The following is a 56064-nucleotide window of genomic DNA, read 5'->3' as shown; positions in this document are numbered from 1 at the left end:
GACGATCGGCGACGTTGACCGCAATTTTGCCCTGTTGCACCACATCCCACAGGCCGAAGGCTTTCACCGTGCCGCGCTCAACGTACGGGCGCATCACGTTCGGCGTGCTGAAGCCGACAATCGCCACCCCTTCCCGCTTCAGGTTTTCCGCCGCCTGCGCCGCCGCTGGAAGCGCGTTGGCGTCCGGGGCGATAATCGCGTCCAGATCCGGATACGCTTTTAAGATCCCTTCGGCGGTTTGCAGGGATTTGGTGGCGTCGTTATAGCCAAACTGGGTCGTCACGACCTGCCACTGGGGGTGATCTTTCTCGATTTTGGCCTTCGCCTCTTTCACCCACTGGTTCTGGTCGGTGACGGTCGGGCTGGAGTAGAAGAACGCCACTTTAGCGTTCGGTTTGGTGACCTGTTTGCCCGCCATCTCCACCAGCAGGCCGCCAAGCTGCTCCGGCGTCCCCTGGTTGATGTAGATGCTGCGGCACTCCGGTTTGGTGTCCGAATCCCAGGTCAGGACCTTGACGCCGCGCTGCATCGCGCGCTTGAGCGCCGGGCAGAGACCGTCCGGTGACACGGCGGAGACGATAATGGCGTTATAGCCCTGGTTGACGAAGTTATTGATGAGCTGCACCTGGCCGGAGACGCTCGGCTCGGTCGGGCCGTCGTAGGTCACGTCCACGCCGAGATCTTTCCCCGCCTCTTTCGCGCCGTTGCCGCCGCTGGTGAAGAACCCCACGCCCACCAGCTTCGGGATAAAGGCAATGCGGTCCGCCGCCTGCGCCGAGGCGAAGCTGAGGGCCATTGCCAGGACTATCAGTTTTGTTTTCATCTTACGCTCCGGATAGTTTTCTAAAGAGAGAACGCACCCACTCGCGGTGCAGACTCAGCGAACGTCCCATCACCACCACAACCAGCAGCGCCCCTGACAGCGCACTCGACACCTGGTTAGGGATGCCGACCATCTGTAAACCCTGCTGCAGGTAGCCCACCAGCAGCGCCGCCAGCGCCGTACCGACAACCGAACCTGACCCACCGTAGATATTGGCCCCGCCGAGCACGGCGGCGGTGAGCGCGGGCATCAGCAAATCGCGCCCCAGATCCGAACGCGCGGAGCCGAAATAGGAGACCATCACCAGCGCGGCAATCGCCGAGGCCACGCCCACCAGCCCGTACAGCGCGTAGGGCATGCCGTTCACCGACAGCGCCGCATAGCGCGCCGCGCGCGGGTTTTGCCCAATCAAAAACAGATGACGACCAAAGCGCCCGCGGTGGGTAATCAGCCAGAAGAAGACGGTAATCACCGCGAACAGCACCAGCGGGATCGGCAGGCCCAGCACCGTGAGGTTAGCGAACGCCGTGAAGCCGTCCGGGAAACCGCCGATGCCCTCATAGCCCGTCGCGCCCGCCATGCCGGAGAGCAGCAGCGCGCCGCCGCCGTAGAGGTAAAGCGTGCCGAGGGTGATGACTAAAGGACTAATGCCGGTGTAGTGGATCAGCGCCGCATTCAGCAGTCCGCACAGCAGGCCGAGCAGCAGCGTCAATGGAATAGCGACCGCCATCGGCCACCCCGCCTGCATCATCACGCCCAGCGCGATGGAGCACAGGCCGATGGTTGAGCCGAGGGAGATGTCGATCCCGCCGCTGATGATGACCAGCGTGAGCGGCAGCGCCACGATGCCGATGCAGATAAAGTCGCTGGTGCTGAACAGCAGCATGTTGACGTCGAGCATGCGCGGGTTGATGGCGCCAAAGAGCAGGATCTCCAGCACCAGTAAAATCAGCAGCGCGCTTTCCCAGTTAAGCCTCATTTACGCCACCTCTTTTTTGCGTTTGGGAAACGGGGTGACGTGCTTTCCCCCTTTGTTACCCGGCTGGAAGCGACCGTACTTCAGCGCCCGCTGATGGCGCGCCAGCGCCTGGCGCAGACGCCCGTCGAGCACCAGCACGCCCAGCAGCACCAGCCCGGCGATAAAGTCGTTCCACCACGCCGGGAGCCTGAACAGCACCAGCACGGTGTCGATTTGGGTCAGGAAGAAGGCGCCGAGCAGCGCGCCAATCAGCGTGCCCGTGCCGCCCAGCAGCGAAATACCGCCGAGCACGCAGGCGGCGATGGCCTTCATCTCCAGCCCGCTGCCGGTCTGGTTGGGCACAAAGCCAATCTGCGCGGCAAAGACGATCCCGGCGCAGGCCGCCAGCATGCCGTTGAGGGTAAAGGCGATCATGCGGGTGCGGTTCACCGCCACGCCCAGCTGGCGCGCGGCGGCGAGGTTATCCCCCACCGCGTAGAAATCACGCCCGAACGCGGTGCGCGACAGCGTCCATGCGCCTGTGGCCGCGACGATCAACACCAGCATGCCGAGCGGCGAAATGCCGACGGCGGCAGGCTCAGAGAGGGATTTCAGCCCCGGCGGCAGCCCCTCAATCCACTTTCCGCCCGTCCAGAGCAGCATCGCCCCGCGGTACAGCCCCAGCGTGCCGAGGGTGGCGACAATCGCCGGGATGCGCAGCCCCACCACCAGGAACCCGTTGAACGCCCCGGCCAGCGCACCTATCGACAGCGCGAAGAGAATGGAAACGGGCAGGCTGTAGCCGCTGTTCAGCGCCACGCCGACGGCAATGGCGGACAGCCCGACGGTTGAGCCAACGGACACGTCGATATTGCGGGTCAGCATCACCAGCGCGGCACCGATGGCCAGCAGGATCAGGATCTGCGAGCTGGCGAAAATCATCCCCAGCGTCTGTAAACTCAGGTAGGACGGATTCAGCGCCACCAGCACGGCGAACAGCGCCAGAATGGCGAGAAACGCGCTCAGCTCGCGGTTTTTCAGTAAGGTCTTCATGACTGCCCTCCGAATGCCAGCGCCATCATCCTGTCGAGGCTGACGGCGTGGCGCGGCAGCTCGCCGCTGAGCACGCCCTGATGCATCACCAGCACGCGGTCCGCAAGGCCCGGGAACTCGTCAAGATCGCTTGAGATCATCAGCACCGCCACGTTCTGCGCCGCCACGCTTTTTATCAGCTGGTAGATGTCGGCGCGCGCCGAGACGTCGACCCCGCGCGTCGGTTCATCGACGATCAGCAGTAAAGGATTGGCCTCCAGGCAGCGCGCCAGCAGCACCTTCTGCTGGTTGCCGCCGGAGAGCGTGCGCACGGTTTGATCCGCATGGTTGAGCTTGATCCCCAGCGCCCGGTGATAGCGCTCCACCACCGCAGACTCCCGCTTGCGCTGCTGCCAAATCGACGGCTCGTTCAGCGCCACCGTGTTCCAGCGGATCGGCGCATCGAGGAACAGGCCGGACACCTGCCTGTCTTCCGGCAGGTAGACCAGCCCTTTTTCCAGGCGTGAACTTACCGGCTCGCCGGCGATCTCCTGATTCTCCAGCCAGATGCGGCCCCCGCGTACCGGCCGCAGGCCGTAGAGCGTTTCCGCAAGCTCGGTGCGCCCGGATCCCACCAGCCCGGCCAGGCCGACGATCTCCCCGGCGTAGATCTCAAGGCTAAGATCGATAAACCCTTCTCCGGTGAGATCGTCCACCCGCAGCACCGGGAAATCCTGCGGCTGGGTACGGCGGTTGCCCGGCAGCGCCAGCCACAGCTTTTGCGTATCGCTGAGGGATTTCTCCCGGCTTACCGGCGTCATGGCGGCGATCAGGGCGCTGTCGTCAAACTGCGCGGTTTCGCCGCTCAGCACCACCGCGCCGTCGCGCATCACCGAGACGTGGCTTGCCAGCTGGCGAATCTCCGGCAGCTTGTGCGAGATAAAGACAATCCCGACGCCGAATGCCTGCAGGGCGCGGATCTGGCGGAACAGCCGCTCGGTTTCGCCCGGCGTGAGGGAGGCCGTGGGTTCATCGAGGATCAGGATCCTGGCGTTGCGCATCAGCCCGCGCAGGATCTCCACCATCTGCTGATCCGCCACCTCCAGGGTGCTGGCAGTGGCGTCGAGGTTAAGCTGGCACTGGAGCTGCTGGAGCTTCTCCGCCAGGCGCTTTTCCAGATCGCGTTCGCGCGGCAGGCGAAACAGGATGTTTTCCCGCACCGTCAGGTTGGGGAACAGCAGCGGCTCCTGCGGCACCAGATAAATGCCTAACCCGTGCGCCTGAGCGGGCGTGAGCCGCGCATATGACTGCCCCTCGACAGAAAGTTCACCGCCGTCCGGCGTTTCGACCCCGGCGATGATCTTCATCAGCGTCGATTTTCCCGCGCCGTTTCCGCCCATCAGGGCGTGCACCTGGCCCGCAAGCAGCGTGAAATCAATGCCTTTTAAGACCGGCACGCCTGAGAACTGCTTGCTGATATTCCGCGCGTCGAGAAGTGGTGTCATCATCGCTCCGCTATTGAACAAATGATTTTTAAATTTAATAATGTTCAAAAGCGTAGACGGTGAACTATATTTACAACCGTGCAGGGATCACAGTTTTATCGATTGAGATACAGATAAACCAGAAACGATCTAAAAGATCCGTTTTGTCGCGTGGCTCACACTTTCCCTTCGCGTCATTACGAACATATGATCTAAATTTTTATAAGAGTTCAACTATGAGCGATAAACGCACTGCGGAAGAAGGACGGTTTGCCGGGCTGGCACTGGCGGAAGAGGAGCTCGTGGCGCGCGTTGCCTGGTGCTACTACCACGACGGATTAACCCAGAACGACATCGGCGAGCGGCTCGGGCTGCCGCGCCTGAAAATCTCCCGCCTGCTGGAAAAAGGCCGACAGTCCGGGGTGATCCGCGTGCAGATCAACTCCCGCTACGAGGGCTGCCTGGCGCTGGAGACCGAGTTACAGCAGCGCTTTGGCCTGAAGCTGGTGCGCGTGATGCCCGCGTTAAATACGCCGCCGATGAACGTGCGGCTGGGCATTGGCGCGGCGCAGTCGCTGATGGGCGTACTGGAGCCCGGCCAGCTATTAGCGGTGGGGTTTGGTGAAACCACCATGAGCTGCCTGCAGCACCTGAGCGGCTTTATCAGCTCGCAGCAGATCCGCCTGGTGACGCTCTCCGGCGGCGTCGGGCCGTACATGACCGGTATCGGCCAGCTGGACGCGGCCTGCAGCGTCAGCATGATCCCCGCCCCGCTTCGCGTGTCATCCGCAGAAGTTGCCGGGATCTTAAAACGCGAGACCAGCGTGCGGGACGTGATCCTCGCCGCGACCGCCGCCGACGTGGCGGTGGTCGGCATTGGTTCAGTGAACCAGCGCCGTGACGCGACGATACTGCGCTCCGGCTATATCAGCGAAGGTGAACAGCTGATGTACGCCCGCAAAGGCGCGGTCGGCGACATTCTCGGTTATTTCCTCAATGCCGAAGGGGAATGCGTCGAGGAGCTGGAGATCCACAAAGAACTGCTGGGCGTCACGCTCGATGAACTGGCGCAGCTGCCCACCATCGTTGGCGTGGCCGGAGGAGAAGAGAAAGCCGATGCGATTTATGCCGCACTGAAGGGTCGCCGTATCAATGGCCTGGTGACGGAGGAGACGACAGCCCGCGCGGTGCTGGCTCTGGCCGACTAAGAGCCGCCCTGCGCTAACAACGAGGCAAGCTCATGAGTTACCTTTTAGCGTTAGATGCAGGGACAGGCAGCGTTCGCGCCGTGATTTTCGATTTACTGGGCAACCAGATTGCCGTCGGCCAGGCCGAGTGGAAGCACCTGAGCGTGGAGAACGTGCCGGGATCGATGGAGTTCGATCTGGAGACCAACTGGCAGCTGGCCTGCCGGTGCATTCATCAGGCGCTGGAACGTGCGTGCCTGAGCGCGGCGGATATTCAGTCCGTCGCCTGCTGCTCGATGCGCGAAGGGATCGTGCTGTACGACCGCGACGGCGAGGCCATCTGGGCCTGCGCCAACGTCGACGCCCGCGCCAGCCGCGAGGTGTCCGAACTCAAAGAGATCCACGACGATCGTTTTGAATCCGAAGTGTATGAGGTTTCAGGCCAGACGCTGGCGCTGAGCGCCATGCCGCGCCTGCTGTGGCTGGCGCACCATCGTCCTGACATCTACCGTAAAGCCGCCACCATCACCATGATCAGCGACTGGCTGGCGGCGAAGCTTTCCGGCGAGCTGGCTGTCGACCCGTCTAACGCGGGCACCACCGGCATGCTGGATCTCTTCTCCCGCGACTGGCGTCCGGCGCTGCTCGACATGGCCGGGCTGCGCGCAGATATCCTCTCCCCGGTGAAAGAGACCGGCACCGTGCTGGGCGCGATTACCAAAGAGGCCGCCCAGCAGTGCGGCCTGCGCGAGGGCACCCCGGTGGTGATGGGCGGCGGCGACGTGCAGCTTGGCTGCCTGGGGCTGGGCGTGGTTCGCGCCGGACAAACCGCGGTGCTGGGCGGCACCTTCTGGCAGCAGGTGGTGAACCTGCCGCAGGTGCGTACCGACCCCGAGATGAACATCCGCGTGAACCCGCACGTTATCCCCGGCATGGCGCAGGCGGAGTCGATCAGCTTCTTTACCGGGCTGACCATGCGCTGGTTCCGCGACGCCTTCTGCGCCGAGGAAAAGCTGATTGCCGAGCGGATGGGGATGGACACCTACTCCCTGCTGGAAGAGATGGCGAGCCGCGTGCCGGCGGGTTCACACGGGGTGATGCCGATCTTCTCCGACGCGATGCATTTCAAGCAGTGGTACCACGCCGCGCCGTCGTTTATTAACCTCTCCATCGACCCGGAAAAGTGCAACAAAGCGACGCTGTTCCGCGCCCTTGAGGAGAACGCGGCGATCGTTTCGGCCTGTAACCTGGCGCAGATTTCGCGTTTCTCCGGCGTGACGTTTGAAAGCCTGGTGTTTGCGGGCGGCGGGGCCAAAGGTGCCCTCTGGAGCCAGATCTTAAGCGACGTCACCGGGCTGCCGGTGCGCGTGCCGGAAGTGAAAGAGGCGACGGCGCTCGGCTGCGCGATTGCCGCAGGCGCGGGCGCGGGGCTGTTTGCGGATATGGCCTCGACGGGCGAGCGGCTGGTGAAGTGGAGCCGCGAGTTCACGCCGAACCCGCAGCACCGCGAGCTGTACGACGGCATGATGCAGAAATGGCAGGCAGTGTACGCGGACCAGCTCGGGCTGGTGGACAGCGGGCTGACGACGTCGATGTGGCAGGCACCGGGCTTAGTAAAAACCCACACCCCTCACCCTGCCCCTCTCCCCTGAGGGGAGAGGGAAAAAACCAGATCGAGCCAATTCTTTGAGACCGCACCAGCCAGTCCCCTCTCCCCTCAGGGGAGAGGGTTAGGGTGAGGGGCGAAGTTCTTTGAGATCTATCACAATCATTCGATCCCGCTTTTACCTTTCCTCTCCCGCTGGCTAAATTAGTAACTCATCCGACCACATAACAATAATTTTACACTGGAAGAGACTATGAGCCGCTACCCGTCGTTATTCGCCCCCCTCGATCTGGGGTTCACCACACTCAAAAACCGCGTGTTGATGGGCTCGATGCACACCGGGCTGGAGGAGCATCCGGACGGGGCCGAGCGTCTGGCAGCCTTCTATGCGGAGCGCGCCCGCCACGGGGTGGCGCTGATTGTCACCGGCGGCGTGGCCCCGGCGCCTTCCGGCGTGGGCATGGAGGGCGGCGCGGTCCTGAACGATGCGTCACAGCTGCCGCACCACCGCATTGTGACCGACGCGGTACACCGCGAGGGCGGTAAAATCGCCCTGCAAATCCTGCACACCGGACGCTACAGCTATCAGCCGAACCTGGTCGCGCCGTCGGCCATTCAGGCGCCAATCAACCGCTTTAAACCTCATGCCCTCAGCCACGATGAGATCCTGGCGCTGATCGACGACTTTGCCCGCTGTGCGGCGCTGGCGCGCGAGGCGGGCTACGACGGCGTGGAGGTGATGGGCTCGGAAGGCTATCTGATTAACGAGTTCCTCGCCGCCCGCACCAACCAGCGCGACGACGAATGGGGCGGCGACTATGCCCGCCGGATGCGCTTTGCCGTGGAGGTGGTGCGCGCGGTGCGCGAACGTGCGGGCGCAGACTTTATTATCGTCTTCCGCCTGTCGATGCTCGACCTGGTGGAAGGCGGCGGCACGTTCGACGAAACCGTGCAGCTGGCGCAGGCGATTGAAGCCGCCGGTGCCACGATTATCAACACCGGGATTGGCTGGCACGAGGCGCGCATCCCGACCATCGCCACGCCGGTGCCGCGCGCGGCGTTCAGCTGGGTAACACGGAAGCTGAAAGGCAAAGTCTCTGTTCCACTGGTCACCACCAACCGCATTAACGATCCGCAGGTAGCGGACGATGTGATTTCACGCGGCGACGCCGACATGGTGTCGATGGCGCGCCCGTTCCTGGCCGATGCCGAACTGCTCTCCAAAGCGCAAAGCGGCCGTGCGGACGAGATCAACACCTGCATCGGCTGTAACCAGGCCTGTCTGGATCAGATCTTCGTCGGCAAGGTCACCTCTTGCCTGGTTAACCCGCGCGCCTGTCATGAAACCAAAATGCCGGTCGTTCCGGCGGTCAGTAAAAAGCGCCTGGCCGTGGTGGGCGCTGGCCCCGCGGGCCTGGCGTTTGCGGTGAATGCCGCCTCGCGCGGGCACAGCGTGACGCTGTTTGATGCGCTGGCGGAGATTGGCGGGCAGTTTAATATCGCCAAACAGATCCCCGGCAAAGAGGAGTTCTATGAAACCCTGCGCTACTACCGCCGGATGATCGACCTGACGGGCGTCGAGCTGCGGCTTAATCAGTTTGTCAGCGCGGCGGATCTGATCGGTTTCGACGAGGTGATCCTGGCGAGCGGGATCGTGCCGCGCACGCCTGCGATCGAGGGTATCGATCATCCGAGGGTGTTGAGCTATCTGGATGTATTGCGTGACAAAACGCCGGTCGGCGAGAAGGTGGCGATTATCGGCTGCGGCGGGATCGGCTTTGATACCGCCATGTACTTAAGCCAGCCGGGCGAGGCTACCAGCCAGAACATCGCCGAGTTTTGCGTGGAATGGGGTATCGACACCAGCCTGAACCAGTCCGGCGGGCTACGCCCGGAAGGGCCGCAGCTGCCGAAAAGCCCGCGCCAGATCGTGATGCTGCAGCGCAAGGCCAGCAAGCCGGGCGAAGGGCTGGGCAAAACCACGGGCTGGATCCACCGCGCCACCCTGCTCTCGCGCGGGGTGAAGATGATCCCGGCGGTGGGCTACCAGAAGATCGACGACGAGGGTCTGCACGTCACGATCGGCGGCGAGCCGCAGCTGTTACGTGTGGATCATGTGATTTTATGCGCCGGGCAGGAGCCGAAGCGCGATCTGGCGGATCCGCTGCGCGAAGCCGGTAAAACGGTGCATTTGATCGGCGGGTGCGACGTGGCGATGGAGCTGGATGCGCGGCGGGCAATTGCGCAGGGGACGAAGCTGGCTCTGGCGATCTAGGGTATTGCCGGGCGGCCAGGGTAAAAGCAAAACGGCAACCCAGTTGCCGTTTTTAGCGTTTGCTCCCTCTCCCTGTGGGAGAGGGCCGGGGTGAGGGCATCAGGCCGCACATCCCCAATCTTACCGACGACGTCCCAGCTTCACCGCCTTCAGCACCACGAACTTGTTATTGGTCGCAATGGTGACGCAGTTGCCGAAAATCTTCTTCAGCTTGTGGAAGTAATCCAGGTGGCGGTTCGCCACGATGTACAGCTCGCCGTTGATTTTCAGGCAGCGGCGCGCGTGGTGGAACATCTCCCACGCGACGTTATCCGTCAGGGCGTGCTTCTGGTGGAACGGCGGGTTGCAGAACACGGCGTTGAAGCGGAACGGCTCTACGCCGGACAGCGCGTTGTTGATCATAAACTCGCAGCGGTCCAGCGCTTCCGGCATGTTGGTTTCCACGTTCAGACGGCTGGAGGCCACCGCCATCGGCGACTCGTCGCTGAACACCACGCTGGCGTCCGGGTTCTTCGCCAGCAGCGTCAGGCCAATCACGCCGTTACCACAGCCCAGATCGACAATCTCACCTTCCAGATTTTCCGGCAGATGTTCCATAAAGAAACGCGCCCCGATATCCAGCCCGGTGCGTGAGAAGACGTTCGCATGGTTGTGGATGGTCCAGTCGGTGCCTTCCAGCTTCCAGCTCAGGGTCTCCGGCGCGTCGGCCAGCTCCGGCGCGCTGAAGGTGCAGTTGATCAGGCGCGCTTTTTTCCAGGCCAGCGTCGTGGTGGTCGGGCCGAGGACTTTCTCGAACAGCTCCAGCGTCGAGGTGTGAATATCGCGCGCTTTAGCGCCCGCGATGATGCGCGTTTCCGGCGTCACGACCTTACGCAGCGCGCGCAGCTGTTGCTCCAGCAGCGCCATGGTTTTTGGCACTTTGATCAGCACCACGCCCGGCGCCTGCGGGTAGTCCGCGGTGCTGTCGAGGAACTTCACGCTGGACTCTGCGATGTCGTTATGACGCAGGTTTTCACGCGTCGCCAGCTCGCTCAGGTAGGAATCGCCGATGCTGTATGGCGTGTGCTCCGCCAGGGCGCAGCCCAGCGCGCCAAAGGCGTCATTCAGGATCAAAACCGGGCCGCGGATTTCAGTCTCATCCAACTGCTGCAGCAGATATTCATCCGCCGCTTCCCACGCCATGAGCGGGTTAACGTCGTCCGTTTCCGGGAAACGTTTAAGGTTGAGTGAACGGAAACCGTTGTCTAAGTGGCTCATCGGCCCTCCTGAATGGTAAAATTTGGCGTATCCCTGAAAAGGGTGCGTGAGTATACCCGTTTTCGCATTAATTTGGGCTTTTGATGAACCAACTTACTTATCTCCAGGGCTATCCGGAGCATTTACTGACTCAGGTTCGCAGCCTGATTGCCGAGCAGAAGCTCGGCGCGGTGCTGGAAAAACGCTATCCAGGCACGCACGATTTCGCGACCGATAAGGCCCTCTGGCAGTATACGCAGGATCTGAAAAGCCGGTATCTGAAGAGCGCGCCGCCGATCAACAAGGTGATGTACGACAACAAGATCCACGTGCTGAAAAACGCGCTCGGCCTGCACACCGCCATCTCCCGCGTACAGGGCGGCAAGCTGAAAGCGAAGGCCGAAATCCGCGTCGCGACGGTTTTCCGTAACGCGCCGGAAGCCTTTCTGCGGATGATCGTCGTCCACGAGCTGGCGCACCTGAAGGAGAAAGAGCACGACAAAGCGTTCTATTCACTTTGCTGCCACATGGAGCCGCAGTACCACCAGCTGGAGTTTGATACCCGCCTGTGGCTTACGCATTTATCGTTAAATGGTAATGCGGAATAGCGCACGCGAATTGTCATGATGACGTGCTACAGTGGCTAAAGGTTCCCCGCTACGGAGTACGTAAACGTTTATGATACGTTTCGCAGTCATTGGTACGAACTGGATCACGCGCCAGTTCGTCGACGCCGCCCACGAAACCGGCAAACTCAAACTTACCGCAGTCTATTCCCGCAGCCTTGAGCAGGCGCAGAGTTTTGCCAACGACTACCTCGTTGAGCATCTCTTCACTTCGCTTGATGACATGGCGCAAAGCGACGCCATTGATGCGGTGTATATCGCCAGCCCGAACTCCCTGCACTTCCCGCAAACGAAGCTGTTCCTCAGCCATAAAAAGCATGTGATTTGCGAGAAGCCGCTGGCGTCAAATATTGAGGAAGTGGAAGCGGCCATTGCGCTTGCCCGCGAAAACCAGGTGGTGCTATTCGAAGCGTTCAAAACCGCCAGCCTGCCGAATTTCCTGCTGCTGCAGCAGTCCCTGCCGAAAATTGGCAAAGTGCGTAAAGCCTTTATCAACTACTGCCAGTACTCGTCGCGCTATCAGCGCTATCTGGACGGCGAGAACCCGAACACCTTTAACCCGGCGTTTTCGAACGGCTCGATTATGGATATCGGTTTCTACTGCCTGGCCTCTGCCGTGGCCCTGTGGGGCGAACCGCACTGCGTCAGCGCCACCGCCAGCCTGCTGGAGAGCGGCGTGGATGCGCACGGTGTTGCGGTGCTGGATTACGGTGATTTCAGCGTCACGCTACAGCACTCCAAAGTCAGCGATTCCGTGCTGCCGAGCGAAATTCAGGGCGAAGCGGGCTCGCTGGTTATCGAGAAGATCTCCGAGTGCCAGAAAGTGAGCTTTGTGCCGCGCGGCGGCAAAGCGCAGGAGCTGACGCAGCCTCAGCATATTAACACTATGCTCTATGAGGCAGAGGTCTTCGCCCGTCTGGTGGAAGACAACGAAGTGAATCACCCCGGCCTCGCGGTGAGCCGCACCACGGCGAAGCTGCAAACGGAGATCCGTCGCCAGACCGGCGTGGTATTCCCGGCAGACGGCGTGAGCGCGGAAGCGATCGCGTAAAGCTGTGTAATGAAACGGCGCAGACCATTGACGAAACCAATGGTCTGACATATTTTGTTACCTGCAAAGGGGAGTAACTTCTTCGCCGGTAGATCGTCATTACGATGCGTTAAACACGCATCCGGTCGCCGGGCAACCTTCGTGGTTGTAAGTGAGACCTTGCCGGAAGGCGAGGTCTATGCATAAAAAGCTAACGGCTATCGTCTTCTGACCATGGCCGTTTTTGTTTTTTATGTGTAAGGAAAATAGTATGCATTCTGTCGGCACTCCAATGTTGTGGGGCGGATTCGCGGTTGTCGTGCTCATCATGCTGGCGATCGACCTCTTTTTGCAGGGGCGTCGCGGCGCACACGGCATGAGCATCAAACAGGCTGCGGCCTGGTCTCTGGTGTGGGTCACCCTCTCCCTGCTGTTCTGTGCCGCCTTCTGGTGGTACCTGGCCTCGACCGAAGGCCGCGCGGTGGCCGACCCTCAGGCGCTCGCCTTCCTCACCGGTTATCTGATTGAAAAAGCCCTGGCGGTTGATAACGTCTTCGTCTGGCTGATGCTGTTCAGCTACTTTGCCGTGCCTGCTGCCCTGCAGCGACGCGTGCTGGTCTACGGCGTGCTGGGCGCGATTATCCTGCGTACCATCATGATCTTCGCCGGCAGCTGGCTGATTACCCAGTTCGAATGGCTGCTGTACGTCTTCGGCGCGTTCCTGCTGTTCACAGGGGTCAAAATGGCGCTGGCGAAAGAAGACGGCTCCGCGATTGGCGATCGCCCGCTGGTGAAGTGGATCCGTGGGCATCTGCGCATGACCGACAAGATCGAGAGCGAGCACTTCTTCGTGCGCAAGAACGGCCTGCTGTTCGCCACCCCGCTGCTGCTGGTACTGATTCTGGTTGAGCTGAGCGACGTGATTTTCGCGGTGGACAGCATTCCGGCGATCTTCGCAGTGACCACCGACCCGTTCATCGTCCTGACGTCTAACCTGTTCGCCATTCTCGGCCTGCGTGCGATGTACTTCCTGCTGGCGGGCGCGGCGGAGCGCTTCTCGATGCTGAAGTACGGTCTGTCGGTGATCCTGGTGTTTATCGGCATCAAGATGCTGATCGTCGATTTCTACCATATCCCGATCGCCATTTCGCTCGGCGTGGTGTTTGGCATTCTGATCGTGACGCTGATTATCAATACCTGGGTTAACCGCCAGCACGATAAGAAGCAGCAGGTGGAGTAATCCCCCTCACCCCGGCCCTCTCCCACAGGGAGAGGGTGAACACACTTTTGTAACGCAGTAGTTAAAAAATATGATGCAACACGTAAAATCCAGCATTTTACGCTTCCTTCCTTTCGCGCATTCCCTATACTCGACCAGGCAAACATTTACTTACATCCGGACATAAATGTGACTAAGAGCACATCCGGGATGGAACGCAATTTCACTCAGGAAATACGTATGAGCACACAATCAAGCGGACTGTTCGCGCGCCTGGCGCAGGGCAGCCTCGTTAAACAAATTCTGGTCGGGCTGGTGCTGGGTATTCTGCTGGCGATGGTGTCAAAACCTGCTGCGGAGGCTACGGGGCTGCTCGGGACCCTTTTCGTTGGCGCACTGAAGGCCGTCGCACCGGTACTGGTTCTGATGCTGGTCATGGCGTCAATTGCCAACCACCAGCACGGACAAAAAACCAACATTCGCCCCATTCTGTTCCTGTATCTGCTGGGAACCTTCTCGGCTGCCTTAACGGCCGTGGTGTTTAGCTTCCTGTTCCCGTCCACGCTACACCTGACCAGCGCGGCCGGTGACATCACGCCGCCATCCGGCATTGTCGAAGTGCTTCGCGGACTGCTGATGAGCATGGTTTCTAACCCCATCACCGCGCTGATGAGCGGAAACTACATTGGCATCCTGGTCTGGGCGATTGGCCTGGGCTTCGCGCTGCGTCACGGTAACGACACCACGAAAAACCTGGTCAACGATCTGTCCAACGCCGTGACCTTTATGGTGAAGCTGGTGATTCGCTTTGCGCCAATCGGTATTTTCGGGCTGGTCTCCTCTACGCTTGCAACCACCGGCTTCGACGCGCTGTGGGGCTACGCGCAGCTGCTGGTTGTTCTGGTCGGCTGTATGCTGCTGGTGGCGCTGGTGATCAACCCGCTGCTGGTGTTCTGGCAGATCCGCCGCAACCCGTATCCGCTGGTGCTGACCTGCCTGCGCGAGAGCGGAGTGTATGCCTTCTTCACCCGCAGCTCTGCGGCGAACATTCCGGTTAACATGGCGCTGGCGGAGAAGCTGAACCTGGACCGCGATACCTATTCCGTGTCGATCCCGTTGGGCGCAACCGTGAACATGGCGGGCGCGGCAATCACCATTACCGTGCTGACCCTGGCGGCGGTGCATACGCTGGGCATTCCGGTGGATCTGCCAACCGCATTGCTGCTGAGCGTGGTGGCGTCACTGTGCGCCTGTGGCGCATCCGGCGTAGCGGGCGGTTCGCTGCTGCTGATCCCGCTGGCGTGTAATATGTTCGGCATCCCGAACGAGATTGCGATGCAGGTTGTGGCCGTCGGCTTTATCATCGGCGTGCTGCAAGACTCCTGCGAAACCGCGCTGAACTCCTCTACCGACGTGCTGTTTACCGCAGCGGCCTGTCAGGCGGAAGACGCGCGTTTAGCGAAGAACGCCCTGCGAGGTTAACAGCAAAACGGCAACCTTGAGGTTGCCGTTTTTAGTGTTTGTCCCCTCTCCCCGTGGGAGAGGGTCAGGGTGAGGGCATCAGGCCGCACCGATTAAAGCGTCACACCACTCTTAAAGATCGCCAGCTCGCGGAAGTCGTTCTTCTCGTTACAGGTCTGCCTGCCGTTAGCAAATTCCACGATAGCGTCCACGAACTCCGTCAGCAGCTGCGGCATGGCTTTCCCATGAATCAGCTGGCCCGCATCAAAGTCGATCCAGTGCTTTTTCTTTGCCGCCAGCTCGCTGTTGGTAGCGATTTTCACCGTCGGCACAAAACCACCGTACGGCGTACCGCGACCGGTACTGAACAGCACCATATGGCAGCCGGCACCCGCCAGCGCGCTGGTGGCGACCGCATCGTTGCCCGGTGCGCTCAGCAGGTTCAGACCGTGCGTTTTCAGGCGCTCGCCGTAGCGCAGCACGTCAACCACCTGGCTCGCGCCCGCTTTCTGGGTGCAGCCGAGGGATTTCTCTTCCAGCGTGGTGATCCCGCCCGCTTTGTTGCCCGGCGACGGGTTCTCGTAAATCGGCTGATTGTGGGCGATGAAGTACTGTTTGAAGTCGTTCACCATGGTGACGGTCTTCTCAAAGGTTTCTTCGTCGCGGCAGTGGCTCATCAGAATACGCTCCGCGCCGAACATTTCCGGCACTTCGGTCAACACCGTCGTGCCGCCGTTGGCAATCACGTAATCCGAGAAGCGGCCCAGCATCGGGTTAGCGGTAATGCCGGAAAGGCCATCTGACCCGCCGCACTCCAGCCCAAACTTCAGCTCGCTCAGCTTGCCCGGCTCGCGCCTGTCGTGGCGCATCACCTCATAAAGCTGGTGAAGCTGTTCAACGCCCGCTTCCACTTCGTCGTCCTGATGCTGGCACACCATAAAATGCACGCGCTCGGGATCGAACTCGCCCAGCGTGTCGCGGAAGGCGTCCACCTGATTGTTCTCGCAGCCCAGACCGATCACCAGAACCGCGCCCGCGTTCGGGTGACGCACCATGTTTTGCAGCATGGTGCGGGTGTTAATGTGGTCGTCACCGAGCTGGGAACAGCCGTAGGTGTGGCTGAAGAGATGCACGCCGTCAGTCCCTTCGGCGTTGTTGGTCTCTTTCAGGAAGCGCGTCTGGATCTGGCGCGCAATTCCGTTGACGCAGCCGACGGTCGGGAGGATCCACAGCTCGTTGCGGATCCCCACGTCGCCGCTGGCGCGACGGTAGATCTGCACCTCACGATCCGCCGCCTGACGCTCTTCCGCCGGTAAATCAGGTTGATAGCTGTACTCGTCCAGATCGCTCAGATTGGTGCGGGTATTGTGTGAGTGAATGTATTCACCCGGCGCAATATCCGCCAGCGCATGGCCGATGGGCAAACCGTACTTCACCACGTTCTCCCCTTTCGCAATGGGGATCAGGGCAAACTTGTGTCCACGGACGATCGCCTGACGCAGGGTGACGCTCTGGTTATCAACGGTCACCACGTCGCCTTCAGCGAGATCCGTCAGCGCGACGGCCACGTTATCCAGCGAATGGATTTTGATGTATTGCATATCAACCTCAAACGGCCTTAGTTCAGTTCAATGGCGAAGTAGTCACGCGCATTGTTAAAGCAGATGTTTCTCACCATTTCGCCCAGCAGCTGGATATCCGCTGGCGCTTCGCCCGCGTGTACCCAGCGACCAATCATCTGGCACAGAATGCGTCGGAAATATTCATGACGGGTATAGGACAGGAAGCTGCGGCTGTCGGTCAGCATGCCGACAAAGCGGCTCAGCAGACCCAGCTGCGCGAGCTGCGTCATCTGACGCTCCATGCCATCTTTCTGATCGTTAAACCACCAGCCGGAACCGAACTGCATCTTGCCCGGCATCCCTTCGCCCTGGAAGTTGCCGACCATGGTACCCAGCACTTCGTTATCGCGCGGGTTCAGGCAGTACAGGATGGTTTTAGGCAGCAGGTTTTGTTCGTTCTGTTTGCTCAGCAGTTTTGACAGCTCTTCCGCCAGCGGACGATCGTTGATGGAGTCGAAGCCCACGTCAGCACCGAGCAGTTTGAACTGGCGCTGGTTATTATTGCGCAGCGCGCCGATATGGTACTGCTGTACCCAGCCGCGACGCGCGTATTCCGCACCGAGAAATACCAGCACCGCCGTTTTGAACTGCGCCACGTCGTGCTCGCTTAAGCCTTCGCCAGAGAGACGACGCGCCAGAATGCTGTCCAGCTCGGCTTCGTTTGATTCCGCAAACAGCACTACGTCCAGCGCGTGGTCAGACACTTTGCAGCCGTGCGCCGCGAAGTGATCCAGACGTTTGGTCAGCGCGGTTTGCAGGTCAGCGAAACGACGGATGTCGGTATCCGACACTTCCGCCAGCTTCGCCATGTAGTCGGTGAAGGTGGCCTGCTCAATGTTGAAGGCTTTGTCCGGGCGCCAGCTTGGCAGCACTTTGATATCAAAAGAGGTGTCTTTCGCGACAACGGCATGATGCTCCAGGGAGTCGATCGGATCGTCGGTGGTGCCCACCATCTTCACGTTCATCTGCTTCATGATGCCGCGCGCGGAAAAGTTATCCTGCGCCAGCAGCGCGTTGCAGCGATCCCATATTTCATCCGCGGTCGTTGGGGAAAGCAGCTTGCCGGTGATGCCAAACGGACGGCGGAGTTCAAGATGGGTCCAGTGGTAGAGCGGGTTGCCGATGGTGTGCGGAACGGTTGCCGCCCAGGCGTCAAACTTCTCGCGGTCGGTCGCATCGCCGGTACACAGGCGCTCCGCCACGCCGTTGGTGCGCATGGCACGCCATTTATAGTGGTCACCCTTCAGCCAGATGTCATACAGGTTTTTGAAGCGATAATTTTCGGCAACCTGCTGCGGCGGTAAATGGCAGTGGTAGTCGAAAATCGGCTGGTCTTTTGCGTAGTCGTGGTACAGGCGGCGAGCAAATTCGGTATCTAACAGAAAATCTTCGGTCATAAACGGCGTCATTATCGTCTTCCTCATTACGGGAGCGCAGAAAGCGTATGTTCATATGCTGCAAAGTTATCACACCAATTTCCACCAACCGAAGCTTTTTTCGTGAGTGAGATCAATAAACGCCAACAAATAAATTACCCTCAATGAAGCAAACCCTTCTGCAGGCCGCGCCAATACTGGCTTTGCGCGCGACGATTAATGTCCCCACAAAGAATCATACATTTGTGATGTCACTCACCTTTTAAAGTTGTATGACAAGTTATCTTTTCGCCGTCGCAAACACTCAGCCGACGGAATGCATTACCGGTGTGAGAGACATCGGGTTTAACGGTACGGATACCGACTTATGCACGCTTACTTATGGCAAGGTTCGGGCCGTTCCGGGACATGCTCCTGGTTACGCCCCTCCCGTTACACAACTGCTCCCGGAAACGGTTGAGAGGTTGCCGTGCTCTGGCGCGGAAATAACATAACGATGAGGTTTTAGATGCGTAAAATTAAAGGGTTACGTTGGTATATGATCGCACTGGTGACGTTAGGCACCGTGCTGGGCTACCTGACGCGTAACACCGTGGCAGCAGCAGCGCCAACGTTGATGGAAGAGCTGCATATCTCCACGCAGCAATACTCCTACATCATTGCCGCCTATTCCGCGGCGTATACCATCATGCAGCCTGTTGCGGGCTACGTGCTGGATATTCTCGGTACCAAAATCGGTTATGCCTTCTTCGCCATCGCCTGGGCGGTGTTCTGCGGTGCAACCGCGCTGGCAGGCAGCTGGGGTGGACTGGCGCTGGCGCGCGGTGCGGTCGGTGCGGCTGAAGCCGCGATGATCCCGGCGGGCCTGAAGGCCAGCTCCGAGTGGTTCCCGGCGAAAGAGCGTTCCATTGCGGTCGGCTACTTCAACGTGGGCTCGTCCATTGGGGCGATGATAGCGCCGCCGCTGGTGGTGTGGGCCATCGTGATGCACAGCTGGCAGATGGCGTTCATCATCTCAGGCGTGCTGAGCTTCGCCTGGGCGATGGCGTGGCTGATTTTCTACAAACACCCGCGCGATCAGAAAAAACTCTCCGAAGAAGAACGTGAATACATCATTGGCGGTCAGGAAGCGCAGCATCAGACCAACAACGGCAAAAAAATGACCGTCTGGCAGATCCTGGGCACCCGTCAGTTCTGGGGCATCGCCCTGCCGCGTTTCCTGGCTGAACCGGCCTGGGGTACCTTTAACGCGTGGATCCCCCTGTTCATGTTTAAAGTCTACGGCTTTAACCTGAAAGAGATCGCGATGTTCGCCTGGATGCCCATGCTGTTCGCTGACCTGGGCTGTATCGTGGGCGGCTACCTGCCACCGCTGTTCCAGCGCTGGTTTGGCGTGAACCTGATCGTTTCCCGTAAGATGGTGGTGACCATGGGCGCGCTGCTGATGATCGGCCCAGGCATGATCGGCCTGTTCACCAGCCCGTACGTTGCCATTGCCCTGCTGTGCATCGGTGGCTTTGCGCACCAGTCCCTGTCCGGCGCGCTGATTACGCTCTCGTCTGACGTCTTCGGCCGTAACGAAGTGGCAACCGCCAACGGCCTGACCGGCATGGCCGCCTGGACCGCGAGCACCATGTTTGCACTGGTGGTCGGCGCGCTGGCGGATACCATCGGCTTCAGCCCGCTGTTCGCGGTGCTGGCGATCTTCGACCTGATGGGTGCGGTGGTTATCTGGACGGTGCTGAAAAGCAAATCCGCAGAGGAGCTGGCGAAAGAGTCCCTCGGGAAACCGGCGACGCAGAGTTAGCGAAAATGCGTTTCGCCGAAGCCGCCTCCGGGCGGCTTTTTTAATGGCATAATCTGGAGAGTGGCACGCAAAAGTGGTATAACAAATCATCTGCCGTACCCTGCCTGGAGCGCATATGGAAATCACCGAACCACGTCGTTTATATCAACAACTTGCTGCGGAGCTGAAAGATCGCATCGAGCAAGGGGTCTACCTTGTCGGTGATAAACTGCCCGCCGAGCGCTTTATCGCGGATGAAAAAAGCGTCAGCCGCACGGTGGTGCGTGAAGCGATTATCATGCTGGAAGTGGAAGGCTACGTTGAGGTACGCAAAGGCTCCGGCATTCACGTGATTTCTAATCTGCCGAAACACTCTCCCGTCGCGGACGAAAGTCTGGAATTCGCCAGCTATGGTCCGTTTGAGCTGCTCCAGGCTCGCCAGCTGATCGAAAGCAATATTGCTGAGTTTGCGGCGACGCAGGTGACCAAGCAGGACATCATGAAGCTGATGGAGATCCAGGAGAATGCCCGTAAGGAGAAATGTTTCCGCGATTCAGAGTGGGATCTGCAGTTCCACGTTCAGGTCGCCCTGGCAACCCAAAATACGGCCCTGGCGGCAATCGTTGAAAAAATGTGGACTCAGCGCGTTCACAACCCGTACTGGAAAAAACTGCACGACCATATCGATTCCCGTACCGTCGACAACTGGTGCGACGATCACGACCAAATCCTTAAGGCGCTGATTCGTAAAGATCCGCATGCTGCCAAGCTGGCGATGTGGCAACACCTGGAAAACACCAAGCAGATGCTGTTCAACGAAACCAGCGATGACTTTGAATTTAACGCTGACCGCTATCTTTTTGCCGATAATCCGGTTGTTCATCTCGATACGGCTTCCAGTGCCGCAAAATAGATGACCTTTCTGCTGGCAGGCGCTACGTTGCGCCTTCCGGCTTACAGGAGTAAGCAAAACATATATAGTGTCAGCCTTTGTAAATCCCCTCGCTCACTTCCTGGGCTTACGCCAAAATCAACTCACCCCTGCAAATTCTGTGACGCAGAACGTTGGGCTTTGTTACAATTGGATTCAATTCCTTATTTTGTAAGTTAGTGCTTGCTAACCAGCCAATTAACAGGGAACAGTGTTGGCCACACCGCAATGTGTCCGCGAGCGACCATAATGAAATCACAACAATGTCGCCGTGCTGTTTGTCCCGGATAACAGGCGTGACGTTAACCGATTTCCAGGAACACTGAATGGAACTTTTGACCCAACTGCTGCATGCCCTCTGGGCGCAGGATTTTGAAACGCTGGCCAACCCTTCCATGATTGGCATGCTCTATTTCGTCTTGTTTATGATCCTGTTCCTTGAGAACGGTTTGCTGCCCGCTGCCTTCCTGCCCGGTGACAGTTTGCTGGTGCTTGTCGGCGTGCTGTGTGCCAAAGGGGCGATGGCGTTTCCACACACCATTTTATTACTGACCGTTGCGGCCAGTCTCGGCTGCTGGGTGAGCTATATCCAGGGAAGATGGCTGGGCAATACCCGGATCGTCCAGAACTGGCTCTCTCATCTTCCCGCGCATTATCACCAGCGGGCGCACCACCTGTTCCACAAGCACGGGCTTTCCGCGCTGCTGATTGGCCGCTTTATCGCCTTTGTTCGCACCCTGCTGCCGACCATTGCCGGTCTGTCAGGGTTGAGCAGCGCGCGCTTCCAGTTCTTTAATTGGATGAGCGGCCTGCTATGGGTGCTTATTTTGACGACGCTGGGCTATGCGCTGGGTAAAACGCCGGTCTTTATGAAATATGAAGACCAGCTGATGTCCTGCCTGATGCTGCTGCCTGTGGTTCTGCTGGTCTTCGGCCTGATTGGCTCACTGGTTGTCCTGTGGAAGAAGAAATACGGAGCCAGAGGCTAACGATGGCTATCTCACCGCTCGCCCTGCGCCGTTTTGCCGTTGCCGTGATTACGCTGATCGTCCTCAGCGCCATGCTGCTGGCATGGAGCGCGCTTTCGCATCAGGAATCGACGCTGGCCATCCGCCCGGTAAACCAGGGCGCCAGCGTGCCTGACGGTTTTTCTGTCTGGCATCATCTGGACGCGAACGGGATCCGCTTTAAGAGCATTACCCCGCAGGACGATGTTTTACTGATCAAGTTTGATTCCCGTGCGCAAAGTGCCGCCGCGAAAGTGGTTCTCGACCGTACCCTGCCGCACGGGTATATCATTGCCCAGCAGGAAGATGACAGCCAGCCTGCAGCCTGGCTGTCATTGATTCGCGATACGTCGCATCGGTTTGGATAACTTCCAGGATTCCGAATCTTTTCACTCACTTTGGTGAATCCCCCGTTTACTTACTATGCTTAAGTACGCGGAGCACCCCTCGATGTACTCCGCATAACTTTGGATAGCGGCTAACGCCGCAACACAATGGAAGGTTTCGATAATGAAATTCCGCATGACTCTGGCTCTGGCCCTTTTTTCTTTAAGCACAGCATCCTTCGCAAACTCTCTCTGTCAGGAGAAAGAACAGGATATTCAGCGTGAGATCGGTTATGCCCAAAAGCATAACAATCAGCACCGTGTTGATGGTCTTAAAAAAGCGCTGAGCGAAGTGAAAGCGAACTGTTCAGACAGCAAGCTTCGTGCCGATCACAAGAAGAAAATCGCTGAACAGAAGGACGAGATAGCCGAGCGCCGTCGCGACCTGCAGGAAGCGAAAGAGAAAGGAGATGCGGAAAAAATTGCTAAGCGCGAGAAGAAGTTGAAAGAAGCGCAGGACGACCTGAAAGCGCTGGAAGCTCGCGATTATTGAGTTAACGGAAATCTCAACAGGAGAGAGAATCATGTCAAAAGATACGACGTCTGAACATCTGCGCGCTGAACTGAAATCCCTGGCCGATACCCTTGAAGAGGTGCTGAACTCCTCTGCTGACAAGTCAAAAGAAGAGGTCAGCAAGCTGCGCAGCAAGGCGGAGCAGGCGCTGAAAGAGAGCCGCTATCGCCTGGGTGAAACCGGTGATGCGCTGGCGAAACAGACCCGCGAAGCGGCTGCGCGCGCGGACGAATATGTGCGTGATAATCCATGGACGGGTGTAGGGATTGGTGCCGCAGTGGGTGTGGTACTGGGTGTCCTTCTGACGCGTCGTTGATATGGAAGATCCTCGTCACGCACAAGGGCCTGCTAACAACGTCCTCGGCATCGGCCAGCGTATTTTAACGACGCTGGTCGGGATTGCCGAAACGCGCGTCCGGCTCGCAGTGGTCGAGCTGGAGGAGGAGAAAGCGAACCTCTTCCAGATGCTGCTGATGCTCGGGCTGACCATGCTCTTCGCCGCGTTTGGCCTGATGAGCCTGATGGTGTTAATCATCTGGGCCATCGATCCGCAGTATCGTCTTAACGCGATGATTGCCACCACCGTCGTTCTGCTGGTCGCCGCGTTGATAGGCGGTATCTGGACGCTGCGTAAAGCGCGCAAGTCCACTTTCCTGCGCCATACGCGTCAGGAGCTGGCGAACGATCGCGCTCTGCTGGAGGATGACTAGCCGTGAGCGATAAAGCCGAACGTCAAAAGCGAAAAGCGTACCTGTTAAGCCAGATCCAGCAGCAACGGCTGGATCTGTCGGCCAGTCGTCGCGACTGGATCGACGCGACGCGACGGTTTGACCGGGGCTGGAATACCGTCCTGAGCCTGCGTTCCTGGGCGCTGGTCGGCAGCAGCGTAATGGCGATCTGGTCCGTTCGTCATCCGAACATGCTGATCCGCTGGGCTCGTCGTGGATTCGGCGCCTGGAGCGCCTGGCGTCTGGTGAAAGCCACGTTACGGCAGCAGCAGCTGCGGTGATAAAAGCAAAACGGTAACCCTGGTTACCGTTTTTTGTTTTTGCGGCCTCTCTCAGCGGGAGAGGGTTGGGATCAGGGCACCAGCGCGCACGCCCCCTTACTCAATATCTTTGAAGAAGATTGACAGTTTTCCTTGCTAACAATTACCACCCGCCCCGTTTATTATCCTCTCCATCGACAGCAACGCCGCGGTATCTACCCGGAATTGCAGACAAATAATGTTCAGCCGCTCATGTGGTTTCCTGGAGAGTAAAATGAAAAAATTAGAAGATGTTGGTGTACTGGTCGCGCGTATTCTGATGCCAATTCTGTTCATCGTGGCAGGTTGGGGAAAAATCACCGGTTATGCGGGTACCCAGCAGTATATGGAAGCCATGGGCGTTCCGGGGTTCCTGCTGCCGCTGACCATTCTTCTTGAGTTCGGCGGCGGCCTGGCGGTACTGTTCGGCTTCCTGACCCGTACTACCGCGCTGTTTACCGCAGGCTTCACCGTGCTGACGGCGTTCATCTTCCACAGCAACTTTGCGGAAGGCGTGAACTCTCTGATGTTCATGAAAAACCTGACCATCGCGGGTGGCTTCCTGCTGCTGGCCGTCACTGGTCCGGGCGCATACAGCATCGACCGCGTTCTGAATAAGAAGTGGTAAGCACGCTATACTGAATGAACACAAAGCGAGGAGACATCTCCTCGCTTTTGCTATCTGACGGAGGAGAAAAAATGGGACAACTCGTAGACGGCGTATGGCAGGATGTCTGGTATGACACCAAATCCACCGGAGGTCGCTTCAAGCGCTCAGTTTCGGCCTTCCGTAACTGGCTGACCGCCGACGGCGCGCCAGGCCCGAGCGGCGAAGGCGGCTTCGCGGCTGAGAAAGACCGTTATCATCTTTATGTTTCGCTTGCCTGCCCGTGGGCACACCGCACGCTGATTGTGCGCAAGCTTAAAGGTCTCGAATCCTTAATTCCGGTTTCGGTCGTGAACCCGCTGATGCTGGAAAACGGCTGGACGTTTGACAGTGATTTCCCCGCGGCGACCGGCGACGATCTCTACCACCACGATTTCCTTTACCAGCTCTATCTTCGCGCCGATCCTCACTACACCGGGCGCGTTACCGTACCGGTGCTGTGGGATAAGAAAAACCAGACGATTGTCAGCAATGAGTCTGCGGAAATCATCCGCATGTTCAATACCGCGTTTGACGCGCACGGCGCCCGCGCCGGGGATTACTACCCGGTTGAACTGCGCGATAAGATTGATGAGCTGAACGGCTGGATTTACGACAACGTCAACAACGGCGTCTACAAGGCCGGTTTCGCCACCAGCCAGGAAGCGTATGACGAAGCGGTCGGAAAGGTGTTTGAATCGCTTGAGCGTCTCGAGCAGATCCTGGGCCAGCATCGCTACCTGACGGGCGATCGCCTGACGGAAGCGGACATCCGCCTGTGGACCACGCTGGTTCGCTTCGATCCGGTCTATGTCACCCACTTTAAGTGCGACAAACACCGCATCAGCGATTACCTGAACCTGCATGGTTTCCTGCGTGACATCTACCAGATGCCGGGTATTGCCGACACGGTCGACTTCGACCATATTCGCACCCACTATTTCCGCAGCCACAAAACCATCAACCCGACGGGCATTATCTCCATTGGGCCGTGGCAGGATCTGGATGAACCTCACGGGCGCGACGTCCGATTTGGATAAATACGAAGGGCATCACCAGATGCCCTTTTTTAATTCACAATCTCCATCTATCCTTACCTCGATCGCTTAGAAAACAAGTGATTGACTGACTAATGAGGCAAGGAAAAATGGACTGGTATTTAAAAGTACTGCGTAACTACATTGGATTTGGTGGCCGTGCCCGCCGCAAAGAGTACTGGATGTTCGTTCTGGTGAACTTCATTCTCATTATGGTGCTGGGTATTGTGGATAAAATTCTTGGCTGGGAGCGGGCTGGCGGTGAAGGCGTGCTGACCACCATTTATGGCCTGTTAGTCCTGCTGCCATCATGGGCGGTGCTGTTCCGTCGACTGCACGACACCGATCGTTCAGCGTGGTGGCTACTGCTGCTGTTGATCCCGATTATTGGCTGGATCGTGATTTTGATCTTCAACTGCCAGAGCGGGACGCCGGGCGAAAACCGCTTTGGTCCGGATCCTAAGATCGGCGCATAAAAAAAGCCCGGTGGCCACTTCGCTTACCGGGCCTACAAATTACGATTTTATTTATTGTATTGCGTGAAAAGCTTCGGAATTTCGCGTAAACACCATGATTTGGCTTCGCCCATGCTGTCACGGCGCCACGCCATAATGATATCCACCTCGTGGCTATATTCCGGGCTGACTACGCGCAGCCGCCCTTCAGCAATGTCTTTTTCGACAAACGGGTACGGCATGGTCGCCACGCCCAGACCCGCCAGCAGCGCCTGACGTTTGTCTTCCAAAGACGTGACCGTCAGACGAGGCTGCTTATCCAGCAGCTGCACCGTCAGCACCGGACGCTCTCGCGCGGTATCCGCTACCGCCACGCCGCGATACTTCACACGCGTCACTTCAGAGAGCGGCTCCGGCTCCTGATGAATCGGGTGATTGGGTGCGGCAACATAGACGTTCATCACGCTGTAGAGCTTGCGCGAGTTGATTTCCGATGAGGAACGGAAGTGCATGTCCGGCGCAATCACAATATCCGCCCTGCCCGTTTCCAGACGTTCCCACGCGCCTGCCAGCACCTCGGTGATGATTGACAGCTGCGTATTGGCCTTCGCCGCCAGGCGGTCCACCAGCGGGAACAGCGCTTCTGTCGGCACCAGCGCTTCGGTAACTAACGTCAGATGGGTTTCCCAGCCGCGCGCCAGCGCTTCGGCGTCCGTCGTGAGCTTGTCCGCCGCTTCCAGCAGCACGCGGCCGCGCTCCAGCAGCATTCGCCCCACGTTGGTGAATTTTGTTCGATGACCGGAGCGGTCAAACAGCACCACGTCCAGCTCTTCTTCCAGCTTCTGCATGGTGTAGCTTAGCGCAGACGGAACGCGCCCCAGCTCATCTGCCGCCGCCGCAAAACTGCCGCGCCGGTCAATCGCGTCCATGACGCGAAGCGCCTCAAGCGTCAATGCTCTCTCTTTAGCCATCTCGTTCTCATTCAGGAAATTTGAACATACCGGGCAGAATATCTGGCTAACAATGCAGCGTCCATACCTTTACCATTGTTTTAGTGTAAAGAGAGGTCAAGTTTATGATTACGACAAGAACAGCTAAACAGTGCGGACAAGCCGATTTCGGTTGGCTGCAGGCCCGCTACACCTTTTCCTTTGGACACTACTTTGACCCTAAACTCCTCGGTTACGCTTCACTGCGCGTGTTAAACCAGGAAGTGCTCGCCCCGGGCGCCTCCTTCCAGCCGCGTACGTACCCGAAAGTCGATATCCTGAACCTGATCCTGGAAGGCGAGGCAGAATACCGCGATAGCGAGGGCAATCATGTCCAGGCAAAGGCTGGCGAAGCGTTGTTAATTTCCACGCAGCCGGGCATCAGCTACAGCGAGCATAACCTCAGCAAAGACAAAACGCTGACCCGTATGCAGCTGTGGCTGGACGCCTGCCCCGAGCGGGAAAATCCGCTGGTACAGAAGTTAGATTTAACGGGCGATAAGCAGCAGCTGATTGCATCGCCGGACGGCAGTAAAGGTAGCCTGCAGCTGCGCCAGCAGGTGTGGCTGCACCATATCGAACTGAAGAAAGGTGATCAGGCGAGCTTCCAGCTTCATGGTCCGCGCGCCTATTTGCAGTCTATTCACGGTACGGTACATGCGGTGACGCACACGGAAGAGAAAGAAGCGCTCACCTGCGGCGACGGGGCGTTTATTCGTGATGAAGCGAATATCACCCTGGTGGCGGATACGCCGCTGCGCGCGCTGCTGATTGATTTGCCGGTTTAGAGAATGCTCTCACCCTAACCCTCTCCCAATGGGAGAGGGAACCGATCGAGCCACGGCAGAATCATCCGGCGCCGTAAGAAATCACTCTGCCAGCGCGTTAGCCATATCGGTTCTAATCTGCTTACGCTGTTCCGGCGTCAACACCTGGCTGACGTCGAAGTAATATTTCACGCGGTAATAGCGGGTCTGCTCTTCAATTTTGCTAAAGGCAGCAAGCTGGCTTTTCACCGTGCTTTCGTCCCATTTACCCGCCTGGAACATGTCGATCAGCGCGCCGTCCTTCACCCCCGTCATGGGGATCTTGCTGACATTTTGTTCCAGCTGCTTATGCAGATCCTCAATCTTTTTAACCTGCTCATTGCTGAGCTTCAGGTGCTGTACCAGCGGATCCTGCGAGGGAGACGGGGCAGCCTCAACGTTCGCGGCCTGTGCCGTTAAGCTGCACGCTGCCAGCGAGGCGGCGGCCAGCGCAATACGGGTCATTTTCATCATCTTACTGTCCTTACATGCTGTGATAGGGAAAAGCAGGCGTATTGTTTTTCAAGAGCGGATGAATATGTGTGAGTAATTATATAAACAATTTTGTATGTTTAGCGGGCAAAAAAATGCCCCCAGGGTGAGGGGGCATGAGACCTGAATGTCGTCAGATAGATTGCGTAAACGTCCTCGAAATCACATCCTGCTGCTGCTCGCGCGTCAGGGCGTTAAAACGCACCGCATAGCCTGAAACGCGGATCGTCAGGTTCGGGTAATTCTCGGGATGCGCGATGGCATCGAGGAGCATTTCCCGGTTCATGACGTTGACGTTCAGATGCTGCCCGCCCTCAATGGACGCTTCGTGATGGAAGTACCCGTCCAGCAGCCCCACCAGGTTGGTTTTGCGCACCAGCTCGTCCTTGCCCAGCGCCTGCGGCACGATGGAGAAGGTGTAGGAGATCCCGTCTTTCGCGTAGGTGAACGGCAGCTTGGCCACCGACGTTAGCGAGGCCACTGCCCCTTTTCTGTCGCGGCCGTGCATCGGGTTCGCGCCTGGGGCAAACGGCGTGCCGCCGCGGCGTCCGTCCGGCGTGTTCCCGGTCTTCTGGCCGTAAACCACGTTGGAGGTGATGGTCAGGATCGACTGGGTTGGCACCGCGTTGCGGTAGGTTGGCAGCGCCTGAATTTTCTTCATAAAGCGCTCCACCAGGTCGCAGGCGATGCTGTCCACGCGGTCGTCGTTGTTGCCGTACTGCGGATAGTCTCCTTCAATCACGAAATCGACCGCCAGACCGGTGTGGTCGCGCACCGGCTTCACCGTGGCGTATTTAATGGCCGACAGGGAATCCGCCGCCACCGACAGCCCGGCAATGCCGCAGGCCATGGTGCGATAGACGTCGCGGTCGTGCAGCGCCATCAGCGAGGCTTCGTAGCTGTACTTATCATGCATGTAGTGAATGAGGTTCAGGGCGCTGATGTACTGCACCGCCAGCCAGTCCATAAAGTGGTCGAGGCTCGCCATCACGGTATCGTAATCCAGCACGTCGTCCAGCAGCGGCTCGGTTTTCGGGCCGACCTGGATCTTCAGCTTCTCGTCCACGCCGCCGTTGATCGCGTAAAGCAGCGTTTTGGCGAGGTTGGCGCGCGCGCCAAAGAACTGCATCTGCTTGCCGATCACCATCGGGCTGACGCAGCAGGCAATGGCGTAGTCGTCGCTGTTGAAGTCCGCACGCATCAGATCGTCGTTCTCATACTGCAGCGAAGAGGTGACGATCGACACCTGCGCGGCGTATTTCTTGAACGCGATCGGCAGTTGTTCAGACCAGAGGATCGTCAGGTTCGGCTCCGGCGCAGGCCCCATGGTGTGCAGGGTATGCAGATAGCGGAAGCTGTTTTTGGTCACCAGCGTGCGCCCGTCCAGCCCCATGCCGCCGATCACTTCCGTCGCCCAGATCGGATCGCCGGAGAAGAGCGTGTCGAACTCCGGCGTGCGCAGGAAGCGCACCATGCGGATCTTCATGATGAAGTGGTCGATCAGCTCCTGCGCCTGGACTTCATTCAGCCTTCCTGCCTGCATGTCGCGTTCAATGTAGATATCGAGGAACGAGGCCGTGCGCCCTAGCGACATCGCCCCGCCGTTCTGGGATTTCACCGCTGCAAGATAGGCAAAATAGACCCACTGCACCGCTTCCTGGGCGTTCATCGCCGGACGTGAAATATCAAAGCCATAGTTCGCCGCCATCTGCTGGATCTGCAGCAGCGCGCGCCTGTGCTCCGCCAGCTCTTCACGCAGGCGGATCGTCGCCTCCAGATCTTCACCGCGCTCCAGCCTGCCCTGCAGATCGGCAAACTGCAGTTCGCGCTCGCGCATCAGATAAGCGATCCCGTACAGCGCCACGCGGCGATAGTCGCCGATAATGCGTCCGCGCCCGTAGCCGTCCGGCAAGCCGGTCAGCACGCCGGATTTACGGCAGCGCATCATCTCCGGCGAATAGACGTCAAACACGCCCTGGTTGTGGGTTTTGCGCAGGTCGGTAAACAGGTATTCGAACTGCGGATCCATCTCCCGGCCATAGGCTTCGAACGAGCTGCGGATCATGTTGATCCCGCCATAAGGATGCAGCGCGCGCTTGAGCGGTTTATCGGTTTGCAGGCCGACGATCGTCTCCAGATCCTGGTCGATATAGCCCGGCCCGTGGGCCGTAATGGTGGTGGCGATGTTGGTATCAAAATCCACCGGGGCGTGGGTGGCGTTCTCCTGGCGAATGCCGACCATTACCTTCTGCCACAGCGCCGTCGTTGCTGGCGTCGCCTGCGCGAGGAAAGCTTCATCGCCTTCATAAGGGGTGTAGTTATGCTGAATAAAATCGCGGACGTTGACGGCGTTTTTCCATTCTTCACCGCGAAACCCGGCCCATGCGTCGCTGTAGGGCGCGACGCCCGTATCGATTGTTACTTTCATGTGATTCTCGCTTTATCAGGCGTAAGCCGCGGCCGGGGTAACCTTTCCAAGACGGAGGGCGTCCAGCGCGATCATTTTTTCTTCGTTGGTAGGGATAACCGCGCAGGCCACGCGGGACGATTCGGTGGAGATCACGCGCTCACCCGCGCTCCCCGGCAGGGCATTTTTGGCGTCGTCGAGGATGATGCCGAAGACTTTCAGATGTTCCGCCACCAGCGCGCGGACAAGCTTCGAGTTTTCGCCAATTCCGCCGGTAAAGACCACCCCATCCAGGCGGTGCAGCGACGCCGCGTGGCCGGCAATATGTCGCGCAATGCGGTGAACAAAGGTGTGTATTGCCAGCTGCGCCCGCTCGTTGCCTTCGTGCCAGGCTTTCTCCAGCGCACGTAAATCGGAGGAGATGCCGGAAATCCCCAGCAGCCCGGACTCTTTATTGACCACGCGCTCCAGATCCTCAAACGACTGGCCGGTCTGCTGGGCAATCCACGCCATCGCGCCGAAGTCCACATCGCCGCAGCGCGTCCCCATCACCAGCCCTTCCAGCGGCGTCATCCCCATCGAGGTGTCGACGCTTTCGCCGTTGCGCACCGCGCAGATCGACGCCCCGTTGCCGAGATGGGCAATCACCAGGCCGCTGTCGTCGGGGGACAGCCCGAGAAGCGTATGCGCCTGTGCGGCCACGTAGCGGTGAGAGGTCCCGTGGAAGCCGTAGCGGCGCACGCCCAGCTCTTCAAAATAGCGGTACGGCAATCCGTACAGATACGCCTGCGGCGGCAGCGTCTGGTGGAAGCTGGTATCAAATACCGCGACCTGCTGCACGCCCGGGAACAGGCGCTCTGCCGCTTCCACGCCGCTCAGGTTGGCGTAGTTATGCAGCGGTGCCAGCGGGGAGACCTGGCGAATCTGCGCGATCGCCTCTTCCGTGATCAGGGTCGACTCGCTGAAGAGGTTTCCCCCGTGCGCAATGCGGTGGCCAATTAAGGCCACGCTGCTCATCAGGTTACGCTTCTCCAGCTCCAGGGCGATGGCAGCCAGCGCCCCTTCGTAGTCCTGGTGAGCCAGTCTGGCTGGCTCACCCCCGTTCACGGAAATAAAGGCCTTCTCGGTGTTGATCCCGTCTGCAATGCCCGTCATCAGGGCATCGCAGCTGCTAGCGTCGAGCACCGAAAACTTAACAGAGGACGATCCGCAGTTAATAACCAGTACAACCGGAAACTCAATCATCATGTGACTCCGCTCTTCCTGAGCAATGGGTTAGAACAGTTTGTAAACGATATTCAGAATGGTCAGCAGGCCGACCGCGGTAACGAAGATGTTCTCGGTACGCCCTTTGTATTTCGCCAGCGCCGGTGCTTTGCGGATGGCATACATCGGCAGCAGGCACAGCAGAGAGGCAATGATTGGCGCCCCCATGGCTTCAATAAGGTCCAGAATGTTCGGGTTGGCGTAGGCCACAACCCAGGTGGAGCCCATGATGAACACCATGCTGATGGTGTTCAGCTTGCCAACGGAGACTTTCTTCTTATCGCCCTTGTAGCCAAACTTGAGGATCAGGCCGTTCAGCCCTTCCAGCGTGCCCAGGTAGTGACCGAAGAAGGATTTGAAGATAGCCACCAGCGCGATGATGGAGGCACCGTATTCCAGTACCGTTGCGAACGTCGATTTGGTTCCTGACATTGACGCAAAGTGGTTCGCCAGGTAGGAGAGCACCGGAATGTTCTGCGCCTTGGCGTCCGCCATGTTCTGCGGAGAGAGCGTAAACAGGCAGCTAAAGGCGAAGAACATCACCACGGCCACCATCAGCAGGCTGGCGCGACCGATGATTTTGGAACATTTCTGCTCGGTGAACGCTTTCCCGAACTCCGGCTCGTACTCTTCGCGCTTGGAGACCACAAACGAGGAGACGATAGGCGAGAAGTTGAAGGAGAAGACCATGATGGAGATACCCAGCCACACCGTGACCAGAATGCCGTCATGACCGGTAAAGGCGATATCGCTCAGGTTGACCTGATCAATCACCGCCGAGTTCCAGTAAGGGATCAGCGACAGGGAAATCAGCACAAGGCTGGCGATAAACGGGAACACCAGGAAGCTCATGACTTTCACCATCAGGTCTTTACCAAACCAGATAACAAAGGCCATCAGCAGCAGCAGGAACAGCGCCACCACGCCGCGGTTCAGCGCAGGCAGCTGGAGCTGGTTTTCCCAGAAGGTCATAAAGGTGTTGGTAATGGTGACGCCGTAAATCCACAGCAGCGGGCAAATGGCGAAGAAGTAGAGGAAAGTGATCACCACCCCACCGGTTTTACCAAAGTGCTCTTCCACCGTTTCGGTGATGTTGCCGGAGACGTTGCTGCCGGAGAGGCACAAACGCGCCAGCGCGCGGTGGCAGTAAAACGCAATCGGGAACGCGAGAACCAGCATCAGCAGGATAGGGATCAATCCACCAAAGCCTGCGCGAATGGGGAAGAACAGCACGCCTGCGCCAATGGCGGTACCAAACAGGCCGAGCGTCCATGTGGTATCAGACTTACGCCAGGAGGACGTTTTTGTCTGGCCAACGATAATGCTTTCTGTGTTGCTCATAGGTCACCTTTATGCGTCAACGAAGCCGGTAATTTGGGAAACACGGGAGAGATCGATATTGCCGCCGGAAATAATGCAGACGGTTTTACGACCCTGAATATAGTGGTCAAGCTTGCCGCTTAATAACGCGGCACAGGCCAGCGCGCCGGCACCTTCCGTCACCACTTTATTTCGCTGAATAAGCGCAATCATGCTGTCGCGAATGTTGTCTTCGCTGACCAGCACAATGTCATCAACCAGCTCGCGAACAATTTCGAACGGTAAATTACCGGGACGAGAAACATCACAGCCGTCGGCCAGCGTGCCGGTAACGCGATGGCTCATTATTTCCCCGGCCTGGTACGATGCCGCCATGCCGTGAACATTTTCTGACTGCACGCCGATGATATTAATGGTGGGGTTGATGGATTTAATTGCCGTCGCAATCCCGGCAATTAAACCGCCGCCGCCGATAGGCACAATAACGTTATCCACGTCGTATAAATCTTCGAGAATTTCCAGACCGATGGTGCCCTGCCCGGCGATCACTTTGGCGTCATCGTAAGGCGGAATAAAAATACGTCCTTCCATCTCGACGATTTCGCTGACTTTGGCAATGGTGTCGTTGAAGTTCTCGCCGTGCAGCACCACTTCCGCCGAGTAGTCGCGCGTCGCGTCCACCTTGGATTTCGGCGCGCCCATCGGCATCACCACTTTGCCGTCGATGCCAAGCATCGCGCAGGAGAGGGACACACCCTGCGCGTGGTTTCCCGCGGAGCAGGCGACAACGCCTTTGCGTTTTTCAGCGTCGGTCAGCGAGCTTAATTTGTTAAACGCGCCGCGGATCTTAAACGAGCCGGTACGCTGCATGTTCTCAAACTTCAGGAATATTTCGCCCTTGCAGCGTTCGCTAAGATAATTCGAGCGCGGCATACCTGTTTTATATATTTTTCCTGCCAGTCGTTTTCTGGCGTCCTGAATATCTTCAATCGTTACCGGGAGATCGTAGGTAATATGCATAATATCCTCGTTATAATAATTCATTCTTTTCGGGCAAAGTCAGGGTATCAGAGCGTTACAGAGATAAGCTCTGGGTGTTTTTAAATTGATTACTCATTATTCATCGTCGTCTTTCGATATTCATCGACGAATACTGTTTTGCCAGCTCAACTAATACTGACGCCGATTTTTTAATCCTGTAATTTTTTGACCACACGGCGGCATAACGCGCCACGGGTAATTCATCTTCTACGGGCAACACAATAAACTGATCAGAACCGAACGGCGCAATCATGTCGCGGGGAATGACCGTCAGATAATCGGCATTGAGGACAAGGTTATAAATGGTGACGACAGAATCGGTCTGGACGATGTTTTCGATGCTGATGTGGTTGTCTTGCAGGGTGGTCAGAAGTTCTTTGTAGTAGCCCATATCGGTTTGCGGCATCACCCACTGCTCGTGCGTGAGCGATGCCAGTGTCGTCGGGCCGGTGCACGTTCGCGTTTTGCTGGCGACCAGCACAAACTCGGACTCAAAAAGCGGTTCGACGTGCAGATCCTGCAGCAGCATTTCATCACTCAGCGTGCCGATAGCGAAATCCAGACGACCGTCGCGAATAGCCGGAAGGAAAGAGGAGAGCTGGGCTTCATACATCGAGACGCGTGCTTTCGGGAACACTTCCTTGAATTTTTTGATCATCTCGGACAGGAAGGTAAAGCCGATCAGCGACGGGTAGCCAAAGGAGACGTCCATAACGGTACTGAAGCTCAGGCTGTTAATCTCACTCACCATGTTTTTCATTTCGCGGGTGATCGACTCAGAGTACGAGAGCAGAACCTGACCCGCGGCGGTGAGTTTTACGCCGGTGTTTTTACGCACCATCACTTCCACGCCGAAGTAGGACTCAATATCGCTGATGATTTTGCTGACGGCGGGTTGCGTCAGGCCAAGCTGTCTTGCTGCAGAACCTATGGAGCCACTTTTAATGACTTCCTGAAATACCACGAGGTGCTGTGTTTTCGGTAGAATAATAGTGTTCATAATATTCTGCGCTTATTTCCCTATGACGGAGCGGATTCTACCTAATAGTGTTTAAGGGGGTATGTGCTGTCACTCACAATTTGCTTTTTCGCACGCTTCACAGGAACAACGAAAACCAAAAAATGCATTTATTATCAATAACATAAATAAATACAACCACACCATTACGCTGATATCGATCAATAAAAGCAGTAGTAATAAATTTATTTTATGGCGATAACCTTGATAAATTTTTCAGCGTTAAAAAAATCAATAAAGACGATCTTTCAGGCAATTAAAGACCAATAAATAACCGCTATTTGCTTGAAACATTCTTTCAATTTATTAAATTTTTCCGATGCGAATTTTCAGGTTTGCGGAAAAGAGTGGAATGCGTCACATATTCACGGGAGAAATGTATTTGATTTCAATATATGCATATCAAACGCGAAAAGTTTCGGGATCATAAAGGTAACAAACATAACAAATTATCAATACTAAAAATCGTGTGTTTTTTAGCGTGAAATTTTGTGATGGCGATCGTCTACAGATGCAGGAGCGATACGGAAGGGATAAAAACAGTGAAATGTGCTTAATGTCGCAAATATGAGAATTGATGTCGTTTGTCCGGCGCTGCGCTTACCCGGCCAGCAACACCCGGAAAGCAAAAACCCCGCCGTAGCGGGGTTTTTTAAGAAGTTGAAGCTGACCGATAAGCCGGGTTCTGTCGTGGACAGTCATTCATCTAGGCCAGCAATCGCTCACTGGCTCAAGCAGCCTACCCGGGTTCAGTACGGGCCGTACCATGTGAACCCCTATTTGGCCTTGCTCCGGGTGGAGTTTACCGTGCCACGGACTGTTACCAGCCGCGCGGTGCGCTCTTACCGCACCCTTTCACCCTTACCTGATCCCGCTTGCGCGGGCCATCGGCGGTTTGCTCTCTGTTGCACTGGTCGTGGGTTTCCCCCCCAGGCGTTACCTGGCACCCTGCCCTATGGAGCCCGGACTTTCCTCCCCTCCGCCCGTCTCCCCCGAAAGGGACGACGACGAAGCGGCGACTGTCTGGTCAGCTTCGGCGCGCAGTATAGAGGGTTTGCGCGCCGCTGTCACCCTCAGGTGTGGGCAAGGCGTGATTAACGCGCCACTTCCACCTTCGCCAGTTTTTCGTAGTAGCACGCAATCGCGCTGTGATCGGCCGTGCCCAGGCCATCCGCACGCAGCGCCTGCATCATCTCCATGACCGCCGCGGTCAGCGGCAGCTGTGCGCCTACGCCGTGTGACGTATCCAGCGCGTTCGCCAGATCTTTAATGTGCAGGTCGATGCGGAAACCGGGTTTGAAATTACGATCCATCACCATCGGCGCTTTGGCATCCAGTACGGTACTACCCGCCAGACCGCCGCGAATGGCCTGATAGACCAGATCCGGGTTGACGCCCGCTTTGGTTGCCAGCGTCAGCGCTTCGGACATGGCGGCAATGTTCAGCGCCACAATCACCTGGTTTGCCAGCTTGGTCACGTTACCCGCCCCGATGTCTCCGGTATGCACCACGGAGCCCGCCATGGCTTTCATCAGGTCGTAGTATCTATCGAAAACGGCTTTATCTCCGCCGACCATCACCGACAGCGTGCCGTCGATCGCTTTCGGCTCACCGCCGCTGACCGGCGCATCCAGCATATCGACGCCCTTCGCTTTTAACGCCTCGCTGATTTCACGGCTTGCAAGCGGCGCAATAGAACTCATATCAATCAGCACCAGGCCCGGCTTCGCACCGTCGATAATGCCGTTCTCACCCAGCGCAACCTCTTTAACATGCGGGGAGTTGGGCAGCATGGTGATGATGACATCGCACTGCTCGGCAATGGCCTTCGCGGTGGTGGCCGTTTCAGCGCCCGCAGCTATCACCTCTGCCACGGCCTGCGGATTGTGATCGGATACCACCAGTGAGTAACCCGCTTTGATGAGGTTCTTACTCATTGGTTTACCCATGATCCCCAGGCCAATAAAACCCACTTTCAGCGTCATAATCTGTTTCCTCAATGATGGTTATTTTTTAAAAGCGTCGGCTAATTTCTGCGTGGCCGAGCGGAATACCCCGAGGTCGCTGCCGACGGCAACAAACGTGGCTCCCCACTCCAGATAGCGACGGGCGTCAGCCTCAACCGGCGCCAGAATGCCGCACGGTTTGCCATGAGCTTTAGCGCGGACAAAGATGTGCTGGATCGCGCGCTGCACGTCAGGGTGGCCGGCGTTACCCAGATGGTCAAAGGCGGCCGCCAGATCGCTTGGGCCGACGAAGATACCGTCCACGCCGTTTGTGGCGGCAATCGCGTCAACGTTATCAACTCCCTGCTGGCTCTCGATCTGAACCAGAATAGTGATGTTGTTATTGGACTGCGCGAAGTAGTCCGGCACGGAGCCAAACATATTGGCGCGATGCGAAACGGAAACGCCGCGGATCCCTTCTGGCGGATAGCGCGTTGAGGCTACGGCCAGGGCCGCTTGTTCTTCCGTCTCCACAAACGGGATCAGGAAGTTGTAGAAACCGATATCCAGCAGGCGCTTGATAATTACCGGCTCGTTAGTTGGCACGCGCACTACCGGGGCGCTGGGACTGCCTTTCAGCGCCATCAGCTGCGGAATAAAGGTGCTGATATCGTTCGGCGCATGTTCGCCGTCCAGCACCAGCCAGTCAAAACCAGCCAGGCCCAGCACTTCGGTGCTGATTGGGTTTGCCAGCGCGGACCAGCAGCCAATCTGAATCTGGTGTGCCGCGAGGGCCGCTTTAAATTTATTCGGGAAGATATCGTTACTCATCGTATTTACCTTTTTTATTCCGCAGCCTTTTTCAGTATCATTTTATTTATTCAGACACCGCACCAGCATTATATTTATTATTCTGACGTATTTTGGCGTTATAAAATCGTCATTCAGTATAAAACGCAACCCACGACCGCACATTGTTTTAATGCTCAAGCATTGCGTAACATTTCAAAGAATTTTTTTGCATATGCACAAGGCGCTGGGCGCTAATGCACAGAATCAGGCATTACCGGTTCTGGAGCGATCGCGATCACATTTTCATATCCCCTATGCTGACATGCTTTAATTCTGAAAGCCGCGTATTTATTTCTACCATTAGAAAATTGGCTGAATTTATTATCAGACACTTTGCTGGAGAATACTGAACAATGGCCGACATTGAAATTCGACAGGCATCGCCGACGGCGTTTTATATAAAAGTCCACGACACCGATAATGTGGCGATAATTGTCAACGACAATGGCTTAAAAGCGGGCACCCGCCTCCCGGACGGGCTGGAACTGATTGAGCATATTCCGCAGGGACATAAAGTCGCCCTGGTGGATATCCCTGCTAACAGCGAAATCGTACGTTACGGTGAAGTCATCGGCTATGCCGTTCGCTCTATACCGCAGGGCAGCTGGGTTGAGGAGTCGCTGGTGGCGCTGCCGGAAGCGCCGCCGCTGAACACGCTTCCACTGGCGACCCGCGTGCCGGAACCGCTTCCTCCGCTGGAGGGCTATACCTTCGAAGGCTACCGCAACGCGGACGGCAGCGTCGGCACCAAGAATCTGCTCGGCATTACCACCAGCGTGCATTGCGTGGCGGGCGTAGTGGATTACGTGGTGAAAATCATCGAACGCGATCTGCTGCCGAAATACCCGAACGTCGACGGCGTGGTGGGCCTGAACCACCTCTACGGCTGCGGCGTGGCGATTAACGCACCCGCTGCGGTAGTGCCGATCCGCACCATTCACAATATTGCCCTCAACCCGAACTTTGGCGGCGAGGTGATGGTAATTGGTCTGGGGTGTGAAAAATTGCAGCCAGAGCGCCTGCTGCAGGGCACCGAAGATGTGAAAGCCATTCCCGCAGACGAGGCCAGCATCGTGCGCCTGCAGGACGAACGCCACGTGGGTTTCCGCTCAATGGTCGACGATATCCTGCAGGTAGCTGAACGCCATCTGGACAAGCTCAACAAGCGCCAGCGCGAAACCTGCCCGGCGTCTGATTTGGTAGTGGGAACACAGTGCGGCGGCAGCGATGCCTTCTCCGGCGTGACGGCCAACCCGGCGGTGGGCTATGCGTCCGATCTGCTTGTTCGCTGCGGCGCCACGGTGATGTTCTCCGAGGTAACCGAAGTGCGTGACGCCATCTATCTGCTTACGCCGCGCGCCGTTAATGAAGAGGTCGGCAAGCGCCTGCTTGAGGAAATGGCCTGGTACGATAGCTATCTCGATATGGGCAAAACCGACCGCAGCGCCAACCCGTCTCCGGGGAACAAAAAAGGCGGCCTGGCGAACGTGGTGGAAAAAGCGCTCGGCTCCATTGCCAAATCCGGCCAGAGCGCGATTGTGGAAGTGCTCTCTCCGGGCCAGCGCCCGACGAGGCGCGGCCTGATCTACGCGGCAACGCCGGCCAGCGATTTCGTCTGCGGTACTCAGCAGGTAGCGTCCGGCATTACGGTACAGGTCTTTACCACCGGGCGCGGCACGCCGTACGGCCTGATGGCGGTGCCGGTGATCAAGATGGCGACCCGCACCGAGCTGGCAAACCGCTGGTATGACTTAATGGACATCAACGCGGGCACCATCGCCACCGGAGAAGAGAGCATTGAGGACGTGGGCTGGAAACTGTTCCACTTCATTCTGGATGTCGCCAGCGGGCGGAAGAAAACCTTCTCGGATCAATGGGGATTACATAATCAGCTGGCGGTGTTTAACCCGGCACCGGTGACGTGATTTTTCGCACCACATCTATCCCGCATTCAGGTAACTCGCCGGACACGCCGCAAACCGTCCAGGTTGAGGCGATACCTGTTGACTAAAAGACGCATAGCGATCTGCAGGCCGGGTCAGGCGCAGCCGCCACCCGGCAAAACAGGCGGCAGGGGCTTACTCCCCCTGCTGCTCCAGCGCATGCTTATACAGCGCATTTTTCTTCACGCCGTGAATTTCCGCCGCCAGCGCAGCGGCCTTCTTCAGCGGCAGTTCCGCCTGCAGCAATGCCAGCGTGCGCAGCGCGTCGGCAGGGAGCGCGTCTTCCTGCGCTTTATGCCCTTCGACAATCAGCACCATTTCGCCCTTGCGGCGGTTTTCGTCTTCCTTCACCCACGCCAGCAGTTCTCCCACTGGCGCACCGTGAATGGTTTCCCAGGTTTTGGTCAGCTCGCGCGCCAGCACCACGTAGCGGGCTTCTCCCCAGACGGTCACCATATCTTCCAGGCTCTCCAGCAGGCGGTGCGTGGATTCGTAGAAAATCAGGGTGCGCGGTTCCGCTTCCAGATCTTTTAACACGTCACGGCGGCCTTTGGATTTGGCAGGCAGGAAGCCTTCATAGCAGAAACGGTCAGACGGCAGACCTGCGGCGCTCAGCGCAGCAATGGCAGCGCACGGCCCCGGCAGCGGCACAACGCGAATACCGGCTTCACGACAGGTACGCACCAGGTGATAGCCAGGATCGTTGATCAGCGGCGTACCGGCGTCGGAGACCAGGGCAATGTTCTGCCCCTCTTTCAGCTTCGCCACCAGCGTTTCGGCTTTTTGTTGCTCATTGTGATCGTGCAAAGCAAACAAACGGGCGTTAATCGCGAAATGTTGCAGCAGCAGGCCGGTGTGGCGGGTATCTTCAGCAGCAATTAAATCAACAGCCTGCAGTACGGTGAGCGCACGTTGGGTAATATCAGACAAATTCCCGATAGGAGTAGGTACAATATAAAGCTGGCCTTGAGAATTATCTGCCGTTTCGTGTTGTTTCATTGTTTCGTCCGTATTGCCGATTTAATATTGAGCATTGCGTAAAAAAAATCACTGGATACAGTATGGTACCGTTAACGTTTCTTCGAAAAAAAGCCACGCGCAGCGTGCCGCTTCTGCTGGCAGCCCTGATCTTTGCAGGCTGTGGCACCCAGGCACCTGACCAGAGCACCGCCCATCTTCAGGGATCTGCTCAGGCTGATTCTGGCTTTTATCTGCAACAAATGTCGCAGAGTTCAAATGATACCAAGACCAACTGGCAATTACTCGCCATTCGTGCACTGCTGAAAGAGGGTAAAACCCAGCAGGCAGCCGAACTGTTTAACCAGTTGCCGAAAGATCTTAACGACGCCCAGCGTCGTGAGCAGAGCCTGCTCTCTGCCGAGCTGAAGGTCGCGCTGAAAGATTACGCCGCCGCGAAGAAGATCCTCGGTGACATTGACGTGAGCGCGCTGGATAAAAATCAGCAGGCTCGCTTCTGGCAGGCGGGCATTACCGCTGAGCAGGGACGTCCTTCTCTCACGCTGCTCCGTGCCCTGGTCGCGCAAGAGCCGCTGCTCGGCGGTGCCGATAAGCAGAAAAATATTGATGCCACCTGGCAAGCGCTTGCCTCGATGACCCAGGAACAGGCGCAGGCGCTGGTCATCAACGCCGATGAAAACGTCCTTCAGGGCTGGCTGGATCTGCAGCAGATGTGGTTTAACAACCGCAGCGATCCAAAGATGCTGAAAGCCGGTATTACGGACTGGCAGACGCGCTACCCGCAAAACCCGGGGGCGAAAATGCTGCCAACCCAGCTGGTAAACGTGCAGAACTTTAAGCCAGCGTCCACCAGCAAAATCGCCCTGCTTCTGCCGCTCAACGGCCAGGCGGCGGTGTTTGGCCGTACCATTCAGCAGGGCTTTGAAGCCGCGAAAAACGGTACCACTTCGGTAACCGGCAGCGCGGTTCCCGCGCAGGCGGCCCAGGCGGCTAACGTGAATGATGTGGTCAGCCCGTCCGCAGCGGAGACCAGCGATCTGACCACGGCGCAAGCGCCGGCACAGGGTACGATGCAAAACCCGGTGACGGCCCCGACGTCGCCTCCGGCTACAGCAGCACCTGCTGCGGCAGCCCCAGCTACTCAGGCTCCGGCCGAGACGCAAGTGGCACCAGCACCTGAAGCGACAGCAGAACAGCCTCAACCGCAGCCTGCACAACCCGCAGCCCAGCCTGCCGTTCAGCCGCAGGCCGTGGCAACCACCAGCGCCAACCCGGGCGCTGAGGTGAAAATTTACGACACCAGCTCGCAGCCGCTTGACCAGGTTCTGGCGCAGGTTCAGCAGGACGGGGCCAGCATCGTTGTCGGTCCGCTGCTGAAAAACAACGTGGAAGAGCTGATGAAGAGCAATACCACGCTGAACGTGCTGGCGCTCAACCAGCCTGAGCAGGTTCAGAACCGGGCCAATATTTGCTACTTCGCGCTTTCCCCTGAAGATGAAGCCCGCGATGCGGCGCGCCATATTCACGAGCAGGGTAAGCAGGCTCCGCTGCTGCTCATCCCACGCAGCGCGCTGGGCGATCGCGTGGCCAATGCCTTTGCCGATGAGTGGCAGAAGCTGGGCGGCGGCGTGGTGTTGCAGCAGAAATTTGGTTCCGTCTCTGAACTGCGCGCGGGCGTAAACGGTGGAGCGGGTATCGCGCTCAACGGCAGCCCTGTCACCACGAGCCTGCCGCAGCAGCAGGGCGTGACGATTGGCGGCCTGACGATCCCTGCCCCGCCTACCGACGCGCAGATTAGCGGTGGCGGCAAAGTGGATGCGGCCTATATCGTTGCCACGCCGCAGGAGATCGCCTTTATCAAACCGATGATCGCGATGCGTAACGGCAGCCAGAGCGGCGCAACGCTCTACGCCAGCTCGCGCAGCGCGCAGGGCACCGCAGGCCCGGATTTCCGTCTGGAAATGGACGGTCTGCAGTACAGCGAAATCCCGATGCTGGCAGGCAGCAACCCGGCGCTGATGCAGCAGGCGCTGAGTACCGTACGTAACGATTATTCGCTGGCGCGTCTGTATGCGATGGGTGTCGATGCATGGGCGCTGGCGAACCACTTTACCCAGATGCGTCAGGTGCCGGGCTTTGAGCTTAACGGCAACACCGGCGATCTGACCGCGACTCAGGACTGCGTGATCAACAGGAAGTTATCATGGCTCAAATACCAGCAGGGGCAAATCGTCCCGGCCAGTTAAGCCGTAAAGAGACCGGCGATGCGTGGGAGTTAAAGGCGCGTCGCTGGCTTGAAGGCAAAGGACTGCGCTTTATCGCCGCTAACGTCCGCGGGCGCGGCGGCGAAATCGACCTGATCATGAAAGACGGTCAGGTTATCGTGTTTGTAGAAGTCCGCTTTCGACAGTCCTCCCGTTTTGGCGGTGCTGCCGCCAGCGTGACGCTCGCCAAACAACATAAATTATTACAGACTGCCCACTTGTGGCTTGCCCGCCATAATGGGAGCTTTGATACTGTGGATTGCCGGTTCGATGTGATAGCCTTCACCGGAAATGAGATCGAATGGCTTAAAAACGCTTTTGGCGAAGACGCATAATTAAGATTTAAAAGGGATAACGTGCTCGAAAGAATTAAAGTGTGCTTCACAGAAAGCATCCAGACTCAGATTGCCGCGGCGGAAGCCCTTCCGGATGCTATCTCGCGTGCCGCAATGACGCTGGTGCAATCCCTGCTTAATGGCAACAAAATCCTCTGTTGTGGCAACGGCACGTCAGCCGCCAACGCACAGCATTTTGCTGCCAGCATGATCAATCGCTTTGAAACAGAACGCCCGAGTTTACCCGCCATTGCACTTAATACCGATAATGTGGTCTTAACGGCGATTGCTAACGATCGTCTGCATGACGAAATTTACGCAAAGCAGGTGCGAGCCCTGGGTCATGCGGGAGATGTGCTGCTGGCCATCTCCACGCGCGGCAACAGCCGGGACATTGTCAAAGCCGTTGAAGCCGCCGTCACCCGCGACATGACCATCGTGGCCTTAACCGGCTATGACGGGGGTGAGCTGGCGGGTCTGCTTGGGCCGCAGGATGTGGAAATCCGCATTCCTTCTCACCGAAGCGCGCGTATTCAGGAGATGCATATGCTCACGGTGAACTGCTTATGTGATTTGATCGATAACACGCTTTTCCCTCACCAGGATGATTAAGGAGTTCTTATGAAGGCTTTATCGACCCTCGCAGTCCTTATGTCTGCATTACTGCTTCAGGGATGTATCGCTGCGGCCGTTGTGGGTACCGCCGCGGTAGGCACCAAAGCGGCAACCGATCCACGCACCGTGGGGACACAGGTGGATGACGGTACGCTGGAGCTGCGCGTCAACAGTGCGCTGTCGAAAGACGAACAAATCAAGAAAGAAGCGCGTATCAACGTGACGGCTTACCAGGGCAAAGTGCTGCTGGCAGGCCAGGCGCCAAATCTGGAGCTCGCCTCTCGCGCGAAACAGATTGCGATGGGCGTCGAAGGGACCACAGAGGTGTTTAACGAAGTGCGCCAGGGCAAGCCAATTGGCCTGGGTGACGCCTCTTCCGATACCTGGATCACCACCAAAGTGCGTTCCCAGCTGCTGGGCTCGGACCAGGTGAAATCTTCCAACGTGAAAGTGACGACTGAAAACGGCGAAGTATTCCTGCTGGGTCTGGTGACCGACCGTGAAGGGAAAGCGGCGGCGGATATCGCCAGCCGGGTGAGCGGCGTGAAGCACGTCACCACCGCGTTTACTTACATCAAATAAAAAAAATCCCCTCGCTTGAGGGGATTTTTTTGTAGGCCCGGTAAGCGCCAGCGCCACCGGGCTTTTTTTACATCAACGCAATACTGCCCACAATCACCCCGCTCAACGCCACCAGCCCTGCGGTCAGCCACAGCGCTTTCGCCGGGAACGACTTACGCAGCATGATAAGCGACGGCAGGCTGATCGCCGGCAGCGTAATCAGCAGCGCCAGCGCCGGCGCGGTGCCCATACCGGCCAGCATCATGGTCTGAACAATCGGGATTTCCGCCGCCGTTGGGATCACAAACAGGCAGCCCGCAACGGCCATCGCAATGACCCACATCAGCGTGTTGTCGATAGCGCCATCCGCATGCGGGAAGAGCCAGACGCGCGCCGCCCCCAGAACCAGTACCGCCAGGATATAGACCGGGATGGTGCTCCAGAACAGCTGCCATAGCGCCCTGCCCCAGCGCGCAAAGAAGCCCCCCTGCGGTTCGCTGACGTCCAGCTCAACGGCTGCGGGTTCTGCGGCAGTATCCTTGACCAGTTTTTGCACCAGCGTCGCCACCACCAGCACGGTCAGCAGCCCGGCGACCAGACGGATGAACGCGAAATGCCAGCCCAGCACAAAGCCCATAAACACCAGCGTCGCCGGGTTGAGCAGCGGGTTCCCCATCCAGAACGCCAGCGCGCCGCCCATCGACACGTGCTGACGCCGCATCCCTGCGGCCACGGGCGCGGCGCAGCAGGAACACATCATCCCCGGCAGGGAGAAAATCGTCCCCAGCAGCGTGCCCTGAAAGCGCGGCTGCCCAAGGGTTTTCACCAGCCAGTTACGAGGGATAAGCACCTGAATCAGCGAGCCCAGAATGACGCCTAAAACGGCGGCTTTCCAGACGGCAAGGAAGTAGACCATGGCATAGTCCCACGCCGCCTGCAGCGGGCTGGAATCAGCCTGAGCGAGAATAGATTTACCGATGCTGTGCGTTTCGGCGGCAGTGAAGGCTTTGCCGTAGTACGGCTGCCATTTCACGTACCAGAGGCCAACAATGACCACGAGAAAGAAGAGTGCGGGCTTCCACCACTGAACAGGTGTTGCCGCCTGAGATGAAGACTGACCAGTCATAGCATTCCCCGGAGAGTATTAGGTTATTAGCCGGGGGAGTTTACGCCTCGCCCTGCGCGATTTCACGCAGTTTTGCCGAAGGGATAATGTTTACGCCCGCTTTCGACGGGGCCAGCCCCTCTTTTAACATCGCGCGCGCGACGTCCCGCGCCTCGATGGATTTCCAGTTGCCGGGAAGAATGCGAAACAGCGGGGCAAATATCGACTCGTTAAACCGGCGTTCGTCCCGGTGGCCGATCAGCATCGAAGGGCGCACTATCGTCAGATGTTCCCATTTCTGCGCTATCAGCGCATCCTCCATCTTGCCCTTCACCTTGTTGTAGAAGAAAGGCGATCCGGCACTGGCGCCCAGGGCGCTGACCACCAGAAAATGTTTGGCGCCCAGCTTTTTCGCCGTGAGTGCGGTATCCACCACCAGCGTATAGTCGGCGTGGATAAAGGCCTCTTTGCTGCCCGCCTCCCGCCGCGTGGTGCCCAGACAGCAAAAGGCGATATCAATGGGATCCTGCACCTGCGCCAGCGCGTCGGTCAGCTGAGGATCGTGCGGATTAAAGACGCCGGATAAGTCCGCCAGCGGTCGACGCGTCGGGGCGGCGATATAGTTCACGCGGCGATCCTGAATCAGCAGCCGCAGCAGATGATCGCCCACTAACCCGGTAGCACCCGTAATCAATACCTGACTCATCTTTTCCCCTTTACAGAATTGTCCGTTTGCGAACTCAGCGTCGTCGACCACACTTAGAAGTCTGTTACAGGTAAGTATTTACCACAAGCGGAGAAAAATCAGTCTGAAGCCAAAACAACGGAGGAAGCATGGGCAAGAAAATCGCAGTCTTGATTACCGACGAGTTTGAAGATTCAGAATTCACCTCTCCAGCAGAGGCGTTCCGCAAGGCGGGACATGAGGTCATCACCATTGAGAAAGAGGCGGGCAAAACGGTGACAGGCCATAAGGGCGAAGCGACCGTGACCATCGATGAGACCATCGATAACGTTAGCCCTTCAGATTTCGACGCTCTGCTGTTACCCGGCGGCCATTCCCCGGATTCCCTGCGCGGGGACGAGCGCTTCGTGACCTTCACGCGGGATTTTGTCTCGACCGGCAAACCGGTCTTTGCCATTTGCCACGGCCCGCAGCTGCTCATCAGCGCAGAAGTGGTCCGCGGGCGAAAGCTTACCGCCGTGAAACCGATCGTTATCGATCTGAAAAACGCGGGGGCCGAGTTTTACGATCAGGAGATGGTCAACGACAAAGACCAGCTGATCACCAGTCGTACCCCGGACGATCTCCCGGCGTTTAACCGCGAAGCGCTACGCCTCCTCGGCGCGTAACCAGTGCAGCTTCTTGCCAAAGCCCAGGGTGTTGTCGGTAAATTTCAGCTCATCGAGGCGGATTTCCCACACCGGGGCTTTTAGCGCAGCGGCAACGGGAAAGCGGCGCGTGTAGAGCTTACGGCGCGCGTCGCTCTCTTCACCATCCAGACGACGGATCTCCCCTTTAAACTGCACGCCGCGGATCAGCGCGACCGTTTTCGGCTGGCCGTTTACCGTGCCTGCCACCTTTGCCTGCTGGCCGGTCATCTGCGCATGACGCGTTTTGTCTTCACTCATGACATAAAAAGCCACGCGCTCAGGGTCATAGTAGTAAAACGCATTTGCGCACCACATCTCACCCTCGTCACAGACGCACCAGGTGACAACATGCTGCTTCGCCAGCCAGCGGTTAATGGCGGCCAGTGTTTCCATTTTCGTTCTCTCTCATGCTATGGTGCGTTCACCTTAACATACTGAATCCGTTTACCGTGTGCTGGTTTCTCTATCTTGTCCGAACCGCTGATAACGCCCTCTACACCGGGATCACCACCGATGTGGCGCGGCGTTTTTTACAACATCAAACGGGAAAAGGGGCAAAGGCGCTGCGGGGGAAAGGGGAATTACAGCTCGCCTTCTCAGCGGCGGTCGGCGACCGTTCGCTGGCGCTCAGGCTGGAATACCGCATCAAGCAGCTGACGAAGCGCCAGAAAGAGCGCCTCGTGACCGGAGACGGCTCCTTTGAGGCGCTGCGCGAGAGCCTGATTAAAAGCGATTGAAATGGTCGTGATACTCGACCAGGCCATTGACGCCGTTGAGCGCATCGTCCGCCAGGCGATGGACCTGGAAAGCGGATTCCGTACCCGGCCAGCGGCAGCGCAGATCGTAATGCGCGGCCTGCTCAAAGCCTAAACGGCCATAGAACGCAGGATCGCCCAGCGTGACAACGGCCGCGTAACCGAACTCATTGAGCGAATCCAGCCCTTCATAGACCAGCTGACGCGCCAGACCCTGCCCGCGATAGCTTTCATCTACCGCCAGCGGCGCCATGCCTACCCACTGCAGCTCTTCGCCCTGAACGATGACCGGACTGAAGGCAACATAGCCCACCACCTGACCTTCGTCATCGGTGGCAACCAGCCCCAGCGTAATCAGGCCGTCTTCGCGAAGGTCGTGGACCAGTTGGGCTTCGGCATCGCTCGCAAAGGCGCGGCGTAACAACGCATCGATCCCCGGCGCATCAATCCCAATTTCGACTCGAATCAGCATGGCTCACCTACTGAAGTGTGTTTACCGTCCGGCGGGGTTTTCAGCCCGGCCTCAACGAAATCTGCCATTTGCATTAACATCACGCGCAGCGCTTTTGGCATCTGCTCCAGCTCAATGGCATCCATTAAATTCTTCACGTACAGGCCCAGCTCCGTGTCGCCTTCAATCACCAGACGGCGCTGGAAGAAGAGCGTATCCGGATCCTGCTTGCGCGCGGCGATCATCAGCAGATCGCTGGCGTTGGCGCTAAAGCTCACATCCGCGTCGGCGGATTCGCGTACGATCAGCTGGTCATTCTCAACGGAGGTAAACCAGCGCAGCCCGATGTCGCGCACCTCAATGCTTAACCAGCGGCCTTCCAGGAACTCCAGCTCGCCGTCCTGCAGCGCCTGGCGGAACTGCCAGCTCAGGACCTGCTCAAGCACCTGGCGTTTAAGCGAGAACGGCGCCAGCTTGACCGGCACGCTCAGCATTGATGGACCAAATTGTACGAGACGTGAACGCAGTTTATCCAGCACGAGCTTTACTCCCTGATATCTATAGTCCTGCTATTTTGCCATATCCGAAGCGCAACATAGCGGCGTAAATCAACAAACCGTCGTCAGCCGTACCTCATTATTGGTGTCATCAATACGCCATTAGCTGCCTTAAATCAAAAATTGTCGCGTATGGGTTAATTAAAATCCCAGCTCGTTAACAATTTTGCGATCGACTACATCAGGATAAATTATGGAGCTGCTCTGCCCTGCCGGAAATCTTCCGGCGCTTAAGGCGGCCATCGAAAATGGGGCCGATGCGGTCTATATCGGGCTGAAAGATGACACCAACGCCCGCCATTTTGCTGGCCTCAACTTTACGGAGAAAAAGCTTCAGGAAGCCGTTAACTTCGTTCACCAGCACCGCCGCAAGCTGCATATCGCCATCAATACCTTTGCTCATCCTGACGGCTACGCCCGCTGGCAGCGCGCGGTGGATATGGCAGCACAGCTGGGTGCCGATGCGCTGATCCTGGCCGACCTCGCCATGCTTGAGTATGCGGCAGAACGCTATCCCCATATTGAGCGCCACGTCTCTGTTCAGGCATCTGCCACCAACGAAGAGGCGGTGCGTTTTTATCATCAACACTTTGACGTGGCCCGCGTGGTGCTGCCGCGCGTGCTCTCTATTCATCAGGTTAAGCAACTCGCGCGCGTCACGCCAGTACCGCTGGAAGTTTTTGCCTTTGGCAGCCTGTGCATCATGGCCGAAGGCCGCTGCTATCTTTCCTCTTATTTAACCGGAGAATCGCCGAATACCGTCGGGGCCTGCTCTCCTGCCCGCTTTGTTCGCTGGCAGCAGACCCCTCAGGGCCTGGAATCTCGCCTGAATGAGGTGCTGATTGACCGCTACCAGGACGGTGAAAACGCCGGTTATCCCACCCTGTGTAAAGGCCGCTATCTGGTCGACGGCGAGCGCTATCACGCGCTGGAAGAGCCGACCAGCCTCAACACGCTGGAGCTGCTGCCGGAACTGCTGGCGGCCAATATTGCCTCGGTGAAAATTGAAGGACGTCAGCGCAGCCCGGCCTATGTGAGCCAGGTAGCGAAAGTGTGGCGTCAGGCCATCGACCGCTGCATGGCGGACCCGCAGAACTACGCACCACAGCAGGCCTGGATGGAAACGCTTGGTTCGATGTCCGAAGGCACGCAAACCACGCTTGGCGCGTATCACCGTAAATGGCAGTGAGAAAATCATGAAATATTCATTAGGACCGGTGCTCTACTACTGGCCAAAAGAGACGCTGGAAGATTTTTACCAACAGGCCGCGACCAGCAGCGCCGACGTGATTTACCTCGGCGAAGCGGTGTGCAGCAAGCGCCGCTCCACCAAAGTGGGCGACTGGCTGGATATGGCGAAAGGCCTGGCCGGCAGCGGCAAACAGGTGGTGCTCTCCACGCTCGCGCTGGTGCAGGCGTCTTCCGAACTGGGCGAGCTGAAGCGCTACGTTGAAAACGGTGAGTTCCTGCTGGAAGCGAGCGATCTGGGCGTGGTGAACATGTGCGCTGAACGCAGGCTGCCGTTCGTCGCGGGTCATGCCCTGAACTGCTACAACGCCGTCACCCTGCGCCTGCTGCTCAAACAGGGAATGACGCGCTGGTGCATGCCGGTGGAACTCTCCCGCGACTGGCTGGCAAACCTGCTTAACCAGTGCGACGAGCTGGGCATTCGCAATCAGTTTGAAGTGGAAGTGCTGAGCTACGGCCATCTGCCGCTGGCCTACTCCGCCCGCTGCTTCACCGCGCGCTCGGAAGACCGCCCAAAAGACGAATGCGAAACCTGCTGCATCAAGTACCCGAACGGACGCAGCATGCTGTCGCAGGAGAATCAGCAGGTGTTTGTCCTCAACGGTATTCAAACCATGAGCGGCTATGTCTATAACCTAGGCAACGAGCTGGCGTCGATGGACGGGCTGGTGGATATGGTTCGGCTGTCGCCGCTGGATACCGGCGTGTTCGCGATGCTGGACGCCTTCCGCGCCAATGAAAACGGCGCCGCGCTGCTGCCGCTGACGGCAAACAGCGACTGCAACGGCTACTGGAGACGGCTCGCCGGGCTGGAGCTGCAGGCGTAAAAAAGGCTCACTTTGTTAACAACGGTTATCATTATTTAATGCAGTATTAAAGATTCACCGTCGACAAAGTGAGCTGTTATGACTGACAAAACCATTCCGTTTTCGGTGCTGGATCTGGCGCCGATCCCTCAGGGCTCCTCGGCAAGAGAAGCCTTTTCGCACTCTCTGGATCTGGCTCAGCTGGCCGAGAAGCGTGGCTATCACCGCTACTGGCTGGCCGAACACCACAACATGGTGGGCATCGCCAGCGCCGCGACCTCGGTACTGATTGGCTATCTGGCAGCAAATACCACCACCCTGCACCTGGGCTCCGGTGGCGTAATGCTGCCGAACCACGCCCCGCTGGTGATTGCCGAGCAGTTTGGCACCCTGAATACCCTCTATCCTGGGCGTATTGATTTGGGTCTTGGTCGTGCGCCCGGCAGCGACCAGCCGACCATGCGCGCCCTGCGCCGCCATATGAGCGGCGATATCGACAACTTCCCGCGCGACGTGGCCGAGCTGGTGGACTGGTTCGACGCGCGCGATCCGAACCCGCACGTACGCCCGGTACCGGGCTACGGTGAGAAGATCCCGGTGTGGCTGTTAGGCTCAAGCCTCTACAGCGCACAGCTCGCCGCACAGCTGGGGCTGCCGTTTGCCTTCGCCTCGCACTTCGCGCCGGATATGCTGCATCAGGCGCTGCATCTTTACCGCACGAACTTTAAACCGTCCGAGCGTCTTGAGAAGCCGTACGCGATGGTGTGTATCAACATCATTGCCGCCGACAGCAATCGCGACGCGGAATTCCTGTTCACCTCAATGCAGCAGGCGTTTGTGAAGCTGCGCCGCGGTGAGACGGGCCAGCTTCCGCCGCCGGTGGAGAATATGCATCAGCTGTGGTCCGCCTCCGAGCAGTATGGCGTGCAGCAGGCGCTGAGCATGTCGCTGGTAGGCGATAAATCGAAAGTGCGCCACGGGCTGGACGCGGTGCTGCGCGAAACGCAGGCGGATGAGATTATGGTTAACGGCCAGATTTTCGATCACCAGGCGCGTTTGCATTCGTTTGAACTGGCGATGCAGGTGAAAGAGGAACTGGTGGGGTAGTTTTTTGCTTTTCTCCCTCTCCCTATGGGAGAGGGCCGGCGTGAGGGGTTCAACTCCTCGTCTTACTGATAAACGGGCAACAGGTTAAAACTCGACAGCACGTGTACCAGTGCGTTACCAACGCCGAATACCAGAATCAGCGCAATCATCGGCTTACCGCCCCAGACGCGGAATTTCGGGCTGCCGAAGCGTTTACGTGATTTGCGCGCCAGCAGCGCCGGCACAATCGCCGCCCAGATAGTTGCCGCCAGCCCTGCATAGCCGATGGCGTACAGGAAGCCGTTCGGCCACAGCAGGCCACCCACAATCGGCGGCAGGAAGGTCAGCAGCGCGGTTTTTAAACGCCCCATCGCAGAATCATCAAAGCCGAACAGATCCGCCAGATAGTCAAACAGGCCCAGCGTCACGCCCAGGAAAGAGCTCGCCACCGCAAAGTTAGAGAAGATAACCAGCAGCAGATCCAGACTGCGGCTGTTCAGCACGCCGCTCAGCGCCTGCACCAGCACGTCGATGTTACCGCCCTTCTGGGCAATGCCGATAAATTCCGGACGCGGGATGTTGCCCATCGTCCCCAGCAGCCAAATCACATACAGACCCAGCGCCAGCAGCGTGCCGTAGACCAGACACTTCACAATGGTGCGGGGATCTTTGCCGTAGTACTTCATCAGGCTCGGCACGTTACCGTGGTAACCGAACGACGCCAGACAGAACGGCAGCGTCATCAGCAGGTACGGCGTGTAGGAGGTGTTCACTTCGGCGACGTTAAACAGCGTGGCGGGCGTCACGTGCCCCAGCAGGCTGCCGAAGGTCAGGAAGAAAGTGATGACCTTCGCGCCTAATACGATCGCCGTCATGCGGCTCACCGCTTTGGTACTCATCCAGACGATAAACGCCACAGCCAGCGCAAAACACAGCCCTGCCAGACGCGCCGGAACGTTCATCGACATCTCCGAGAAGGTATGGTGCAGAATCGAGCCGCTCGCTGAAATGTACGCGTAGGTCAGGATATAGAGCACAAACGCGATGGACAGGCCGTTCACCAGGTTCCAGCCTTTGCCCAGCAGATCTTTGGTGATGGTGTCGAAGCTGGAGCCAATGCGGTAGTTCAGGTTTGCTTCAAGGATCATCAGCCCGGAATGGAGCATGCAGAACCAGGTAAAGACCAGCGCCGCCAGCGACCAGAAGAACCACGCACCGGACATGACCACTGGCAGGGAAAACATCCCGGCACCAATGATGGTTCCGCCGATGATCACCACGCCGCCAAGCAGCGAAGGTGACGTTTGGGTGGTGGTTAGTGTCGCCATACAGCCTTTTCTCCAGTCAATCATGCGGTTCTGCATTTTAATGTGACGCACTGTACCAGTACAAGAGTACAAAAGGAATAAAAAAAGCCCCGATAGCGTGTATCGGGGCTGTATATTTTACTTTACGTCAGTTGCGTAAGGCTTACGCGTCACGGCGACGGCTGGTGCCTTCATCACGACGTGGGCCGCGGTTTTCGCGACGCTCGCCGGAGAAACGACGACCTTCACCACCGCGACCTTCGCTGCGGCCGCCTTCACGACGCTCGCCACCGAAGCTGCGACCACCGCCACGACGTTCGCCACCGCGGTCAGGACGTGGCTGTGCATCGCCCATCAGCTGCATGTTCATCGGCTTGTTCAGGATGCGGGTACGCGTAAAGTGCTGCAGCACTTCGCCCGGCATGCCTTTTGGCAGCTCGATGGTAGAGTGGGATGCGAACAGCTTGATGTTACCAATGTAACGGCTGCTGATGTCGCCTTCGTTAGCGATCGCGCCAACGATGTGACGAACTTCAACGCCATCATCACGGCCCACTTCAATGCGGTACAGTTCCATATCACCCGCGTCGCGACGTTCACGACGTGGACGATCTTCACCACCACGCTCTGGACGGTCACCACGTGGGCCACGGTCATTGCGGTCATTACGGTCGCCACGACGTTCGAAGCGATCGTCACGATCACGGAATTCACGCTTAGGACGCATCGGCGCATCTGGTGGCACGATCAGGCTACGTTCGCCCTGAGCCATTTTCAGCAGTGCTGCAGCCAGGGTTTCCATGTCCAGCTCTTCGCCTTCAGCAACAGGCTGAATCTGCGACAGCAGCGCACGGTACTGGTCCAGATCGCTGCTTTCCAGCTGCTGCTGTACTTTCGCGGCGAATTTTTCCAGGCGGCGTTTGCCCAGCAGATCTGCATTTGGCAGGTCAGCTTCTGGAATGGTCAGCTTCATGGTGCGTTCAATGTTACGCAGCAGACGACGCTCGCGGTTCTCAACGAACAGCAGCGCACGACCCGCACGACCCGCACGACCGGTACGGCCGATACGGTGAACGTAAGACTCGGAATCCATCGGGATGTCGTAGTTTACAACCAGGCTGATACGTTCAACGTCCAGACCACGTGCTGCCACGTCGGTTGCAATCAGGATATCCAGACGACCGTCTTTCAGACGCTCCAGAGTCTGCTCACGCAGGGCCTGGTTCATGTCGCCGTTCAGCGCTGCGCTGTTGTAGCCGCTACGCTCCAGGGCTTCAGCCACTTCCAGGGTCGCGTTTTTGGTACGCACGAAGATAATCGCCGCATCAAAATCTTCCGCTTCCAGGAAACGTACCAGCGCTTCGTTTTTGCGCATGCCGTACACAGACCAGTAGCTCTGGCTGATGTCCGGGCGAGTGGTTACGCTGGACTGAATACGCACTTCCTGAGGATCTTTCATGAAGCGCTTGGTGATACGACGAATCGCTTCTGGCATGGTGGCAGAGAACAGCGCGGTCTGATGACCGTCCGGGATCTGCGCCATGATGGTTTCGACGTCTTCGATGAAGCCCATACGCAGCATTTCATCTGCTTCATCCAGTACCAGGCCGCTCAGTTTAGAGAGGTCCAGAGTACCGCGCTTCAGGTGATCCAACAGACGGCCCGGCGTACCGACAACAATCTGTGGGCCCTGGCGCAGGGCGCGTAACTGCACGTCATAACGCTGGCCGCCGTACAGGGCTACCACGTTTACGCCGCGCATATGTTTAGAGAATTCCGTCATGGCTTCTGCAACCTGAACAGCCAGTTCACGGGTTGGAGCCAGGACGAGGATCTGCGGTGCACGCAGGTCCGGATCAATGTTGTTCAGCAGCGGCAGCGAGAATGCTGCAGTTTTACCGCTACCAGTCTGGGCCATGCCCAGCACGTCACGACCAGAAAGCAGGTGTGGGATACACTCAGCCTGGATCGGAGATGGTTTTTCGTAACCCAGATCGTTAAGGGCTTCAAGGATAGGAGCCTTCAGGCCCAGATCTGCAAAAGTGGTTTCGAATTCAGCCATGTAGTACAAGTGCCTCGATATTAATGGCGGCCAGTCTACTTAGCTCATCGTGAAAATGATTAGCAATTTTCATTGAAAAGTGTGAACCGGCTCAAAGTAGGTGTATTGACGAACAACAACGCCCTCACCAGTTAAGGTGATGGCAATCAAAAGATTACGGGCTGATGTTTATGTCGTCAGCTATTGCTGGTCCGATTCTGCCAGGTCGTCATGCTCCTGGCCCAAGAGCGATAATTCCAACAATGCATAACGGTGCTCAACGAAGTTGTGTACGTTGTTAGCAACCGCTAATTTGAACAGTGCCGTAGCGCTGTCCATATCCCCCAGACTTAGGTAGTACTTACCTAAATAGAAGTTGGTTTCACTGAGATGCTCAGCGAGCGAGGTGTTATCCGTTGCGTCCGCCTTGAGACGTTCCATCAGCGTTGCTTCGCTAATGTTGCCCAGGTAGAACTCGACAATGTTCCATCCCCACTGTTCCTTGTCCGATTTATCGAAGCGCTGTTTTAGTGCCTCTTTTGCCTGCTTCTCATCGAGCTTCCGCTCAACGATGTAAAGCCACAGGCTACGGAAAGGATCATTAGGATCGTCTTGATAAAACGCCAGCAGATCATCTTGCGCTAACTTATCACGACCGCCGTAATACAATGCGATACCGCGATTCAAGTGCGCGTAGTTGTAAGTTGGATCAAGCTCAAGTACAGAATCAAACGCTTCATAGGCAGCATCAAAATTGCCTGCCTGCGTTAAATAAAT

At 57.8% G+C, this 56064-nt stretch carries 55 protein-coding genes and 1 other RNA gene (2 of these 56 running past the window's edge); 29 read left to right on the top strand and 27 right to left on the bottom strand.

What is annotated here, in order from left to right; genetic code table 11:
• The 4 genes in view from lsrB to lsrA are tightly spaced (at most 1 nt apart) and all read right to left on the bottom strand, a layout consistent with a single transcriptional unit that may run on beyond the window.
• Nucleotides 1-823, bottom strand: the 5' portion of a protein-coding gene (gene lsrB, locus SPH27_RS15495) for an autoinducer 2 ABC transporter substrate-binding protein LsrB (protein WP_033146708.1). Its footprint begins 179 nt before the window's first position; 823 of the gene's 1002 nt are visible here — the first part of the coding sequence; its start codon is at nt 821-823; its stop codon lies off the left edge, out of view.
• 1 nt (nt 824) lies between these two features.
• Nucleotides 825-1802 (bottom strand): autoinducer 2 ABC transporter permease LsrD, encoded by a 978-nt coding sequence (gene lsrD, locus SPH27_RS15490; protein WP_182071527.1) that lies wholly within the window; start codon nt 1800-1802, stop codon nt 825-827.
• A complete protein-coding gene (gene lsrC / locus SPH27_RS15485; protein ID WP_064673347.1) occupies nt 1803-2834 on the bottom strand; it encodes an autoinducer 2 ABC transporter permease LsrC in 1032 nt (343 codons plus the stop codon).
• Nucleotides 2831-4318, bottom strand: coding sequence for an autoinducer 2 ABC transporter ATP-binding protein LsrA (lsrA, locus tag SPH27_RS15480; protein ID WP_182071537.1), 1488 nt, complete (start codon nt 4316-4318; stop codon nt 2831-2833). Before lsrA ends, lsrC begins: the two co-directional genes overlap by 4 nt.
• A gap of 215 nt (nt 4319-4533) precedes the next feature.
• Between lsrA and lsrR the strand changes: the two genes are divergently transcribed.
• The 3 genes from lsrR to SPH27_RS15465 all read left to right on the top strand — a co-directional run bounded on the left by lsrR (nt 4534) and on the right by SPH27_RS15465 (nt 9365).
• Entirely contained in the window at nt 4534-5505 is a 972-nt protein-coding gene (lsrR, locus tag SPH27_RS15475) for a transcriptional regulator LsrR (protein WP_039260477.1), read from the top strand.
• A 32-nt stretch (nt 5506-5537) separates the two neighbouring features.
• Nucleotides 5538-7136 (top strand): autoinducer-2 kinase, encoded by a 1599-nt coding sequence (gene lsrK / locus SPH27_RS15470; protein WP_182071526.1) that lies wholly within the window; start codon nt 5538-5540, stop codon nt 7134-7136.
• A 207-nt stretch (nt 7137-7343) separates the two neighbouring features.
• Nucleotides 7344-9365 carry an NADPH-dependent 2,4-dienoyl-CoA reductase gene (locus SPH27_RS15465; RefSeq protein WP_182071525.1) on the top strand — a complete coding sequence of 674 codons (2022 nt, stop codon included), beginning with the start codon at nt 7344-7346 and terminating at the stop codon, nt 9363-9365.
• 120 nt (nt 9366-9485) lie between these two features.
• On the opposite strand, the gene rlmG is transcribed toward SPH27_RS15465, so the two are convergent.
• On the bottom strand, nt 9486-10622 hold the full coding sequence (gene rlmG, locus SPH27_RS15460; protein ID WP_182071524.1) for a 23S rRNA (guanine(1835)-N(2))-methyltransferase RlmG: 1137 nt from the start codon (nt 10620-10622) through the stop codon (nt 9486-9488).
• A gap of 83 nt (nt 10623-10705) precedes the next feature.
• On the opposite strand from rlmG, the gene SPH27_RS15455 reads away from it, so the two are divergent.
• The 4 genes from SPH27_RS15455 to sstT all read left to right on the top strand — a co-directional run bounded on the left by SPH27_RS15455 (nt 10706) and on the right by sstT (nt 14958).
• Nucleotides 10706-11209: a YgjP-like metallopeptidase domain-containing protein gene (locus SPH27_RS15455; RefSeq protein ID WP_023333531.1), complete on the top strand. Its 504-nt coding sequence runs from the start codon at nt 10706-10708 to the stop codon at nt 11207-11209.
• Nucleotides 11210-11279: 70 nt separating this feature from the next.
• The gene (locus SPH27_RS15450; protein WP_182071523.1) at nt 11280-12278 is read left to right on the top strand and encodes a Gfo/Idh/MocA family protein; all 999 of its coding nucleotides are present in this window, start codon (nt 11280-11282) and stop codon (nt 12276-12278) included.
• 250 nt (nt 12279-12528) lie between these two features.
• On the top strand, nt 12529-13497 hold the full coding sequence (locus SPH27_RS15445; RefSeq protein ID WP_029739669.1) for a TerC family protein: 969 nt from the start codon (nt 12529-12531) through the stop codon (nt 13495-13497).
• A 219-nt stretch (nt 13498-13716) separates the two neighbouring features.
• Complete coding sequence (gene sstT, locus SPH27_RS15440) at nt 13717-14958, top strand: serine/threonine transporter SstT (RefSeq protein ID WP_087823155.1); 1242 nt, start codon at nt 13717-13719, stop codon at nt 14956-14958.
• Nucleotides 14959-15050: 92 nt separating this feature from the next.
• Here sstT and SPH27_RS15435 read toward each other — a convergent pair whose 3' ends face one another.
• The gene (locus SPH27_RS15435; RefSeq protein WP_182071522.1) at nt 15051-16538 is read right to left on the bottom strand and encodes a UxaA family hydrolase; all 1488 of its coding nucleotides are present in this window, start codon (nt 16536-16538) and stop codon (nt 15051-15053) included.
• A gap of 17 nt (nt 16539-16555) precedes the next feature.
• On the bottom strand, nt 16556-17968 hold the full coding sequence (gene uxaC / locus SPH27_RS15430; protein WP_182071521.1) for a glucuronate isomerase: 1413 nt from the start codon (nt 17966-17968) through the stop codon (nt 16556-16558).
• A gap of 475 nt (nt 17969-18443) precedes the next feature.
• On the opposite strand from uxaC, the gene SPH27_RS15425 reads away from it, so the two are divergent.
• The 11 genes from SPH27_RS15425 (at nt 18444) to SPH27_RS15375 (ending at nt 25745) form a co-directional block, all read left to right on the top strand.
• Nucleotides 18444-19742 carry an MFS transporter gene (locus SPH27_RS15425; RefSeq protein ID WP_023333537.1) on the top strand — a complete coding sequence of 433 codons (1299 nt, stop codon included), beginning with the start codon at nt 18444-18446 and terminating at the stop codon, nt 19740-19742.
• A 115-nt stretch (nt 19743-19857) separates the two neighbouring features.
• Nucleotides 19858-20634: a transcriptional regulator ExuR gene (exuR, locus tag SPH27_RS15420; RefSeq protein WP_023309288.1), complete on the top strand. Its 777-nt coding sequence runs from the start codon at nt 19858-19860 to the stop codon at nt 20632-20634.
• A 344-nt stretch (nt 20635-20978) separates the two neighbouring features.
• On the top strand, nt 20979-21641 hold the full coding sequence (gene yqjA, locus SPH27_RS15415; RefSeq protein ID WP_023309289.1) for a DedA family general envelope maintenance protein YqjA: 663 nt from the start codon (nt 20979-20981) through the stop codon (nt 21639-21641).
• Between the two features lie 2 nt (nt 21642-21643).
• Nucleotides 21644-22027, top strand: coding sequence for an EnvZ/OmpR regulon moderator MzrA (mzrA, locus tag SPH27_RS15410; protein ID WP_039260467.1), 384 nt, complete (start codon nt 21644-21646; stop codon nt 22025-22027).
• A 142-nt stretch (nt 22028-22169) separates the two neighbouring features.
• Nucleotides 22170-22538: a DUF1090 domain-containing protein gene (locus tag SPH27_RS15405; protein WP_058841630.1), complete on the top strand. Its 369-nt coding sequence runs from the start codon at nt 22170-22172 to the stop codon at nt 22536-22538.
• Nucleotides 22539-22569: 31 nt separating this feature from the next.
• Entirely contained in the window at nt 22570-22875 is a 306-nt protein-coding gene (locus SPH27_RS15400; RefSeq protein WP_008503141.1) for a DUF883 family protein, read from the top strand.
• 1 nt (nt 22876) lies between these two features.
• Nucleotides 22877-23269, top strand: a complete 393-nt coding sequence (locus SPH27_RS15395) for a phage holin family protein (RefSeq protein WP_023333540.1) — start codon at nt 22877-22879, stop codon at nt 23267-23269.
• A gap of 2 nt (nt 23270-23271) precedes the next feature.
• Nucleotides 23272-23568, top strand: a complete 297-nt coding sequence (locus SPH27_RS15390) for a YqjK-like family protein (protein ID WP_039260464.1) — start codon at nt 23272-23274, stop codon at nt 23566-23568.
• A 253-nt stretch (nt 23569-23821) separates the two neighbouring features.
• On the top strand, nt 23822-24214 hold the full coding sequence (locus tag SPH27_RS15385; protein ID WP_023309292.1) for a DoxX family protein: 393 nt from the start codon (nt 23822-23824) through the stop codon (nt 24212-24214).
• 71 nt (nt 24215-24285) lie between these two features.
• On the top strand, nt 24286-25272 hold the full coding sequence (locus tag SPH27_RS15380; RefSeq protein WP_048981210.1) for a glutathione S-transferase family protein: 987 nt from the start codon (nt 24286-24288) through the stop codon (nt 25270-25272).
• Nucleotides 25273-25379: 107 nt separating this feature from the next.
• Entirely contained in the window at nt 25380-25745 is a 366-nt protein-coding gene (locus tag SPH27_RS15375; RefSeq protein ID WP_029739660.1) for a DUF805 domain-containing protein, read from the top strand.
• Nucleotides 25746-25792: 47 nt separating this feature from the next.
• Here the strand turns inward: SPH27_RS15375 and SPH27_RS15370 are convergent, their stop codons facing one another.
• A complete protein-coding gene (locus tag SPH27_RS15370; RefSeq protein ID WP_029739659.1) occupies nt 25793-26695 on the bottom strand; it encodes a LysR family transcriptional regulator in 903 nt (300 codons plus the stop codon).
• A 104-nt stretch (nt 26696-26799) separates the two neighbouring features.
• Between SPH27_RS15370 and SPH27_RS15365 the strand changes: the two genes are divergently transcribed.
• Nucleotides 26800-27501 carry a pirin family protein gene (locus SPH27_RS15365; RefSeq protein WP_033146726.1) on the top strand — a complete coding sequence of 234 codons (702 nt, stop codon included), beginning with the start codon at nt 26800-26802 and terminating at the stop codon, nt 27499-27501.
• Nucleotides 27502-27582: 81 nt separating this feature from the next.
• On the opposite strand, the gene SPH27_RS15360 is transcribed toward SPH27_RS15365, so the two are convergent.
• The 9 genes from SPH27_RS15360 to garL all read right to left on the bottom strand — a co-directional run bounded on the left by SPH27_RS15360 (nt 27583) and on the right by garL (nt 37840).
• The gene (locus SPH27_RS15360) at nt 27583-27993 is read right to left on the bottom strand and encodes a Spy/CpxP family protein refolding chaperone (RefSeq protein ID WP_182071520.1); all 411 of its coding nucleotides are present in this window, start codon (nt 27991-27993) and stop codon (nt 27583-27585) included.
• 151 nt (nt 27994-28144) lie between these two features.
• Nucleotides 28145-30439 carry a formate C-acetyltransferase gene (pflB, locus tag SPH27_RS15355; RefSeq protein ID WP_182071519.1) on the bottom strand — a complete coding sequence of 765 codons (2295 nt, stop codon included), beginning with the start codon at nt 30437-30439 and terminating at the stop codon, nt 28145-28147.
• A 15-nt stretch (nt 30440-30454) separates the two neighbouring features.
• On the bottom strand, nt 30455-31663 hold the full coding sequence (gene tdcD / locus SPH27_RS15350; RefSeq protein WP_045888073.1) for a propionate kinase: 1209 nt from the start codon (nt 31661-31663) through the stop codon (nt 30455-30457).
• Nucleotides 31664-31693: 30 nt separating this feature from the next.
• Entirely contained in the window at nt 31694-33025 is a 1332-nt protein-coding gene (tdcC, locus tag SPH27_RS15345) for a threonine/serine transporter TdcC (RefSeq protein WP_029739656.1), read from the bottom strand.
• Between the two features lie 9 nt (nt 33026-33034).
• A complete protein-coding gene (gene tdcB / locus SPH27_RS15340) occupies nt 33035-34024 on the bottom strand; it encodes a bifunctional threonine ammonia-lyase/L-serine ammonia-lyase TdcB (protein WP_182071518.1) in 990 nt (329 codons plus the stop codon).
• A gap of 100 nt (nt 34025-34124) precedes the next feature.
• On the bottom strand, nt 34125-35045 hold the full coding sequence (gene tdcA, locus SPH27_RS15335; RefSeq protein ID WP_008501504.1) for a transcriptional regulator TdcA: 921 nt from the start codon (nt 35043-35045) through the stop codon (nt 34125-34127).
• A gap of 676 nt (nt 35046-35721) precedes the next feature.
• Nucleotides 35722-36098: RNase P RNA component class A (gene rnpB, locus SPH27_RS15330), an RNA gene on the bottom strand.
• A gap of 59 nt (nt 36099-36157) precedes the next feature.
• Entirely contained in the window at nt 36158-37048 is an 891-nt protein-coding gene (gene garR, locus SPH27_RS15325) for a 2-hydroxy-3-oxopropionate reductase (protein WP_047060279.1), read from the bottom strand.
• Between the two features lie 21 nt (nt 37049-37069).
• The gene (gene garL, locus SPH27_RS15320) at nt 37070-37840 is read right to left on the bottom strand and encodes a 2-dehydro-3-deoxyglucarate aldolase (protein WP_182071517.1); all 771 of its coding nucleotides are present in this window, start codon (nt 37838-37840) and stop codon (nt 37070-37072) included.
• A 374-nt stretch (nt 37841-38214) separates the two neighbouring features.
• On the opposite strand from garL, the gene garD reads away from it, so the two are divergent.
• A complete protein-coding gene (garD, locus tag SPH27_RS15315; RefSeq protein ID WP_182071516.1) occupies nt 38215-39786 on the top strand; it encodes a galactarate dehydratase in 1572 nt (523 codons plus the stop codon).
• A gap of 153 nt (nt 39787-39939) precedes the next feature.
• Here garD and rsmI read toward each other — a convergent pair whose 3' ends face one another.
• Nucleotides 39940-40803 (bottom strand): 16S rRNA (cytidine(1402)-2'-O)-methyltransferase, encoded by an 864-nt coding sequence (gene rsmI, locus SPH27_RS15310; protein WP_023309315.1) that lies wholly within the window; start codon nt 40801-40803, stop codon nt 39940-39942.
• Nucleotides 40804-40865: 62 nt separating this feature from the next.
• Here rsmI and SPH27_RS15305 point away from each other — a divergent pair, with 62 nt between their 5' ends.
• From SPH27_RS15305 to dolP, 4 genes are read left to right on the top strand one after another with little or no spacing between them, the layout of a single operon-like run.
• Nucleotides 40866-43028 (top strand): penicillin-binding protein activator, encoded by a 2163-nt coding sequence (locus SPH27_RS15305; RefSeq protein WP_207167862.1) that lies wholly within the window; start codon nt 40866-40868, stop codon nt 43026-43028.
• Entirely contained in the window at nt 42986-43381 is a 396-nt protein-coding gene (locus SPH27_RS15300) for a YraN family protein (RefSeq protein WP_028014533.1), read from the top strand. The genes SPH27_RS15305 and SPH27_RS15300 overlap by 43 nt, the downstream gene beginning before the upstream one ends.
• Before the next feature lie 21 nt (nt 43382-43402).
• Nucleotides 43403-43993: a DnaA initiator-associating protein DiaA gene (gene diaA / locus SPH27_RS15295; protein WP_003861754.1), complete on the top strand. Its 591-nt coding sequence runs from the start codon at nt 43403-43405 to the stop codon at nt 43991-43993.
• Nucleotides 43994-44002: 9 nt separating this feature from the next.
• Nucleotides 44003-44578 carry a division/outer membrane stress-associated lipid-binding lipoprotein gene (gene dolP, locus SPH27_RS15290; RefSeq protein ID WP_029739641.1) on the top strand — a complete coding sequence of 192 codons (576 nt, stop codon included), beginning with the start codon at nt 44003-44005 and terminating at the stop codon, nt 44576-44578.
• A gap of 67 nt (nt 44579-44645) precedes the next feature.
• Here the strand turns inward: dolP and SPH27_RS15285 are convergent, their stop codons facing one another.
• Nucleotides 44646-45683, bottom strand: coding sequence for a permease (locus SPH27_RS15285; RefSeq protein WP_039260439.1), 1038 nt, complete (start codon nt 45681-45683; stop codon nt 44646-44648).
• 40 nt (nt 45684-45723) lie between these two features.
• On the bottom strand, nt 45724-46368 hold the full coding sequence (locus SPH27_RS15280; RefSeq protein ID WP_182071514.1) for an NAD(P)H-binding protein: 645 nt from the start codon (nt 46366-46368) through the stop codon (nt 45724-45726).
• A 128-nt stretch (nt 46369-46496) separates the two neighbouring features.
• On the opposite strand from SPH27_RS15280, the gene SPH27_RS15275 reads away from it, so the two are divergent.
• Complete coding sequence (locus SPH27_RS15275) at nt 46497-47015, top strand: type 1 glutamine amidotransferase domain-containing protein (protein ID WP_322435702.1); 519 nt, start codon at nt 46497-46499, stop codon at nt 47013-47015.
• Here SPH27_RS15275 and SPH27_RS15270 read toward each other — a convergent pair.
• Nucleotides 46995-47429 (bottom strand): YhbP family protein, encoded by a 435-nt coding sequence (locus SPH27_RS15270; RefSeq protein ID WP_048974680.1) that lies wholly within the window; start codon nt 47427-47429, stop codon nt 46995-46997. The genes SPH27_RS15275 and SPH27_RS15270 overlap by 21 nt on opposite strands.
• 14 nt (nt 47430-47443) lie before the next feature.
• Here SPH27_RS15270 and SPH27_RS15265 point away from each other — a divergent pair, with 14 nt between their 5' ends.
• Nucleotides 47444-47773, top strand: a complete 330-nt coding sequence (locus SPH27_RS15265) for a GIY-YIG nuclease family protein (RefSeq protein WP_023309323.1) — start codon at nt 47444-47446, stop codon at nt 47771-47773.
• On the opposite strand, the gene SPH27_RS15260 is transcribed toward SPH27_RS15265, so the two are convergent.
• Together SPH27_RS15260 and ubiT are read right to left on the bottom strand one after the other, a co-directional pair.
• Nucleotides 47760-48263 (bottom strand): GNAT family N-acetyltransferase, encoded by a 504-nt coding sequence (locus tag SPH27_RS15260; protein WP_023309324.1) that lies wholly within the window; start codon nt 48261-48263, stop codon nt 47760-47762. The genes SPH27_RS15265 and SPH27_RS15260 overlap by 14 nt on opposite strands.
• Entirely contained in the window at nt 48257-48781 is a 525-nt protein-coding gene (gene ubiT / locus SPH27_RS15255; protein ID WP_182071513.1) for a ubiquinone anaerobic biosynthesis accessory factor UbiT, read from the bottom strand. The genes SPH27_RS15260 and ubiT overlap by 7 nt, the downstream gene beginning before the upstream one ends.
• Nucleotides 48782-48992: 211 nt before the next feature.
• On the opposite strand from ubiT, the gene ubiU reads away from it, so the two are divergent.
• The 3 genes from ubiU to SPH27_RS15240 all read left to right on the top strand — a co-directional run bounded on the left by ubiU (nt 48993) and on the right by SPH27_RS15240 (nt 51960).
• On the top strand, nt 48993-49988 hold the full coding sequence (gene ubiU, locus SPH27_RS15250; protein ID WP_023309326.1) for a ubiquinone anaerobic biosynthesis protein UbiU: 996 nt from the start codon (nt 48993-48995) through the stop codon (nt 49986-49988).
• Nucleotides 49989-49995: 7 nt separating this feature from the next.
• Nucleotides 49996-50874: a U32 family peptidase gene (locus SPH27_RS15245; RefSeq protein ID WP_182071512.1), complete on the top strand. Its 879-nt coding sequence runs from the start codon at nt 49996-49998 to the stop codon at nt 50872-50874.
• Nucleotides 50875-50952: 78 nt separating this feature from the next.
• Nucleotides 50953-51960: a luciferase-like monooxygenase gene (locus SPH27_RS15240; RefSeq protein WP_047060267.1), complete on the top strand. Its 1008-nt coding sequence runs from the start codon at nt 50953-50955 to the stop codon at nt 51958-51960.
• Between the two features lie 62 nt (nt 51961-52022).
• Here SPH27_RS15240 and mtr read toward each other — a convergent pair whose 3' ends face one another.
• The 4 genes from mtr to nlpI all read right to left on the bottom strand — a co-directional run.
• Entirely contained in the window at nt 52023-53267 is a 1245-nt protein-coding gene (gene mtr / locus SPH27_RS15235) for a tryptophan permease (RefSeq protein WP_048974688.1), read from the bottom strand.
• A gap of 142 nt (nt 53268-53409) precedes the next feature.
• The gene (locus SPH27_RS15230; protein ID WP_039260432.1) at nt 53410-55308 is read right to left on the bottom strand and encodes a DEAD/DEAH family ATP-dependent RNA helicase; all 1899 of its coding nucleotides are present in this window, start codon (nt 55306-55308) and stop codon (nt 53410-53412) included.
• The gene (yrbN, locus tag SPH27_RS15225; protein WP_097397692.1) at nt 55301-55381 is read right to left on the bottom strand and encodes a protein YrbN; all 81 of its coding nucleotides are present in this window, start codon (nt 55379-55381) and stop codon (nt 55301-55303) included. Before yrbN ends, SPH27_RS15230 begins: the two co-directional genes overlap by 8 nt.
• A 107-nt stretch (nt 55382-55488) precedes the next feature.
• Nucleotides 55489-56064: the 3' portion of a lipoprotein NlpI gene (gene nlpI / locus SPH27_RS15220; RefSeq protein WP_023309331.1), read on the bottom strand. It continues 309 nt past the right edge of the window; 576 of the gene's 885 nt are visible here — the last part of the coding sequence; the start codon falls outside the window, past its right edge; it ends in the stop codon at nt 55489-55491.

The sequence above is a fragment of the Enterobacter sp. A103 genome, from assembly GCF_034427535.1.
In the GTDB taxonomy this organism is placed as follows: Bacteria; Pseudomonadota; Gammaproteobacteria; order Enterobacterales; family Enterobacteriaceae; genus Enterobacter; species Enterobacter asburiae_B.
Note: the sequence above shows the minus strand (reverse complement) of the source record. Positions and strands in the feature narration are given on the sequence as shown.

Excerpts from the sequence above, each read along its gene's own strand:
- SPH27_RS15260 (WP_023309324.1), bottom strand. The coding sequence starts at position 48,263 with ATGCTGATTCGAGTCGAAATTGGGATTGATGCGCCGGGGATCGATGCG.
- lsrA (WP_182071537.1), bottom strand. The coding sequence starts at position 4,318 with ATGACACCACTTCTCGACGCGCGGAATATCAGCAAGCAGTTCTCAGGC.
- garD (WP_182071516.1), top strand. The coding sequence starts at position 38,215 with ATGGCCGACATTGAAATTCGACAGGCATCGCCGACGGCGTTTTATATA.
- SPH27_RS15425 (WP_023333537.1), top strand. The coding sequence starts at position 18,444 with ATGCGTAAAATTAAAGGGTTACGTTGGTATATGATCGCACTGGTGACG.
- lsrC (WP_064673347.1), bottom strand. The coding sequence starts at position 2,834 with ATGAAGACCTTACTGAAAAACCGCGAGCTGAGCGCGTTTCTCGCCATT.
- uxaC (WP_182071521.1), bottom strand. The coding sequence starts at position 17,968 with ATGACGCCGTTTATGACCGAAGATTTTCTGTTAGATACCGAATTTGCT.
- SPH27_RS15365 (WP_033146726.1), top strand. The coding sequence starts at position 26,800 with ATGATTACGACAAGAACAGCTAAACAGTGCGGACAAGCCGATTTCGGT.
- SPH27_RS15445 (WP_029739669.1), top strand. The coding sequence starts at position 12,529 with ATGCATTCTGTCGGCACTCCAATGTTGTGGGGCGGATTCGCGGTTGTC.
- SPH27_RS15380 (WP_048981210.1), top strand. The coding sequence starts at position 24,286 with ATGGGACAACTCGTAGACGGCGTATGGCAGGATGTCTGGTATGACACC.
- mtr (WP_048974688.1), bottom strand. The coding sequence starts at position 53,267 with ATGGCGACACTAACCACCACCCAAACGTCACCTTCGCTGCTTGGCGGC.
- tdcD (WP_045888073.1), bottom strand. The coding sequence starts at position 31,663 with ATGATTGAGTTTCCGGTTGTACTGGTTATTAACTGCGGATCGTCCTCT.
- SPH27_RS15455 (WP_023333531.1), top strand. The coding sequence starts at position 10,706 with ATGAACCAACTTACTTATCTCCAGGGCTATCCGGAGCATTTACTGACT.
- SPH27_RS15285 (WP_039260439.1), bottom strand. The coding sequence starts at position 45,683 with ATGACTGGTCAGTCTTCATCTCAGGCGGCAACACCTGTTCAGTGGTGG.
- yrbN (WP_097397692.1), bottom strand. The coding sequence starts at position 55,381 with ATGAAAATTGCTAATCATTTTCACGATGAGCTAAGTAGACTGGCCGCC.
- yqjA (WP_023309289.1), top strand. The coding sequence starts at position 20,979 with ATGGAACTTTTGACCCAACTGCTGCATGCCCTCTGGGCGCAGGATTTT.
- pflB (WP_182071519.1), bottom strand. The coding sequence starts at position 30,439 with ATGAAAGTAACAATCGATACGGGCGTCGCGCCCTACAGCGACGCATGG.
- SPH27_RS15405 (WP_058841630.1), top strand. The coding sequence starts at position 22,170 with ATGAAATTCCGCATGACTCTGGCTCTGGCCCTTTTTTCTTTAAGCACA.
- tdcC (WP_029739656.1), bottom strand. The coding sequence starts at position 33,025 with ATGAGCAACACAGAAAGCATTATCGTTGGCCAGACAAAAACGTCCTCC.
- SPH27_RS15275 (WP_322435702.1), top strand. The coding sequence starts at position 46,497 with ATGGGCAAGAAAATCGCAGTCTTGATTACCGACGAGTTTGAAGATTCA.
- SPH27_RS15370 (WP_029739659.1), bottom strand. The coding sequence starts at position 26,695 with ATGGCTAAAGAGAGAGCATTGACGCTTGAGGCGCTTCGCGTCATGGAC.
- lsrK (WP_182071526.1), top strand. The coding sequence starts at position 5,538 with ATGAGTTACCTTTTAGCGTTAGATGCAGGGACAGGCAGCGTTCGCGCC.
- lsrR (WP_039260477.1), top strand. The coding sequence starts at position 4,534 with ATGAGCGATAAACGCACTGCGGAAGAAGGACGGTTTGCCGGGCTGGCA.
- tdcB (WP_182071518.1), bottom strand. The coding sequence starts at position 34,024 with ATGCATATTACCTACGATCTCCCGGTAACGATTGAAGATATTCAGGAC.
- sstT (WP_087823155.1), top strand. The coding sequence starts at position 13,717 with ATGAGCACACAATCAAGCGGACTGTTCGCGCGCCTGGCGCAGGGCAGC.
- SPH27_RS15465 (WP_182071525.1), top strand. The coding sequence starts at position 7,344 with ATGAGCCGCTACCCGTCGTTATTCGCCCCCCTCGATCTGGGGTTCACC.
- SPH27_RS15450 (WP_182071523.1), top strand. The coding sequence starts at position 11,280 with ATGATACGTTTCGCAGTCATTGGTACGAACTGGATCACGCGCCAGTTC.
- garL (WP_182071517.1), bottom strand. The coding sequence starts at position 37,840 with ATGAGTAACGATATCTTCCCGAATAAATTTAAAGCGGCCCTCGCGGCA.
- tdcA (WP_008501504.1), bottom strand. The coding sequence starts at position 35,045 with ATGAACACTATTATTCTACCGAAAACACAGCACCTCGTGGTATTTCAG.
- SPH27_RS15270 (WP_048974680.1), bottom strand. The coding sequence starts at position 47,429 with ATGGAAACACTGGCCGCCATTAACCGCTGGCTGGCGAAGCAGCATGTT.
- SPH27_RS15240 (WP_047060267.1), top strand. The coding sequence starts at position 50,953 with ATGACTGACAAAACCATTCCGTTTTCGGTGCTGGATCTGGCGCCGATC.
- SPH27_RS15395 (WP_023333540.1), top strand. The coding sequence starts at position 22,877 with ATGGAAGATCCTCGTCACGCACAAGGGCCTGCTAACAACGTCCTCGGC.
- SPH27_RS15400 (WP_008503141.1), top strand. The coding sequence starts at position 22,570 with ATGTCAAAAGATACGACGTCTGAACATCTGCGCGCTGAACTGAAATCC.
- SPH27_RS15280 (WP_182071514.1), bottom strand. The coding sequence starts at position 46,368 with ATGAGTCAGGTATTGATTACGGGTGCTACCGGGTTAGTGGGCGATCAT.
- rlmG (WP_182071524.1), bottom strand. The coding sequence starts at position 10,622 with ATGAGCCACTTAGACAACGGTTTCCGTTCACTCAACCTTAAACGTTTC.
- lsrD (WP_182071527.1), bottom strand. The coding sequence starts at position 1,802 with ATGAGGCTTAACTGGGAAAGCGCGCTGCTGATTTTACTGGTGCTGGAG.
- SPH27_RS15265 (WP_023309323.1), top strand. The coding sequence starts at position 47,444 with ATGCTATGGTGCGTTCACCTTAACATACTGAATCCGTTTACCGTGTGC.
- exuR (WP_023309288.1), top strand. The coding sequence starts at position 19,858 with ATGGAAATCACCGAACCACGTCGTTTATATCAACAACTTGCTGCGGAG.
- SPH27_RS15385 (WP_023309292.1), top strand. The coding sequence starts at position 23,822 with ATGAAAAAATTAGAAGATGTTGGTGTACTGGTCGCGCGTATTCTGATG.
- mzrA (WP_039260467.1), top strand. The coding sequence starts at position 21,644 with ATGGCTATCTCACCGCTCGCCCTGCGCCGTTTTGCCGTTGCCGTGATT.
- ubiU (WP_023309326.1), top strand. The coding sequence starts at position 48,993 with ATGGAGCTGCTCTGCCCTGCCGGAAATCTTCCGGCGCTTAAGGCGGCC.
- SPH27_RS15230 (WP_039260432.1), bottom strand. The coding sequence starts at position 55,308 with ATGGCTGAATTCGAAACCACTTTTGCAGATCTGGGCCTGAAGGCTCCT.
- SPH27_RS15435 (WP_182071522.1), bottom strand. The coding sequence starts at position 16,538 with ATGCAATACATCAAAATCCATTCGCTGGATAACGTGGCCGTCGCGCTG.
- SPH27_RS15305 (WP_207167862.1), top strand. The coding sequence starts at position 40,866 with ATGGTACCGTTAACGTTTCTTCGAAAAAAAGCCACGCGCAGCGTGCCG.
- dolP (WP_029739641.1), top strand. The coding sequence starts at position 44,003 with ATGAAGGCTTTATCGACCCTCGCAGTCCTTATGTCTGCATTACTGCTT.
- SPH27_RS15375 (WP_029739660.1), top strand. The coding sequence starts at position 25,380 with ATGGACTGGTATTTAAAAGTACTGCGTAACTACATTGGATTTGGTGGC.
- SPH27_RS15245 (WP_182071512.1), top strand. The coding sequence starts at position 49,996 with ATGAAATATTCATTAGGACCGGTGCTCTACTACTGGCCAAAAGAGACG.
- SPH27_RS15300 (WP_028014533.1), top strand. The coding sequence starts at position 42,986 with ATGGCTCAAATACCAGCAGGGGCAAATCGTCCCGGCCAGTTAAGCCGT.
- garR (WP_047060279.1), bottom strand. The coding sequence starts at position 37,048 with ATGACGCTGAAAGTGGGTTTTATTGGCCTGGGGATCATGGGTAAACCA.
- SPH27_RS15360 (WP_182071520.1), bottom strand. The coding sequence starts at position 27,993 with ATGATGAAAATGACCCGTATTGCGCTGGCCGCCGCCTCGCTGGCAGCG.
- rsmI (WP_023309315.1), bottom strand. The coding sequence starts at position 40,803 with ATGAAACAACACGAAACGGCAGATAATTCTCAAGGCCAGCTTTATATT.